The sequence below is a fragment of the Pseudodesulfovibrio sediminis genome, assembly GCF_020886695.1.
Classification (GTDB): domain Bacteria; phylum Desulfobacterota; class Desulfovibrionia; order Desulfovibrionales; family Desulfovibrionaceae; genus Pseudodesulfovibrio; species Pseudodesulfovibrio sediminis.
Map to the genome: position 1 here is coordinate 2795001 of NZ_AP024485.1, position 57671 is coordinate 2852671.

Sequence of the window (57671 nt, forward strand, 5' to 3'; positions counted from 1 at the left end):
ACCGATAGTGTACCAGTACCGTGAGGGAAAGGTGAAAAGAACCCCTGTTAGGGGAGTGAAATAGAACCTGAAACCATGTACTTACAAGCTGTAGGAGCGGACTTGTTCCGTGACTGCGTGCTTTTTGCATAACGGGCCAGCGAGTTAATCTGTATTGCGAGGTTAAGCCTTAAGGTGTAGCCGTAGCGAAAGCGAGTCTGAATAGGGCGACAAGTAGTGCGGATTAGACCCGAAGCCGGGTGATCTATCCATGAGCAGGCTGAAGCTTGAGTAAAATCAAGTGGAGGGCCGAACCAGTATCGGTTGAAAACGATTTGGATGACTTGTGGATAGGGGTGAAAGGCCAATCAAACCCGGTGATAGCTGGTTCTCTCCGAAATATATTGAGGTATAGCGTCACATTAGTTTGCCGGAGGTAGAGCACTGACAGGGCTAGGGGCCTCACCAGGTTACCAACCCCTATCAAACTCCGAATGCCGGTAAATGTTGTGTGGCAGTCAGGCTATGGTTGCGAAGGACCATGGCCAAAAGGGAAACAGCCCAGACCAACAGCTAAGGTCTCGAAATCAATGCTAAGTGGGAAAGGTGGTGGAGTTGCTGATACATCCAGGAGGTTGGCTTAGAAGCAGCCATCCTTTAAAGAAAGCGTAATAGCTCACTGGCCTAGCGATTCTGCGCCGAAAATGTAACGGGGCTAAGCATTGTACCGAAGCTTTGGGTTCATACTTTGTATGAGCGGTAGGAGAGCGTTCTCAGATGGGATGAAGGTGGACCGTGAGGTTAGCTGGACTAATGAGAAGTGATCATGCTGGCATGAGTAACGATAAAATAAGTGAGAAACTTATTCGCCGTAAACCTAAGGTTTCCTGGGTAAAGCTAATCTTCCCAGGGTAAGTCGGCCCCTAAGGCGAGGCAGAAATGCGTAGTCGATGGGAAACAGGTTAATATTCCTGTACATGTATATGTGTGCGATGGAGGGACGCAGAAGGATAGATGATCCGGGTGTTGGATATCCCGGTGCAAGCGCGTAGGGTTGAACTGTAGGTAAATCCGCAGTTCTGTATGCCTGAGACGTTATGCCGAGTCTTTAATCGACGGAAGTCATTAATTCCATACTGCCAAGAAAAGCTTCTAAGTTTAGCATATGCATACCGTACCGCAAACCAACACAGGTAGGTGGGTCGAGCAGACCAAGGCGCTTGAGAGAACTCTGGTTAAGGAACTCGGCAAAATGACCCCGTAAGTTCGCGAGAAGGGGTGCTCGAAATTGTGATCATTTAACTTTGTGAGCGATTTTGAGACGCAGAAAATCGGGGGGGGCGACTGTTTACTAAAAACATAGGTCTCTGCTAAGTCGTAAGACGATGTATAGGGACTGACGCCTGCCCGGTGCTGGAAGGTTAAGAGGTGGGGTTAGACTTCGGTCGAAGCTCTGAATCGAAGCCCCAGTAAACGGCGGCCGTAACTATAACGGTCCTAAGGTAGCGAAATTCCTTGTCGGGTAAGTTCCGACCTGCACGAATGGCGTAACGATCCCCCCACTGTCTCAACCAGAGACTCAGTGAAATTGAATTCCCAGTGAAAATGCTGGGTACCCGCAGAAGGACGGAAAGACCCTGTGCACCTTTACTGCAGCTTGACATTGGTATTTGATTAATAATGTGTAGGATAGCTGGGAGACTTTGAAGCATGTTCGCCAGAGTGTGTGGAGTCAACCTTGAAATACCAGCCTTTATTACTTAGGTATCTAATCCAATGCCGTGATCCGGCTTGGAGACAGTGTCTGGTGGGTAGTTTGACTGGGGCGGTCGCCTCCTAAATAGTAACGGAGGCTTGCAAAGGTTACCTCAGGCTGATTGGAAACCAGCCGTTGAGTGCAAAGGCATAAGGTAGCTTGACTGTGAGAGAGACATCTCGAGCAGGAACGAAAGTTGGTCTTAGTGATCCGGTGGTTCCGCATGGAAGGGCCATCGCTCATAGGATAAAAGGTACGCCGGGGATAACAGGCTGATCGCGTCCAAGAGTTCACATCGACGACGCGGTTTGGCACCTCGATGTCGGCTCATCACATCCTGGGGCTGAAGCAGGTCCCAAGGGTACGGCTGTTCGCCGTTTAAAGTGGTACGCGAGCTGGGTTTAAAACGTCGTGAGACAGTTTGGTCCCTATCCTCTGTGGGCGTAGGAGAATTGAAGAGGGTCTGCCCCTAGTACGAGAGGACCGGGGTGGACGAACCTATGGTGTTCCTGTTGTCACGCCAGTGGCATTGCAGGGTAGCTATGTTCGGAACGGATAACCGCTGAAAGCATCTAAGCGGGAAGCCAGCCTCAAGATTAGTTCTCCCTGGACATTTATGTCCCTAAAGATCCCTTGAAGACTACAAGGTTGATAGGCTGGAGGTGTAAGCAACGTGAGTTGTTCAGCTGACCAGTACTAATAGATCGTGCGGCTTATTTAAACATTATATGGAATTCTCTCTTCCCCTATTTACTTATATATTTGAGTAAATATTACTCAACTCTTTTTTCTTGGTGACCAAGGAGGAGGGGGTACACCCGGTCCCATTCCGAACCCGGTAGTTAAGCCCTCCATCGCCGATGATACTGCATGGTAGCGTGTGGGAAAGTAGGTCGTTGCCAAGGAATATTTCTAAAGCCCTGATTCATACGAATCAGGGCTTTTTTGCGTTTATAAGGCCAGGACATGATTGCCCCACATCCTGGCTGGGGAGATACCTTATGCATGGGCATGCGCGTTCTCATGTCGGATAGGAAATGTGCACTTCCGGTACACCTGAAGCATCGGCCACAATCGTCGCCTGAGCAAAATTCAGAGGAGATGAAAAGTGGATTGGGGACATGGCCACAATGTCCTCCCGCTGGAGTGCACCAGGCGTGTCCGTTGAATCATCTATAGCAACGATCTGACCAACCTCCGCTTTCTGAATCGGGAGAAGTAGGGCTAAGTGGTAAGTTTCGTCCATTTTGAAAGAGACGTTTTCATTACTCAAAACATTTTCCCAGTAGAGCCCTGCTATTTGAGAGAGGGCAATGCCAATGTCCACTTCCTTGCCGGATCTGTTCTCGATAATGATCTCGTCTTTGATCTTTGATCCGACATTTGCCATTTCCTTCAATTCGTAGTCTTCCTTGTCAACATCATATTCCAGCAACCACCGAGTGTGCAGTTCAACATCCCAAAGCTGAGTTTGGGTGAGCTGTGCATTATCTCTGTCGCCCAAAACAACAGATGGTATGTTTATCCAGGGGACGACAACAGGAGTTGGAGTTCCTGTATTAGCGGGTATATCCCCCATCATCCAAACGACACTTGTACACGACTTCGTTCGAGGAAGTGTTTGGTAAATAATATAGGTGTACTCGACGGGTGTCGGGTTTAAGATTGATACTGTATAGTTCATGTTTTCCTCCACTGGTTACATGAGGCGGCGACCACCAGAGTGGTCGCCGCTGTTGTTTGTTAACGCCTGGAGTAGCCAACTGCGTATTCAATGGAGTCACCCAATCGAGCGGCCTCAATTGTGGCCACATTGGAACCTTCCGCGAAAGTCAGTTTGAGAGGACCCACTTCAACATTGCTGCTGATGACCTCACCCCTTTGCACGTCGCGGAAAAGGCCGACCCAGTATGTCGGTGTGACAATGAACTGAGCCGAAGCGTTGCTCAGGACGTTTCTCTTGTAAACGGATCCCATGCCGGCCATGCCGATGCCCGGATTGGCTTCAAGACCCGATATGTTGTTGATGATGATCTGTTCTTTTTGCTCCAAGGGAAGAGCCTGAACCAATTCCAGTTGCTGAACACCGTCCTTGTAAACGATGTTCCATTCGTAACCCAAGTTGGTGTTCATGGCCTGAGAGGAGTAATATACACCCAGGGGCGCGTCCTGTCGGTAGTCAGCGATAGCGACGTTGTAGTTCTCTTCCCAAGTCACTCCGCTAAAACCAGACTGAGGCACAGTTGACAGTTTCCAGGCCACGCTGTCGAGACCAATGGAATTTGGGATTGTCTGATATACAGCCATATTCCATGTCCTGTCCGTGCTGTTCTTGAAATCAACATAATAATTGGCCATGAGAATCTCCTAATACTTTAAAGGGTTGTTTTCCGTTCATGGCGCCTGAACGTATGTTACAAGACACGACAATCGTGTCATTCCGGACTCTTGGTATAATGAATAAAACGACCTGGGGTTGTGCAGAATATTTTTTTAAATTTGGTACGAAATTGTTGGGGTTTGGCTATACCGAGCTGCTGGGCAATCTCTTCCACTGTCACCCGTTCCATGTTCGCTATGAGAATTCTTGATCTGACAGCTTTTTCGCGATCTATATAATTCGATATGGAAAGGTCAAAATCCTCTTTAAACCGCTTGGACAAGTAGCTTTTATTGATTTTAAATGTGTCTGCTATGCTGTACCGAGTGAGTTGTGTCAGTTCCTCGGTTGTGCGGGACATGATGTATAAAGCGATAGTTTCACTCAAATCTCTTCGTTTCATTGTAAGCCCTATCCTTGTTAACGCGTGCCTGTTTATCAATTGATACTATATTGTGAAAACGTATCTAGGCCTAAATCGTCGCTTTAGTGGATACTATTTGGGACTATTTTTGAGGAGTTCTGTTCCCTATTTTTACTCGGCAGAGTGTCATTGACGTGGAGCCAAGTATTAGGAGGATTTACAAATGAAGACTTTACGAATTGCAGAAACGGATTTTTCTCAGATTGAGTTGTCGGAAGAAGCGTTGAATCAAGTTGCGGAAGCTCTTCCGGAAGCTGTCGAACTGCTGTTGGGCGGTAAATTCAAAAATGTGGTGGCTGTTGGTCGGGCGTATAAATGGAAGAAGGGCAAGGCATTGAAAGAGGCGTGCATCCAAGTGCAGGTCGTTGAGAAAGTGCATTCACAACTTCTTTCGGATGAAACTTTGATCCCCTCTGAGATCGGTGGGGTTATAACCGATGTGATTGAAGTGGGAGAAATTGAATTTGAGTCATTGACTGACAGGGTTCGTCCTTTACAGATTGGATTCAGTTTCGGAGCAAAGCACGAAGGTATCAAGTCTACAGGAACACTCGGAGTTTTTGCGACGGGTGAATTCAACGGACAACGGAACTATTACGCGTTAAGTAACAACCACGTCCTCGCAAATTACAATACCTTTCCTACCGGCACCTTGGTGACGCAACCCGGTCCTGATGATGGTGGTGGAAACGGCGATATTATTGGGAGTTTGGCAGCGTATGAGGAGCTTGATATCCACAATGACAATTTAGTGGATGCGGCCATGGCTATGGTCGAAGTCGATGACATTCCTGGGACGAGGCCGTATGTGTCTCAAGTTGTGGAAAATATTACAATTGGCATGGCCGTCCTGAAAAATGGTCGCACGACTGAGTTAACCGCAGGAATTATCATCTCCGACATGTGTACCACAGTCAAAAGAGATTCTCATGGCAACACCTATCGTATGGTTGATCAGGTCTCGGCTTCATACCTCAGTGCCGGCGGGGATTCAGGGTCTCTTGTTTTGAATCGGGCTGATAATAAGGCCGTGGGGTTGCACTGGGGAGCGAGCAACGCAGGCGTGCGTTACTCGTGCAAAATGGAGCACGTTCTTGATGCCTTGGGTGTAACCCTTTACTAATTTAAATTGATACTGGGTTCTTGAAATGACATGGATGCAGAAAGGGGGGCGTGCCCCCTTTCTTTTTGTCCTTTGTCACCGGCTTTGCGGGACTATGGGTATACGATTCGAGTGCTGGGCAATGCCGCCTTCAATTGCTCAAAACCTTGTTGGCTGATGCCATTGCGCCCCTGTATGTCCAGTCTTTCCAGTGAACGATGTTTGGCTAGTTCCGGGACAGAAGCATCTGTGATGTCGGTGAACGAAATGAACAGAAGACGAAGCTGCATCCCGGACAGCATGACCACGCCTGCATCGGTGATCTTGGTACGGGTGAGGTTGAGGACAGTCGGCCGAAGGTGTTTGATCTTGGCAACACCCGCGTCGCTGATATTGGTCGCTGCCATGACAAGGCTATCCAGCTGGGTGAGGTTGTGGAGGTGTTGCATGCCGTTGTCGGTGATTTTGCATTTCGGCATATTCAATGACTTCAGCTTTGTCAGGCCTGCGACATGCTGAAGGCCCTTATCGCCGATTTTCTGGGGGAGCTGGAGAATTTCCAGATTGGTGAGCACTTTGACGTGACGCATGTTGTCGTCACTGATGTTGTTCTGGATGGCGATGGAATATTTCTGCAGGTTGAGTCTTTTAAGGGTTTTCATCTGGTCAAAGGTGAGATCATACCCAACTGATTTGAGCCACACCTGTGCTGCACGCATGTCAGAGGCTCCCAGATTGACTGGCGAGGTTGTTTGAAGCTCCTGCTTTTGAATGGGTTGCATCTTTTTGGATTGGACCGATTTGAAGCCAAGCATGGTCAACACCATCAGCAATGCTACTGACAGGGAGACGAAAAATGACATGTTCCTCATGGTACCTCCTTTTCAAAGACCCTGTTTTGTGCCTTGCGGCAATCAAACTTCCCTTTTTTCCACTTGACGAATTCAATGGTAAAAATCAAGTTACTGATTCAAATTATAACATTATGGAGTCAGAGGATATGTTCACACGCGCTATCACTCGCAAGCCCGGTCCCGAGATGGTCGCCGGTATTACTTCTCAGAATCTTGGCACGCCTGATTTCGATCTCGCACTCAAGCAACATGCTACCTATGTTCAGACCTTGAAAGTTCTTGGACTCGAGGTCACGGTTCTTGAGGCCGAACCTGGATATCCTGATTGTTGCTTTGTGGAGGACACTGCCGTGGTCTGTGAGCAGGTAGCTGTCATTGCCCCTCTGGGCGCGCCCACGCGTCAGGGCGAGCAGGAGTCCATGGAGCCGGTATTGGCGAAGTTCAAGCCTGTCGAGCACGTGTTGCCACCTGCGTTATTTGAAGGAGGAGACGTCCTGCAGGTGGGCAGGAAATTTTACATCGGTCTGACCGAGCGGACCAATCAGGCCGGAGCCGAAGCCCTTGGTGCAGCGGTGGCCGCACATGGTTACGAATGGTTTGCCATGCAGTGTGGTCCCAGCCTACATTTCAAGACGGATGTCAATTACATCGGCGAAAACACGCTGCTTGTGTCTCCATTTTTTGAAAATGCACCGGAGTTGGCCGAATACACACGCATAGTGGTAGACGATGACGAGGCATACGCCCGGAACTGCCTGCATATCAATGGAACCACCATCGTTCCTGCCGGTTTTCCCAAAACGCTGGCCAAGATCGAAGCCGCTGGCATACAGACCGTTGTCATTGAAATGTCCGAATACAGAAAGCTCGATGGCGGGCTGACCTGTTTGTCTCTTCGATTCTGATTCCTGCACAGGAGGGAGGATGTGGAAACGCTTTTTTTCCAGACAGGCGCGCAAGCCTTCGGGCTTGTTTGGCCGCATTATCGCCAAGAGGATTTTTGACAAAGGGAATGATGCGCTGAACACGGCCATGGTGGACCTGGTCGCGGCACAACAGGACAATGTGGTTCTTGAGATCGGTTTTGGCTGTGGCACTGTCGTGCGGGAAGTCGCCGACCGTGTCGGCTCCGGCATGGTCGAAGGAATTGATTTTTCGGGTGCCATGATGGCTGTGGCTGGAAAGCGGAATCGGCATCATATCCGCGAAGGACGGGTCAGGCTTGTCCACGGGGATTTTGATTCTGCCGAGTATCCCGGCAACAGGTTTGATACTGTCTGTTCGGCAAACACCATTTATTTCTGGCCCGATCCCGCCAGAACATGCGAACGGATTCATCATGTGCTGAAGCCTGGCGGACGAGTTGTCCTGGCGTTTGTGGACAAGAGCAAAATGGATGCAATGCCATTGGATATGGACGTTTTTCGCCCCATCTCCTGTGACTCGGTTCGCTCCCTGCTGGAAACGGTCGGCTTCGCATCTGTTCTGGTTCATCCTGTCAAAAAAGATGGGACCATGGTTTGCGTGACCGCCTGCAAGGAAACATAAGGGAGTACACGATGAAGGGGCACCCAGTCCCGCCTGCGTGAAACCGCCTCAGAGCGCCCTGTGATACCGGCAACGAATACAGAGCAAGCCCACCAGTGAGCACTGGTGGGCTTTATATTATCCGTTGGTCTGAGAGAGAAACGCGTGTGCTTGGGCAGCGTTACTAGTACTCACTGATACGCTTGGGCAAGGTAAAGAACCAGAGCTTGGAAGCGGTGCCAGTGGGAGAGAGTTCGATTCTCGTGTCCACGGGGTTGCCTTTGTATTTGACCAGACCTGACGGGTCGACAGTGTAGCTGCTCGCCTTGGTGACCGGATTGCCTTCAGCGTCAGTGGCGGGATTGACGATTTTGAAGGTGAAGCCAAAGTCGTTGTCCGATGTCACTGCCAGGGTACGCATGTCGGGCAGCAGGGCCACGCCTTCAGCCTTTCCGGGCTTCCAGCCATACTCCTTGATGTCGATGATCCTGGTCTTCTTGACGTACCTGACGCCCAGCGTTTCCACGTCCTTGCGATCGGACAGGGTCTCCAACTCCTCGCCGTCAGCGGTCTGGATGCCGGAGATATCGGTCGCATCGGCCAGATCGATGACATAGAACGGGATGCGGGTTTTGCCGTCAGCGTTCTTGCCTCGTTCGATGAGGATGAACTTGGTTTCGGAAATGGCGTGCAGGTCGCCGATCTTGGCATCACGGGAGCGTGTATAGTCGTCCCTGTTATGCGGGTAGGCGTATTGTTTGACCTTGCCTGTGGCGGGATCAAGCAGCATCAGGCGGCAGAAGGTGGCCTTTGATTTCTTCACGTTGCCATCCACGTCGCAGATGGACTGGATAGCCGTCAGCACTTTGTTGGAAGGCGTGACGGCAATGCCTTCGAATCCCCTGTTGGGCTGGCGGGAGGCGGCGATGATGGGCAGTTCCTTTCCCGGAACGTATTTCTTGAGGATACGCCCGTTGTTGCCGTCGATCTTGGCGATGAACGGACCGTACTCGTCACAGATCCAGAGGTGCTGCTTGTTCTCGCGGTCTATGGCGATACCTTCGGTGTCCATGCCGTCCGGGTCAAAGGCAAGTTTTTTGAGCGCGTCATTCAAGGGGATTTCGCCTGTGGCACCCACGGCCCCGATGGGGATGGCACGGCCGGATATGGGGTGCATTTTCTCATTTTTAAGCGTGATCAGGCTGGCCAGCACCGCATGGCCGTCCTTGACGCGAATGGCGCCGAAAGAGGGCGCAAAGTTCGGGGCCGGGAACATCTTGGTCGCTGTGGTCTTGTCCCCTTCAACATACTTGGGGGCATCGGCATTGGGACCCCGGTCCGAGATGGCGTAGAACACGCGTGAGCCGTCCGCGGCCTTGCCGACATAGGTCATGCCGGAGCCGATACCTATGGTGAACCCGTCAGGGAACTGGCTGGCATACATGCCGGTGTAGGGAACCAGAAAGTCTGTGGGGATTTCAATGTCATATTTTTCGACTGTCACTTCGTCAGCCATGACGGGCAGAGCGGTGGTAAGGATGAAAAGGGCAATGAAAAGCGAGCGTAGCATGAAAGCCTCCATATGATTTTTTCACTGTATAGTGAAGAAAAGGTCACACGACATGGCAATCCGGTGGCGATTTGGTGAACAGGCAGGCCATTGAGCGAACAAAAAAAAGGCCGGGCAGCATGCCCGGCCTTTTTCAGTATGTTGAGGTGTGCATTACTTTTTCTTGAAGAGGCCGCCAAGCGGATTGGTGGGTTTGTCAGTGGTGGAGTCCGTGGATGTGGAGCCGCCGAGCAGTTTCTGCTTGAGGTTCTTCTCAAGGTCCTTGGTTCCCTGGCCGAGCTTGCCCTTGAACAGTGCTTCGGCCAACGCCTTTGTATCCAGGCTGATCTTCGGATCGTTCAGGTCACCCTTGACGTTGATTGGCAGCGGCAAGCCTTTGAGGTCTTCCATGGATGCACCGTCCTGGCCCTTGAGGGTGCCGACCACGGTGACTGTGGCGGTGTAGTCGGTGGAGTTCTTGGGCAGATTGGCCCAGCCCTTGCCTGTCACACGCAGCAGCGGAGACTTCATCAGCAGGTCCTTGTTCACGATATGCCCGTTGGTCAGCGTGGCTGATCCGAGCAGCTCGGCAAAGTCGGTCTTGGCCGGTTCATCGGTGGTCGCGCTCTTGCCCTTGAGGGTGTTCCAGCCGTCACGGAGCATCTTTGCGATGTTCACTCCCATGATCGCGCCATCGGTGAAGGCAAAGGAAGCGGTGCCGGTGATGGACTTCTTGATATTGTCCGGGGTCAGACCACGGCCTACAACGTCGTATTTGACCACGGTTGCGCCGTGCAGGTGATCCTTGCCCACCAGATCCTTGAGGAGCGGTCCGGCCTGTACGCCCTTGAGTGTGGCGGCTTCTTTCCAGGTCGCGACAGCGGTGTTCGCGTTGAGGGTGGAATGACCGACAAGCTCGCCGTCATAGAGTTTGGCGGCAAAAGGCTTGATGGTGGCCACGCCGTTACGCAGGGTCAGCTCGCACAGGATCTCGTTGATGCGCAGATTCATGGCCTTGAGCTTGCCGATTGTCAGCTTGGCATAGACGTTCTGTCCCTTGAGCGCGCTCAGGTCTGGCTCCTGCGCCGGTGCGGTCTCCTGCGTCTGTGCTGATGATTCCGTTTTGCCGCCATCAGTGGATTCGGATGCGGGGGGCATGTATCGGTCTGCGTCAATGTCGTCGATATTGGCGATGACCTTGATGGCAGGTTTGTCGAAGTTCGTGACCGAACCATTGATGGATATGGTGGTGTCATCCAGCTTTATAGTCATGTTTTCGAGGTCCACGCCCGTGTCCGTGCCGTTGAACTTCATGTCCATGGACAGCTTTTCCAGCGCAGCCGGATCAGCGGTGACAGGCGGCTCGATGCTGATCTCCTTCATGAGCTTCTTGACGGAAGCCTCAGCCAGCTTCAACTCGCCCGAAAAGGCGGTGGCGCCGTCCTTGGCCTTGGCAAAGAACAGGCCTGTCAGCTTCAGGTTCAGGGCCGTGAATTTCATCTCTTCAATTTCAAAGGTGCCCGCGTCCTGATCAAACTTGGCAACGCCCTCAAGCACCGGACGGGTGTCTATCTTGGGGTCGTCTAGTTTCAGATCGAAGCTCAGTTCAAACGGGAAGCGAGTGGCGTTGCCCACTTCGCCGACAAGGAGGTTCAGATTGCCCAGAGAGGTCTTTTTTCCGGCCTGCTGGTCGTCATACAGGACGTTGGCGTTGGTGATCTTCACGCCTTCGATTGACAGCGTTTCCAGCGGGCTGCCTGTACTCGTGTCTGTCGATTTTTCCGTCTCGACTTCAGCGGGTTTTTCCTGGGTGGTTTCTTCGGATTTGGCCAGATCATCCCAGTTGGTAACGCCCTTGGCATTTTTGGTGAGGTTGAGGGTCAGGCCGTCCAGCACCACGTTGCCGATGGCGATGTTGCCGGACAACAGGGGCATGATCTGGATGGAGGCTTCGGCTTTGTTGATGCGGACCATTTCGGTCGGCGCGAACCCCGGGGCATTGCCCAGTGCCATGGGGCCGACATCCAGCCCGAGCCAGGGGAAAAAGTTGAAGCCGATGTCTCCTTCGAAAATGAGTTCCCGGCCGGTGTTTTCTTTCACGGCCTGGGCAATTTCATCCTTGTACTCATTGGGGTCGACAAGAATGACAAGGGCAACAGCGGCGGCTATGAACAGCGTCAGGACCGCGCCTACGATAATGAGCGATATCTTGATGGCTTTACTCATCGCATACTCCTAAAATATTTTTTGCAGAAGTGCGCTGGCTCCGGCACCACCCGTTGAGCGCAGGTTCTTTTCCTGTTCGCCGATATAGTGGAACATGGCGTCCAGGGTCTGGTCGGTTACATAATCAACAGGGTCAAAGGTTGTTCCGGTTATGCTGGCGGCCTGTTGCGCTGTGGTCAGCGCGCTCAGGTAGGTTCCGGCTCCGGCAGCATCCAGGCTCTTGGACACGATGGGTTTGGCCAGCGTCTTCAGGCTGGCCCGGGACTGTCCCTCGAAATACGTGGTGATGGCGGTGTCCGAGCTGCCGGAATCGAGCATGGCAGTGGGGTTGGACACATCCAGATTGTCAATGGCATCCTTGAACAGTCCACCCACCGAGGGCACGGAATCCTCTGCTGCCGTGTTCAGGGCGGACAGGAGGCCGGAAGAATCGGAGCCCATGTTCTTGAACATGTCAGGCAGCGGAATAGCTGCCACCGGATCGTCCATGAATCCGCCGGATGTGCCCAGAGTTTCGACTGCGGAATCAGTGCCCATGCCAAGGACTTCCTTGATGGCGGCTGTGGCCTCGGATGGTGTGTAGGGCAACCCTGCGGCCGTGGATGCGGCGTCGCCAACGCTTTTGGGGATGTCACCCCATCCGGCATAGGCGAAACCTGCGGCAAGCAATGTGGTCAATGTCAGTGCAGTGATGATGAGGGAATATTTTTGCCTCACGGTTCGCTCCTTGGTTATAGCAAATCACTTCATCCAGAACACTAGCATGCGTGTGGGGACCATGCCTAGTGGTTGCACCAACTTTTCACAAAAGAAAAGCGGACACCCGTGAGGCTGTCCGCTGTGGAAGTTTATTACTGAATGAGTCGCCTGACCCCGGGGTGAACATCCGGTATGCGCGTGGCGCGGAAGATGTGGTCTCCCGGCCCGTTGCCGCCTGCCTCGTGTTGGTAGGTCCAGACGGTTTTGCCCTGCGCGTCCACTTCAAAAAGACGGCCTGCCGTGCCTTCGCAGATGAGCATGTTGCCGTTGGGCAGTCTCTGGGCGCCGGAGATGTCGCCTGCATAGAACGGCTCTCCGCCTTTTTCCAGATAGGACCAGACCACCTTGGCGTCCAGTTGTGTGGAGCGCAGGTAATAGGCGGGCTTGATCTCAATCACATCGGATTGCTTGTGCCGCCGGTTGCCGTTGTTGAAGAGCGTGATGCTCTCGTCGCCCGGCTTGCGGCCCTTGGTCCACCTGGCATCGTGCTGGCTGAACAGGACCTGCGGGGCGGAAGAGCCATAGGCTGCCGGGTTGCCCCAGCGGAACAGAAGATCGCCTCCACGATGCATGATGCCGCCGGAACTGGATGCGGCCTGTTCCGAGGTGGTTGAGTGGTCAATGACCCAGATCTCATTCATGTTGCGCAGGCTGACCACGATCTGATTGGAGATGGGGCTGTAGTCAATGGAGTTGGCGTGCTGCCAATCCGGTATGCGTCTGGGGTTATAGTTCACGTCAATGCGTTGGGGCATGCGCGAGGGGGTGGCAAAATTGGGAGCGGACTTGTCGGTATTCTGTACCAGATGGTCCCAGGCATGCCATTCCCAGACAATGTAACCGCTGCGGGGGCCGGATTTGCGTACTTCCACGATGTGCTCTGCCCAGATTTTCTGGTCCGGGTGGTTGCGCACGGAAGCGCCGACAGCGGCCAGCTGGCCCTGTGCCTTGAGTTCCCAGGCCAGGATGAGCACGTTTCCATTGGGCAGAGGTTCGATATCGTGATGTTGGCGGACTTTGTTGTCCACATAGCTGTATTCCCAAACAATCTGGCCTCGCGGAGAAATTTCCTGAATGATGCCGCCCTGAACTCCCTCGCCCACAAAGGGGGTGCGGACCTCGCCCGGTGCCGGGGACACCGTGCGCAGCAGGTTGCCGTTGTTGAGCAGGTAGACGGCCCCGGACGAGCGATCGGTGCCGCGCCAGGTTTTGACCACATCACCCTGCATGTTGACCAGATAGGTCTCTGTGCCACCGATTGGGGCGAACAGGGTGTATCCGGTGGAGGGGCCGACTGGCGCACTGACGCCTTGCGGTGCTGCTGCGGCGGATTTGGGTAGGGCCGGAGCGGCAGCCTGCTGTGTGACAGGGGCGGCTGTGGGGGGCGGTGGTGTTACCTGACGGACCTTGGGCGTGGCCTTGGGTGCTGGCTGTCCCACAGGTGCGGGGGGGCGCTGCGCTGCGCTCTTGTTGGTTTTGGGGTGCTGCTTCGTAAAGCGGCTCAGTTCCCTCTCGGAGAGACACCCGTCACCATTGTTGTCCACGCGCCAGAACTGCTGTGTAAGCGCGCCGCGCGCCTCGTTGATTGTGATGCAGCCGTTGCCGTCCAGATCCAGCTCCTGCAACACGGTTTGTGTAGAGGGTGGGCCGTCCGGGCGTTTGGCAGGTCGGTCTGTCGTGGCTGAAGGTGGCGGCGTGGTCATGGCAAGGGCTTTCGGTGCCGGAGCGCTTGCAGCGGGTGCGGCTTCGGGCGCAGGAGTGGCCGGGGCAGTCTTGGCCGCAGGCGTTGCCGGCCCTGCTGTCAGTGCCTTGGGAGCTGCCGGGGTCGGTTTTGCGACAGGCGGCACTTCCGCCCGGGGGGCTGGTTCGGCAAGAGGTGTGGGTGCCGGTTCCGCTGTCATGGCCGGGGCAGGTGTGGGCGCGGGCACGTTCAGCGCCTGTATTTTCTCGATAACAGCGGGGGCCAGCGTCACGGTGTACGACGGGTCAAAGACGGGCATGTCGGCAGCTATGGCGTACCGGTCGATACCCTTGAGGCGGCTGTCGAGTTTGGAAGGGCGAAAGCGGTGTCCATTGGTTTTGAAACCGGTGTTGAGCATGGTTTCGGACTGGCGATCAAGACCGGGATTGGCCTGGAACACACTCTTGCCGTCGTACCCGTTCTGAATGGTGGAGTCCTCCACCCGGATGGTGGATGTGTCGCTGTTGGCAAAGCGGGTGTCCGCGCAATCACATTCGTTGCCCCAGACGACCGTCTTGAGCAGGACCGTGGTGTTGGTTCCGGCGCCTTGAAAAATGGCCGGGCCGGATGCGGTGGAGCGGTTGCCGGTAAAGGTGGAGTAATACAGTGTCGGAGCGGATGTGCCCTGGTTGGCCATGCCACCGCCGTTTTGGGCTTCGTTATTGCGGAAGATGGTGTTCAGCAGGCGAGGCGTGCTGCCGAAGTCATTGAGCATGCCGCCGCCGGTGGCCTCGGCAAGGTTGGAATCGAACTCGCAGGAGACGAACAGCGGGGCGCTGAGCTGATTGGCAACACCGCCGCCGCCTACCAGCGCGGAGTTCTGCCAGAATGTGCAGTTGAGGAACTGCGGAGAGGGCGTCGCGGTGTCGGTGGCACCGGTCAGGGAGTAGACAGCGCCGCCCATGAGGGCGTGGTTGTCCTGAAAAACGCAGTTGGCCACAACGGGTGCGCTCTTGAAGTTGAGCATGCCCGCGCCGAGTCCATGTTGCGGAGCGGCAGTCAGGGTGTGCACTGATAGCGTGGAATCCCCCTGCCAGCCTGTGTTCTGGCTATATCCACCAGTGATGGAGAATCCATCGATCCGTGCGCCGTTGGCCCCTGTGACAACATGATAGGCGTTGTCTTCAGGCATGCCGGGGACGCCCAGATCTCCAGACAGGGTGGTCTGGTTCTTTTTGACGTTCCGTTTGGACAGATCGGTTTCAGTTCCGTCAAATCCCCCGTAGACAGCCACGTCTTCCCTGAGTTGGAAGGTCGCCTCGCGGTTGGGATCGGCGGTGGGGGTATAGGTCCCCGCGGCCACCCATATTTGGTCGCCTTTGGCTGCGGCGGCAAGGGCCGTGTTCAGGTCGCTGAACGGTGTGGCCCAGGATGTCCCGCTTCCGGGTTGAGCGGCCTTGCCATTGACGAACAGGGTGGCAGCGCGGGCGTGACCGGCCATGAAGACGAGACCGAGGACAAGAGCGGCGAGTAGAATTTTATGATTCATAATATGAGTTAGTTAGACGGAGCAACAGCATCCGTCAACGGTTTGGAGTTCACGGAGGCGCGGAGTATCATTTTTCGCGCAGGGAGAGGCCTTTGATCAGGCCGAAACAGCCTGCCAGCATCATGTCACCGCCCGGGGCCGGGAACTGGACATCAAACCCTTCCAGCATGGCGCGGCGCGGGCCGAGCACGTACGTTGGCTTGAATCCTTCGGCCTTCTTGGGCAGGTCCAGTGTCAGACATCCGTGACCGCGTTCCTCAAAGACCTGTTCAAAGGTCATGCAGCCGCACCGGAACTTGTCCAGGTCGGCCCACAGTTTCTTGCCGTCCACACAGCCTGTGTGTTGTTCGTACACACCGTGGATGCGGCCTCCGTAGAGCAGGAAGGCGATGAGGTGGGAGTTGCCGATATTGACCAGCGTGACGCCGGTTTCCATGCCGTGCTGTTCTATCTCGTCCACAAAAAGCGCGCCGAGCACGGCCGCGGAACCGGTGTCCGAGACCACGCCGCCGCCGATATCTTTTTGAAGATCGGCCAGCCTGGTCAGCATGGCGGGCGGGGTGTCGTAGACCAATGTTTCGGGGCGACCTTCACCCTCGTCAAGAAAGGTCTGCCAGAGTTTGAAACGGCCCATGCGGTTGGACTTGCCGGGATGAAAACCGTGGTCCTGGGCGCAGGCGGCAATGGCATCAGGCCATGGTATCTCGGCGGCAGCCAGGAAAGTGCGCCACCATTTCTCATTGAAGTCCGTGAGCATGACCGGTTCATACCCGTCCGGGCAGGTCTCGGTCAGTTCGATGCCGGATTCGGGGATGCGCGTCAGGTCGTCAGCCATGGTGTAGGCCGCGGATTCGTTGGATGCGACCTTGAGGCCGGCCTTCTGGTGCGCGCGGATGAAGCGGGTGACGCCGCCGCCCATGTTGCGGCCATGCAGCCAGATATGCTTGCCCTGAAGCCGCAGCCCTTCCATGCGTCGGCCGATCTGCAGGGCCGGTGAGGGAATGACGAATTTCGGACAGTTTTCGATTTCAATGTCAGGTGAGTAGAGCAGCACATCCTGCGTGCCGCTGCCGATATCGAGGCACAGAGTGGTTTTTCCCACAGTACATTCTCCTTAATATTAATGAAAATGAAGCCTAAACTGCCAATGATTAAAGGGCAAGAGGCAACTCGGATGCGATCGGTTGACACGCTGACGCGTCAAAGGCATTGTTCGGACATGCTGACATTGCTCGTTTTCATCCTGCTGGGTGTTATCATTCTGTTTCCCGTTGTCCGTTTCGCGGCTTTTCTCATCTCCAATCATGTGTCCGGAGATCTGGCCGAGATCAGGGAAAGACTCGGTTCACTGCCGTGGCCGCTTGTCCGTGGTCTGGCCACGGCCATGGCGGCGGAGCCCATAGCTATTTTTTCCGTCGTGAAGTTGCTTGTTTCCCGGTCCGAGCGCGGCGGCGAAGGGATTCCCATACTCCTGACCCACGGGCTGTATCACAACAAGACCGCGTGGTGGTATTTCAAACGGCAGCTCAGGCGAGCTGGGTTCACCAACCTGCATACCTATCAATACAACAGCTTTACCAAGGATTTCAATGTGGCGGTAGCTGGAATGGAGAGCAAGCTCGACGAGTTGCTGGGAGACGATCCTGATGGCCGCGTCATCCTTGTGGGGCACAGTATGGGCGGTCTGGTCTCGCGCTGTGTCGCAGGGCAATACGCCTATCGGGACAGAGTGGCGGCGCTCATCACGCTTGGTTCACCCCACAAGGGGAGCGTTCTGGCCTATCTGGGCTGCAACCGCATGGCCCGTGGGCTTATCCCTGGCCAGTATATTTCCAAACGGGTGGCCGAGATGCCGGACCCGAACTGCCCCCGCCTCGGCATCTATACCTTGACCGATGATTATGTCTGCCCGTTTCACCTGCTGCGCACCGGGCGTGACAGCTGGGAAGAGCAGATCTGTTCTCCCATGGGCCATGTCTGGATGCTGTACTCTCGCGAAATTACGGAAAGAGTGATCCGTTTTCTTCAGGACAAGGGAATCGACTGAGAGTCTTCCACGCGAAGGACATCGGCAACTGTTCGGTAAGCCAGGACGTGTGAACGAGCAAAAGAAAGGGCCTCAATTGAGGCCCTTGTATTATTCTGTCATTTCCAGGATTTTGTTTTTGAGATCATCCGGTTTGAACGGCTTGGTTATGAACGCCGAGACGCCGGCCTTGCTGGCGAGGTTTTGCTGATCCGCTTCCGATTCGGTGGTGACCATGATGATGGGCACGTCCTCGTAACCTGGGGTGTTGCGCACCTTGCTGACCAGCTCCATGCCATCCATGATGGGCATGTTCATGTCAGTGATGATGACGTCGAAGTCCACATCCTGTTCGATGAACTCGTATGCCTCTTCGCCATTGGCGGCCATGTAGGGCTCGAAACCGAGGTCGGTCAGAATGGCACGGTGCATGGCGCACATGGAACGAGAGTCGTCTGCGGCCAGTGCCTTGCGTGCACCTGCTCCGAGTTGCGGCAGTCGGGCTATGTCCTTTTCTGCCTGTTCTCCTCCGATTTCCGTCAGCGCGGTACGGAAGTCGTCGAGGATTTCCGTATCCTTGGATTCGATCAGCGTGTTGATGAGGATCTCAGCGGCACTCTGGTTTTCGTACAGGGCACGGAAGATCGATGTGGCTCTGGAAGAAATGATTGCCTTGGCCAGTCTCTCCGCCTGTTCGTCGGTCTTGGTGATCAGCGTGGTCAGCGTGGAGAGCATGCCGGGATTGACATGGCGTTCCAGCCCGCCGATGACAGCCATGAGGATGAGCTCTTCGGTTTCGGACAACCCGTCCACCAGGCAGATGAGTCCCTTCATGGACCCGATGCGCCCCAGTGCTTCGTACACGGCGTACCGGACGTTCTCGTCGTCGGCCAGCCCTTTGTCAAAGGCGGCCACAAGACCGTCGGCACCCGCACGGTCGCGCAGGAAGCCAAGGACGTTGGCGGTCAGAATCTTGGTGTCGGTGTCGCCTTCTTCAAAGGCGTTCATGAGCGGGGGAACACAGACCGAGCCGATGTCCACCAGCACATCAGTGATGATGCGGCGCACGGTGGGGTTCTTGTGATGCAGCTTCTGCACCAGGAAATCGATGGTCTCATCTGTGCCGTAGGCTGCCAGCGCATCCACGGCCTTCCATGTGGTCAGGTCACAGACCTCGAACCGGTCCGGAGCCTCACTGTCCAGAATCATGCTCTTGAACTGTTCCACGGATTCCGGGTCATGCAGCTTGCCAAGGGCTTCGATGCATGAGGATTGGATGAAGGCGTCTTCGTGGGTGAGGAAAGAGCGGAAAACGGGCAGTGCGGAATCGTCACCGATACGGGCCAGGGAGGTGAGTACCTCCATGAGGCGGTCCTGATCCGTTTCGGAGGAGGCCAGTTCGACCAGCTTTTGGGCAGCACCCTGTATGGCGTATTCACCCACCACGCGGATACACAGGATCTGGTACCCTTCGTGCGCATCGTTCAATCCCTCGATGGCCTTGTCCGGGTTGTTGGACAGGACCGCATTCAGGGCGTTGACTACCATATAGTCAATGGATGTGTCGCCCACAGGCTTTTTAAGCAGTTCCACCAGTTCGGGAAGAGCTTCCGGGGCCTTGCTCCCGGATATCTCATTGAGGATCGTGATTTGATCCAGGAATTCCTTATTTCTGAAATCGTCAAGCGTTGCCATGGCGTCTCCAAGCGTTAAGACTGCGGTTTACTCGAAGCAGAATTCAATGGTAAATGTCCCATCCTTGGTCGTGAATGGGATTGCCATGATAGGTGTCTTTGCCATATGCGAGATGGTATGGCCATCGCCCATGACCACGGTGGGTGTCGAACCCTGAAAAACGAGACCCTTTTCCGCGAGTCCGGCGCGGGCCTGGCCTGAGATCATGTTGGTCAACTCACCAACGGCGTCTTTGACGTCCTGCATGATGTCTTCGATTTCATCGCCCAGCATGTTTTTGACGATGGCGACTGCACATCCCTTGGAAAAGGAAAGCGAGACACTTCCGTTTTTTTTGCCGGTAATGCCGACCATGCCGGAGACATCACCCGCAGCGACAGTGTTCTTTTTGACGTACGGTTTGCCAACCTCAGGCTTGATTGCCGCCATGGTGGACAAGACGTCTATGGCTGCTTTGATGAAGGGCTTTGCCAGTTCAACATCCATATTAGTACTCCTTGAAAAGCGTATTCAGCGTCGTGATTCATTTTTTCAAACTATGAGAATGGCTTGAAAAAATCTATTGCAAAACTCTTGCGTAAGCACAGGGGTATTGACCTGTACCACATTTACCTACCGGCTTCACTGTAAGGGGTCAAGCCATGTATAGTATAAATAACATATCGTTGCGTTATTTTTGTCTCTTTATATGTGGGCTTGTTGGCGATGTGGACTCAGGAAAAACAGCGCACATACAATTGATGCGTTGTGGTCATCCAAGTCCGTATTCCCCGCTTGATTGTCCTATGGTGATAAGCCCGTTTTCTTGATTTTCGCACCTGATATTTGGTTTTTCTCTGCACCGGGAAAAAATCGGAGAGCGGTAATTTGCCGGTCAGTCCGCTTGACTTTCATGAGGGATTGTTCCTTTGTGCGTATAAACGACACTCAACCAAGGTGCGCACATGAAATATTCCGTTCATCCCATCTGCATGGGAACCAAGATGTTCGACAAGGGCATGATGACTTATCAGCAGGGGTACGGCACGCCGTATACCATCCCCATTTATACATGGTACATAGAAGGCGGGGACAAGAAGATTCTGGTTGATACCGGTGAGATGCAGCCCATTATCTCCGATGAGCGCGAGCAGGCCATCGGCGGGAAGATTTATACCTTCGAAGAAGGACTGGCCAAGTATGGACTTACGCCCGAAGATATCGACATCGTCATTCATACCCACCTGCACAATGATCACTGCGAAAACGATTATAAATGCGTGAACGCAACCATATATGTACACGAAAAGGAAATGGAGTCTGCCTATAATCCTCATCCGCTCGATTTCCGTTATCTGGAGGACTACATCGACGACGTGAAGGAAAACGGGCAGATCGTGACCCTCTCCGAGGATACCGAGGTGCTGCCGGGGATCACCATGATCCATACCCCGGCCCACACCCTCGGCGGCATGTCCGTGAAGATCGAGACCGACAAGGGGAGTGTGCTCATCTGCGGATTCTGCACCATCCTCGAAAATTTGGAGCCCCCCATCGAGGTCAGGGCCATGGAGATGGACGTCATCCCGCCGGGAACCAACACCGGTCCGGCCGATGCCTACGACATTCTGGTCAGGGCCAAGGAGATGGCCGACCATGTCCTGCCGCTGCATGAGCCCAAGTGGGCCGGTATGGAGACGGTTCCGGAGTAGTCATTGTCAGGGAGCATCCCATCGGGTGTTCCCTGTTTTCTGTTGCCATCCCCTGTGTCGAGGGAGTACATTTCCGTCCATGTCGCCTATTTTACTTGCCATTATCCCTATCTTTGTCCTTATTCTGGTGGGCTTTGGTCTGCGACGCATGGGATTCCCCGGAGAGGGCTTCTGGCCGGTCTCCGAACGGCTGACCTATTTTGTCCTGCTGCCAGCAATGTTGGTGCAGGGGCTTTCGGGCAAGGAGCTCAGCCCTGATCTGCTGCCCCTGTCCGTGGCGGTCGTGTGTACCATTCTCACGATGGCAATCATTGCGCGCCTGCTCTGGCCCGTTTTGAAGCTCGACGGCCCGGCCTACACCTCGCTTTTTCAAGGTTCATTCCGGCCCAATACCTATATCGGCATGTCCATTGCTGCTGCCTTGATGGGGGCTGAATGGCTCGCCCTTTCCGCCATGGCGTTGCTCGCGATGATCCCGGTCATCAACGTCATCTGCGTGCTCACGCTGTCTCGACACGGCAGCAAGGGCGGCGGCGGGTTCAAGCGCGTTCTCTTCGGAGTGGTGACCAATCCGCTCATTCTCGCCTGTGCCATCGGGCTGGGCATGAACCTGCTCCACTTATCGCTGCCGAGCATCATCAATGATTTTCTCGACATCCTCGGACGGGCCGCACTTCCCATGGGGTTGTTGGCAGCCGGGGCCGGATTACGGTTCGAGACAGTGAATGGCGGCAAGCGGACGCTGGTGGTTTCTTCCGTGTTGCATTTGGCGGTTTTGCCGCTCCTTGCCGCCGGGTTTTCCGTGCTGTTTGGCGTGGACCCCGCAGGGCAGCAGATTGCGGTTATTTATACGGCTATTCCAGTGTCGCTTTCGTCGTTTATTTTGGCCCGCCAGATGGGCGGTGACCATCGGTTGATGGCGCAGATCATCACCGTGCAGACCGTGTTGTCGGTGGTGACGATGCCTCTTGCTCTCGCGCTTCTCACATAAAGTCGGGTGAGGGGCTTCCTCTTTTTTCCCTTTTTTTGAAGAGGTAAGGAATGCCGCTTTGGCGGCCATGAAGAATGAAAGATGCGCTCCTGCGGAGCGAGAGCCACTCTTGGGTGCGTGCCGCACCCAACTTGTTCCATGCCCTTCGCGGGCGGCGGTCTCTTTTTGAGGAGCAAAAAGAGACGCAAAAAGCTCCTTGCGCTAGTTTGTCCGCCCGAGGTTTGCCGGCAAGAAGCTGATCAACTCGGTACGGCTCCATGCCGGGAAAAGTTGAGGACCTTCCTTTCCTTTACCCGCCGGGTTGAGTCGATGCATTCGTGTCGTCTGACTGGAGCCGCCGTCCTTTCGTTGTCAGCTTCTAGGCCTTGCAAATAGGGCTAAGCTAGGGCGACTTGAGCAGATAACATTCGGTATCCGAGGCGGCCCAACAAGTTACCGACAACCTCAAATCCACGCCTCGCACATTAAAAGTGCATCTTCTTCAACGGCGAACAATCGGAAGCGAACCTTAGAGCCTGTCTCGGGCGACGTAGCGTAGCCCGACCGAGTTTGCGCTGCGGACAATCTGTCGGGCAGTGCAGTCGCCTACAGGCTCTTGAGTTCGCTTCTTCGATCACACACAAAAAAAAGCGTTTTTTGCCTGCTTTTTGCCGCTTCGCAAAAAGCAGGTCGCCGTAAAGGCGAAACCTTTTCAATAAATTAGGATTGCATTTACACCACGTAGCGCGCACATCGTAAAGATTAAAAAGCACGCTCCTTTGGAGCGAGAGCCAGTTTTTGGGGCACGCGCCCCAAAGGCCTTCCATGCCCTTCGCGGGCGGCGGTCTCTTTTTGAGGAGCAAAAAGAGACGCAAAAAGCTCCTTGCGCTAGTTTGTCCGCCCGAGGTTTGCCGGCAAGAAGCTGATCAACTCGGGACGGCTCCATGCCGGGAAAAGTTGAGGACCTTCCTTTCCTTTACCCGCCGGGTTGAGTCGATGCATTCGTGTCGTCTGACTGGAGCCGCCGTCCTTTCGTTGTCAGCTTCTAGGCCTTGCAAACAGGGCTAAGCTAGGGCGACTTGAGCAGATAACATTCGGTATCCGAGGCGGCCCAACAAGTTACCGACAACCTCAAATCCACGCCTCGCACATTAAAAGTGCATCTTCTTCAACGGCGAACAATCGGAAGCGAACCTTAGAGCCTGTCTCGGGCGACGTAGCGTAGCCCGACCGAGTTTGCGCTGCGGACAATCTGTCGGGCAGTGCAGTCGCCTACAGGCTCTTGGGTTCGCTTCTTCGATCACACACACAAAAAGCGTTTTTTGCCTCCTTTTTGCCGCTTCGCAAAAAGCAGGTCGCCGTAAAGGCGAAACCTTTTCAATAAATTAGGATTGCATTTACACCGCGTAGCGCGCATATCGTAAAGATTAAAAGGCACGCTCCTTTGGAGCGAGAGCCAGTTTTTGGGGCATGCGCCCCAAAGGCTATTGGGTAAAATTGCCGATCATGGAGCAAAACGCATCTGTGCGCTTGCGGAACTTCGTTGTCTGGCTGAGCGTACCGAAACAGCTGAAACAAGAAAAGGGCCCCGGCTGCGTATCCAGGGCCCTTTTCTCAAGAGTTGCGGCGAATTGAATTTCGCCTAGGGAGTATCGTATTTGCCGAGGCCCAGAGCGGCCTCCGGGGTCAGAGAATCAATGCCGAGGGCCTCGCCCACTGCCGGGCAGGTGAGCGTGCCGTCGTAGGTATTCAGACCGAGCAGCAGGCCCGGATCATCCTTGAGAGCGTCCACGCCCTTTGCGGCCAGACGCATGGCGTATGGCGCGGTCTGGTTGACCAGCGCAAAGGTGGACGTGCGGGGGACAGCGCCGGGCATGTTGGCCACGCCGTAGTGAACCACGCCGTCGACTTCATAGACGGGGTCGTCGTGCGTGGTGGCCTTGATGGTCTCCACACAACCACCCTGGTCAACGGCCACGTCGACAATGACGGAGCCGGGTATCATGAGGGAAAGCATGTCGCGGGTGATGAGCTTGGGCGCTTTTGCTCCGGGCAGCAGCACGGCTCCGATGACGAGATCAGCACGTTGTACCATCTGGCGGATATTGGGCTCGGTGGACATCATGGTGGTGATGCGGCCCTGAAAAACATCGTCAAGGTACTGCAAACGCTGGTGAGAGCGGTCGAGGATGGTCACGCGCGCGCCCATGCCCATGGCCATGCGTGCCGCGTTGGTGCCGACCACGCCGCCGCCGATGACAAGCACTTCGGCAGGATAGACGCCTGGTACGCCGCCCAGCAGGATACCGCGTCCGCCCTGGGTCTTCTCCAGATAGTGGGCGCCCACCTGTGTGGCCATGCGACCGGCGACCTCGGACATGGGCGTCAGCAGGGGCAGGGTGTGATCAGGAGACTCGACGGTCTCGTATGCGATACCTGTGGTGCCTGCCTTGAGCAGGGCGTGGGTCAGGTCTTCGGCCGCAGCCAGATGCAGGTACGTAAAGAGGAGCAGATCCTTGCGCAGGTATTGAAATTCGGACGGAAGCGGTTCCTTGACCTTGATGACCATTTCCGCGCCCCAGGCGTCTGCCGCTGAAACCAGTTTGGCCCCGGCGGCAGTGTATTCTTCGTCAGTCAACCCGCTGCCGACACCGGCACCGGCTTCGACCAGCACCTCGTGGCCCTGCAAAACTAGGGTTTCCACTGCGGCGGGGGTCATGGAAACACGATTCTCCAATGTCTTGATCTCTTTCGGAATACCAATAATCATAGCTTGTCTCCCCTTAGAGTGAACAGGATTCTGTTTGAGTACAGTCGGTTACCTAGTGAGCTTTTCGGCCACTGCGTCTGGCAGCAGCAACCACTTGCGTCTGGATTTCATGACGACAAACGATTCGGAGGCGTTAATGCCGCCTACCTTGGATAGATCCTGATCCAGAAAGTCGTAGAGATCGGTGGTGTCGGCAGAACACACTATCTCGACAATGATGTCGTACCTGCCCGTGACCACGGCACACCAGTTTACGCGCGGCAACGAACCGATCTGGTCGAGCTTTTCGCCCAGCTGTTCATGGCTGTTGAGTGATATGCCAACCAGTGCTACGGTCAGTCCGGCGGTTTTCATGGGATTGACCAGTCCGGCCACCTTGAGGACGCCTGCGGTGATCAGGTTCTTCATGCGGGAACGCACAGTCGGTGCCGTCACCCCTATGGCCTCACCAATCTTGCTCGGTGAGAGCTGCCCATCCTGAGTCAGCTCTGCCACCAGCCGTTTGTCTTGAGAATCCAATTCGTTTTTCATTGCTTCTCCCTATTTTGTTTTCCAAAATGAAAACTAGATAGGTATTTTTTATGCAATAATGAAAAACTATGTCAATAGTTTTTCATTATAAATAATATCGAGCAATGTTATTGTTCTCCGATTTTCAGAGAAGGCAGCGATGAGAGCAGGGTCAGCTACAGATCGAGCCGAGAAGCAGGACGGAGCCGAACAGGGCGATGGCTCCTGCCCCACAGATGGAGAGCGCGGCGTAGAGTCCGTTGAAGACCTTGCGGTTGGAGCTGGAAAGCTGGAGTGTCACGGAGCGGGCCGTGACCGCGAACCATGCAAAGAGAGTCGTGGTCAGTCCCATGCCGGCGGCCATGATGATGAGTGACATCACACCGGCCCAGAAAATGTTCAGGCTGATGGAAAAGGCGAGGATGACCGCAGCGCCGGGGCAGGGGATCAGCCCGGTCACAAAGGAGACCAGCAGCACGGACCTGATGTTGTCGCCTTCCTCTTCAACGCCGTGTTCGCAGGTTGGCGCGGTCAGCAGGCCGCCTTTGAACGAGTCGCGCAGGGACTTGACGAGCAGGAAGCAGCCCATGAGGGTGAGCAGCCCGTAGCTGGCGGGCTGGATGGCTCGGCTGGCCTCGGCGAATCCTCCCATGCCCGAAGAGAAAACAATATAGGCCACACCCACGGCCGCCGCAGCCGACAGCATATGCACAAAGGTAATGGCATTGCCCATGAGCGCGCCGGTCATGAGCGACCCCGGATTGGACAGGAAGTAGGAGCAGACCACGGCCTTTCCATGCCCCGGACCGACCGCGTGGACAACACCGTACACGAATGACAGGCCAAGGAAGAGCCAGAGGGCCGGGCCAAACGGGTCGTCCCTGATTTCCTTGCCAAAGTTGTTCAGCCGGATGGTCAGTTCTTTCTGAATGGCGCGGACCGTGTTCATGACCAGTTCGAACGCGCCCGGTGTTTCTATGGTGCCCAGTTCGGCGTCTGCCGGTCCTGTGTCGGCGGCGGGCGTGCCGCTGACCGAGAGGTGCACGGCTTTGGGGACGATGAATTTCCAGTAGGTGTGGTCCTTGGCGGGGCGGATGGTGTAGCGTGCCGTGGCTCCACCCTGAATATCGAAACGCACGGGGTTCAGCTCGGCGTAGATGATGTCCGTATAATATTCCTTGTCGAATACGGCCAGGCGGAAGTCCTGCATCTGCGCGTATGGCAGGTCCAGTGGCAGGGTGAAGTCGTAGACCAGTCGATCGTTTTGAAGCGAGGCCTTGAAATTGCGTGGTTTTCCGACCGGGAGCTGTTTGCCTGCGGACTCGATGAAGGTGAAATAGTCGTAGTTCGCCAGATAGGCGAAGGCGCCTGTTCGTATTGTCTCCTGGCTGTCCGCGGCTGGAAGAGTCTGTGGCGTCAGCTCCAGATCGCCAAGGATGGCCTGGGTGAAGATGTCATCGAATATCCACTGCTGGTGAACCGAGGTCAGGCCTGTGTCGTCCATGGAAAAGACCAGTGAGACATCAACATATACATGGGGATGTCCGCTTGCCTTAATCGGGAGAAGGCAGGTCAGGATGAGGAGAGTGAAGAGCGCCTTTTTCATGGTGGTTGTCTAGCCTTCTAATAGAGAGGGGCCCAGAGGGCAAGCGGAGAGTCTGAAGCAGCAAAGAGCGGAATGGGTGTTGCAAAATAGAGTGTTCTATCATATGATTTGTTGCTAAATTTTTCCTAATTGAGAGGTTTTGATGCTCTATCGTCTCCTGTTCCTGACTGCAGCCCTGATGGTGCTTTCCGTCACTCCGGCATTGTCCGATCCTTTGCGGATCGTGACACTCGAACAGGTTCCGTATGGATATATGGAGGACGGTTCGCCCACCGGGCTGTTGTATGATATCGGCAATGCCATCGCCGAGGAGGCGGGGCTGGCCGCAGAAAACCGTTTCGTGAACCTGGAACGGGGAATCGAAGAGATCATTGCGGGCCGAGCGGATATCATCATTATCTTTCCGAACCCGAGGATTCGGGCAGTGGCCAAAAATCTCGGCTCGATCCTTCATCTGGAAACCGTCATTCTCGGCAGCGCAGGTTCGGACTTCTCCTCCATCGGCGACTTGGCCGGAAAGAGTGTTGCGAGCCTGCGGGGGGCGCAATACGATGCGCGGCTGTCCCATATCGAGTCGATCACCGTCCTTCCCATCAAGGACTATATCTATGGTCTGAAAATGGTCGCCAACAAAAGGGCGGATGCCATTGTGGGACCGATCTACGGACTGGAGCATTCAATGAAGGCGAACGGCCTCTCCAGAGCGCTGTTCGGCACACCGCTGGTGTTGCATGAATTGCATGCCAATGTGTACTATTCCATCCATGGAGATGCGGAACGCGCCAGTAAAGTGCGTGCGGCGATTGCTTGTCTCAAACAGGACGGCGTTGTGGATGCTCTATTGGCAAAGTACGCATTAGAACACTGATGACAGTCTATGAATAGTTGTGTAAGAATATCGGGTGAAGTGAGAAGCCCTGAAGAATTCTCATCTCGGTATACTACATGAGCGAATTCAAAAATAAAAATCCCCGCCCTCTGTTAACCAGTCGGTCTATCTCCAGGGACCTGACCTTCAGTCTGGTGGTCATCGTCATGCTCATCGCCACGGCGTTGGGGGGATACATCTATTGGCAGCAATCGGAAGAGATGTGGGATTCTGCCGAAGAGAAGGGTGAGGATACGATCACCAGCGTGGCCGAAATTCTGGCTGTACCCATCTGGAATCTGGATTACGACAATGCCCGCCTCATTGGCTCCGTGTATACCCATGATGACATGGTGCAGGGGATTCGCATTTACGGCTCGCGCAACGAAGTCGTGTTTGCCCATGAAAAGTTTTCCGGCTCTCAGGCCCACTTCAGCAAAATCCGCTCAATTGTCTTTGAAGGCCGCACTATTGGTCGGGCCGAAATAGACTTCACCCTGGCTCGCGACAAGAAACGCCTTGATGAGCAGATGCTCGTCTCGATCATCATTATCGTCGTGTCCATCTCGGTTATTCTGGCCATCACCGGTCTGCTCCTGCGCGTCTTCTTGAACAAGCCGCTCATGGTGCTGCAGGCCGGTATCGCCCGTGTCTCAAAGGGTGACTTCTCCTATGACTTCGGCGAGGTCTACCACGCCGAGCTGCTTGAGATAGCAAAACAGTTCCGCAACATGTCTGCCGAGGTCGAAGGGCGCGAAAACAAGCTCAACACCATGAATGCCACGCTCCAGGAGGCCGAGGAAAAATATCGCGGCATCTTCGAGAATGCCATCGAAGGTATCTTTCAGGCCACCCCGGACGGTGTCTTGCGTCGGGCCAACCCGGCCATGGCGCGGATTTTCGGGTATGATTCCCTGGATGAATTTCTCTCCAATGTCCGTTCCCTGAGCTCCCGAATCATGGTCAATCCCGATAATATGGTGAACTTTTATGATCAGGTTCGGGACAAGGGCGAGGTTAAACGATTCGAGGCTGAGTACTATCGGCGCGACGGAAAGACCATATGGGGATCGCTCAATGCCCGGGCCATTTATGATGAGCATGGGAATCTGATTTTCATTGAAGGTATTCTGGAAGATATCACGGATCGTAAAAAGGCTGAGCAGGACCTGGCCGATCTGAACCGGCATCTGGAGCAGCTAGTCCGTGAGCGGACAGAGGATCTGGTCAACAAGGCGCAGGAACTGGAAGAGGCCAACCAGCGGTTGCGTGAACTGGATGAGATGAAATCCGCGTTTCTTTCCTCTGTTTCCCACGAGCTGCGGACACCGTTGACCTCCATTCTCGGATTCTCCAAGCTGTTGAACAAGGAGTTCGGCAAAAGCTTCAAGCCCTTGGCTTCAGGAGATGAGTGCCTGACCAAGAAGGGTGATCGCATCCAGGAAAATCTGGCCATTATCAGCCTCGAAGGCGAGCGACTGACCCGGCTGGTCAATGACGTGCTTGATCTCAACAAGATCGAATCCGGTCGAATGGGATGGCGTGATGAACTGCTCAACATGAACGAGGTTCTGGAGGTCTCGGCCAATGCCGTGAGCGGCATGTTTACCCAGACATCGGTCAATCTGGTGACGGATATCGAGCCGAACCTGCCAGAGGCCATCGCTGATCAGGATCGCATGCAGCAGGTGCTTATCAACCTGCTCAACAACGCCGCGAAGTTTACCGACAATGGGACGGTCACCCTGCGAGCCTTCCCCCGGTTCGGGCAGCTTCGGGTGGAGGTCGTGGATACGGGACCGGGCATCCATGCCAATGACCAATCGCGTATTTTTGAGAAGTTCCACCAAACCCTGTCTGACACCATGATCAACAAGCCCAAAGGGACCGGACTCGGCCTGACTATCTGTCGTGAAATCATTGAGCACTATGGTGGCCGTATATGGGTTGAATCCACTATGGGCAACGGTTCCACCTTCATATTCACGCTTCCGATCGCACAGGTGTAGTCGACTCCCGGATTTTTCACGGTGGGAGTCGCTCCGCACCGAGTGCAGCCCAGCCTTTGGTGTTTTATTTCTGACTGTACTTGAACAAAAAGCCCGGCCCGAAGTGTTTGCTTCGGGCCGGGCATTGTTGTTGCGTCGGAAACGGGGTGACTATTCGTCGTATTCGTATTCGATGTCCACGTGGATTTCCTTGCCGTAGCGTTGCTCCAGATCGGCCAGGATGCCGCGTTTGTTGTTGAGGAGGTAGATGGCGAGTTCTTCCTCGCAGTCGTGCTCCACAACGTCGGTGCCCGGCTTGCGGACTTCGCGGTGAATCTCTTTGAGGGCCTGAAGGGCCTGCCACTCAAGGTTGCGGCGGATACCGGTGCCTTTGCAGCACGGGCAGGGTTCTGTGGAGATGGCGATTGCGGACGAGCCGAGGCGCTGGCGGACCAGCTCCATGAGTCCGAACGAGGAAATGCGGCTGACATCGGTTCTGGCGCGGTCGTTTTTCATCTCCGCGCGCATGACCTTTTCGACCTCGCGGCAATCCTTGGGGTTCTTCATTTCAATGAAGTCGATGACCACCTGGCCGCCGATGTCGCGCAGCCTGAGCTGGCGGGCGATCTCCCGGGCGGCTTCCACGTTGGTCTTCAGTGCCATCTTCTGGAAATTGCGTTCTCCGCCGATTTTGCCGGAGTTGATGTCCACGGCGGTCAGGGCTTCTGTGGCGTCGAAGACCAGACGGCCTCCTGACGGCATGGATGCTTCACGGGAGTAAATTTCTTCCACCTGCTTGACCAGATTGAACCGCTCCAGCAGGGAGAGGTCCGGATCTTCGTGCAGGCGAACGAGATTGTTCTTGCGCGGGAAGGCGAGTTTTACGAACTGGTGGATCTGATCGTAGGTTTCCTTGTCATCCACCCACACCTCGGTCACGTCGGAGGTCAGGTAGTCGCGCACTGCGCGGGCAGCCAGACCCAGCTCCTTGTAGACGATGGCCGGGGCCTTTTCTTTTTGCGCATTGGCCCGGATGTCGGTCCAGAGGCGATTGAGATATTTGTAGTCGCGTTCAAGGGCGGCTTTGGACTGGCCCACAGCCGCGGTGCGGGCGATGAGGCCGACACCTTCTGTGGTTTCAAAGGATTCCAGGGCCTTCTTGAGGCGTGTCCGTTCCTTTTCATTCTCGATTTTGCGGGAAACGCCCATCTGGCTCCGGCCCACGGTGTAGACGAAGCTGCGTCCGGGCAGGGAAAGATAGGATGTCAGGAACGCACCTTTTTTCCCGGTGGGTTCCTTGACCACCTGGACCAGGACTTCCTGACCGGCCTTGAGCACTTTCTGCATGAGCGGGAAGCGCTGGCCTTTCTTGGTGGCAGGACTGCCCAGGTAGTATTCCGGGTGAACTTCGTCGATCTGGAGGAAGCCGTTACGTTCTGCGCCGTAGTTGATGAACGCGGCCTGAAGGCCGTTGTCGATGTTGTGAATGTAGCCTTTGTAGATGTTGCCCTTGGTCTTGGCCTGGTGCACCATCTCCACATAGTATTCGTTTACCTTGCCTTCTTCGGCAATAACGACCTCTACCTGTTCTCCTGGCAGTACGGAGATGAACATCTTCTGTCGTCTTTTCTTGGTGGTCATAATAACCTCATGACGAGAAAAAATTAGTTTCAATCATGGCGCGGCCTGATCAGTCTTCAATGACGTGCCCTGTGCCGTGGTAAAAGGTCTCTCCCCGGTCATCCCGGTGTGTGACGTCGCCCTCTTTGGTGAGGGCTTCCACGGCCTCGCGGACTCTATTGATGTCCGTATTCAAAGCGTCGGCCAGTTGCTGTGCGGTCTGCGGTCTCCGGTTTATGGAGGCGAGAATGGACGAGGTAACCTGTTCCAGACTCAGCTCTTTGTGATCGGAGGCCTGCCGCGTGGTGGAACGGGTCTTCCCGCTCCCAAGCGCCATGCGCCAGCGACTTAGAACCTCCCCGTCCACAGGGAGGACCCCCTTCACCGTTCCGGGGCGGGTCAGTGTGACCACGTCCACTCGATCGGGAGCAAGTCGCTTGCAAAAAATCTTCAGCTTCTCGAGGTTCTCGTCAGAGTCGTTGATACCCTCGGCAAGCAAAATTTCCAAAAATATATTACCGTTGAATTCCTTCTTGAATTCAAGCAGCCCCTCGGCAACAGCCTGGGGCGAAATACCTTCACAGGGACGGTTCACCTGTGCAAATTCATCGTCGACCAGCGAATCCAGGCTGGGGAGTACAACATCCGCCAGACAGAGATCCCGTCGCACGTCCGGGTCGGTCATCATGGTTGCGTTTGTCAGCACCGCGATGTCCGTATGCGGAAAAAGGCGTCTCGTTCCCTTGATGACCTCGGCCATTTCCGCGTTGAGGCAGGGTTCGCCGAGTCCTCCCAGCGTGATCATGTCCGGGTCGTCAAGGCCGAGTGCTTTCCACTGGGCCAGTTCGTCGAGGAGTTCTGTCGCGGGCACATAGGTCCTGCGTGTTTCCGTCAACTCCCTGGTCGCTCCCACCTCGCAATACACGCAATCCATGGAGCAGACCCGGTCACCGAGTAGATCAAGGCCCAGGGAGCGACCCAATCGTCCGCTCATGACCGGTCCGAAGATATACTTGAGTGCCATGGTTGTGAATCTCCTCCGTACGCGGGAGCAATAAAATCCTGTGTGTTTATTAAGGACTGAAGGGGAACTGTCAAGGGCGAGCGAACTGAAGCGCTACAGTCAAGGCGCGCAGATAGCAAGGAGAATATATTATAATTATTGAATACTGGTTGGTTGCATCTACTAAATATGGTATTCATGCAGAGCTAACAGATGGAGGATTTTTCGTGGTCGATGTCGCTCTTGAAACGCTTAGGGCCTTTCTTCTTGCGGGTATCTTGTCGCTTTTCATCTATGCAGACAGGGGTGTCGTGCATGAACGGCGCGCCTATCTGTACATCAAGATCGGCCTGTTGCTGCTCCTTTTCGGAGCCATTGTAGATATTACCGACAACTTCGAGTCGTTGAACTGGACCGTGGTTGCGGGAAAGACGCCCATTGGGTTTTTCCTGAAGGCCGTGGTCGGGTATGTGGCCGGCTTGACCCTGTTGCTCATCGGGCTTTGGCGGTGGCTTCCCTCCATCAATATCATGGAACAGACACAGGAGGATCTCGAATGTTCTCAGAAGGAGCTGGATTGTCTGGTTCAGGCACGAACCCGTTCATTGGAAAAGGAAATCGATAAAAGGCGGATTGTCGAAGCCAATCTGCTGATCGCGGAAGAGCAGCGCACGGCCCTCTACGAGAACGCTCCGGTCGCCATTGTCCATGGCATCATCGGCGGCAACCTGATGCAGCGCAATCAGGCATATGCGCGTATGTTGGGGTACGATTCCCCGGAGGAGATCGAACAGCGCATCAGGGAGCTCAGGGATCCCTTTTTCATCTGGCCCTATCGGAAAGATGTCGAGCGGATGATCTCGCTGCTCAAATCAAGAACGCATATCAAGGATTTCGAGGGGCGGCTCAGACGCAAGGATGGCAGGATTATCCAGGCCGCGTTCAGTTTTAGGACGCTGGAAGACCGGGATGGAGAGAATTATTATTTTTATGGCTTTGCAGAAGACGTCACCGAGCGCAACAAGTCTGAAAAGCATCTCGCATACAGCGAGGCCCGGTTGCAGACCATCATGGATTTCATGCCAGCGGGGCTTTTTCTGGTCGATGCCATGACTCGGAACATTATTGATGTGAATCAGGCCCTGCTCGACATGACAGGGTATACACGGGAAGAGCTGGTCGGGTTTCATTGTTGCGACAAGGTCTGCCCGCAGCATGACAGGCTCTGTCCCATCGTTGACAAGGGGCAGGAGATCAACCTGTGTGAGCGGCTGGTCATGACAAAGGACGGGACGGAGATCCCGGTCATCAAGACCGTGGCCGGAGTGACGCTGGACGGGGCGGATTGCCTGCTGGAAACCCTGGTTGACATTTCGGAGCAGAAGCGGCTGGAGCAGCTCAAGGAGGATGTTGACCGTATCGTGGCCCATGACCTCAAGTCGCCTGTTGCCAGCGTGATAAGCGCATGCAAGATGTTGCTCATGGATTACGGGTTGGACAAGGATACGCGGGAAATGCTTGAGATCATCCAGAGACAGAGCAGCAGGACGCTCCGCATGCTCAACATGTCCCTGACCATATACAAGATTGAAGCCGGTACATTTGTCCATGAAGTGGAAGCGGTCGACCTCTTGGGGATTCTGGACACGGTCCTTGACGAGGTGGCGGAATTGATTCGGAGCAACAGTCTTACCGTCAGGCTGACCCTGGACGGCGAACCGCTCTCCCCCGGGGGCGTGTTTCCACTGGAAGGGAACCAGACGCTTTTCGAGTCCATGTTCGCCAACCTGCTGACCAACGCCATAGAGGAGTCCTCTTTTGGGGAGCAGGTGACAATTGCGCTGACATCAGGTACTCCCGTGACCATTGCCATCACGAATACTGGCGTTGTGCCTGAAGCCATCCGCGATTCCTTTTTTGAAAAGTATGTCACCTCCGGCAAGATGGGAGGGACAGGGCTTGGAACCTATTCTGCCAGCCTGGTGGTGCGGGCCGTGGGGGGCGAGATTTCCATGCAGACTTCGGATGAAACGCACACGACAACGGTCACCGTGTCGTTGCCGGGCAGTGAGGGAAGCACCCTTTTCCTTGACTTCCCGCCACGCTGACCGTACCTCAGACCGATCATTTTTCAGGAGGCCGGACCATGATTGAACCCGGGCAGCTCATATTGCTCATCAGCCACAAAGGCAAACGATACCTGCGCAAGCTCGAAGCGGGCGGCGAAGTGCATACCCATGACGGAAAACTGCTCATGGATGACGTTATCGAGGTCGGATTCGGCCAATACGTCAAAACACACCTCGGCAGGCCGTATCTGATTCTCAAACCAACCCTGCACGATCTGATCAAGGGTGTGAAACGCCAGACACAGATCATGTATCCAAAGGAAATCGGGTATCTGATGATGAAGCTGGGCATTGGTCCCGGTTCTACAGTCATCGAATCCGGTACCGGTTCCGGTGGCCTCACGACGGCTTTGGCCTGGTTTGTGGGGGATACCGGCAAGGTCATTACCTACGAACGCCGCGCCGACTTTTTCAAGCTTGCAGGCAAGAACCTGGAGCGCGTCGGACTGACCAATCGCGTGGAACAGGTCAATCAGAATATCGAGGACGGCTTTCTGCATTCCGGTGCTGACGCTCTGTTCCTGGATGTGCGCACTCCGTGGGAATATCTCCACTCCATTCCCAAGGCGGTCATCCCCGGTGCCATGTGCGGCTTTTTGCTGCCCACGGTGAACCAGGTGTCCGAACTGTTGCGCGGGTTGGAAGACGGCCCGTTTGCCGAGCAAGAAGTGCTGGAGATTCTGATTCGTCGCTGGAAGCCTGTCCCGGACCGTTTGCGTCCGGACGACCGCATGGTGGCCCACACCGGTTTTCTGGTGTTTGCCCGCTATATGGAGCCGCCCGTAGTGACTCTCAAGCCTGAGCCTGTGGAGGCCCCGGCTGTGGATGAACCTGTTCAGGAAGAGCAGAGTGACGCCTCGGAAGATACCACCGAAGAGTAAACAAGGGCTTGTAGAAGCGTAGGCATTTTTCTAGAAGTATTGAACAAACACTTCATGTAACCCCTTATTTGCTAATGCAAATAAGGGGTTTTTTATGGGAGAAATGTTTTCTCTGGTTGCCAGACTGTGGGGTTCTGCACTGGTTTCGGAATTCACATTCTTTACCGCAAAAAAGTAAAAGGGGAGAATTGTGGTTGGCTTGGTGGGCTCAAAGAGAAGTACCTCTTGTCGCAGGCCGCCGGCTGCCTTTGATACTGATATCTATTGTGCAGTTGCTCCATCAGCGCCAAGGAAGGCTTTGATCTTGCCCACAACCCATCTGTGAATGCTTTCCCGCGTTTTTTCGGAAGTCCCGCAAATTCTGGGGTCTCCACCTTCCGCGAACAGAATCTTCGACCCATCTCCCGTGCATATGGAAAATCCATCAAAGATGTTCGCGGCGGGGACAGTGACTTCTTGAATCGACGGGCCTCGAATTACGTCATTTGGCTGGCCTTTGTTTCCCAGGTAAATAAGCAACGTCGGAATATCAATAGCGGCCGCACCATCAACGAAGGTCTTGGTATATTCCGGGTTGATCGTGACAGCTGCGGCAATACGCGGATCGTGCCGAGGAACGGCGAGCTGTTTTTGGTCCACTTGACTCAATGGGACATTTTGCGCCGCATACCATGCACAGTCCGGCCCATGTATATTGCCGTCATCGCAGGAATGTATGTAGCGCTGTACGTCAAACTGCCCCCCTGAAATGGCAAGGGCTGCCGTGCCACCAAGGGCGAAGCCAACGACGAAAATTTTCGACCTGTCAATATGCTCAGCCCATTTGGGGAGAGCCGTCAGAAGGTCCAGAGCACGGCTGATGTCGTTGGGGCGTTGCCAAATTTCATTTGTGGCACTTGCGGCGTTGTCCGGACGCTGTCCATTGATTTCTACAACAATAAAACCAACCCTGGCCAGCGGCGCACAGAGCCACGAACCAGAGTCGTTGGCAGACCGCAAACCGCCGTGCTTCACCAACACCAAAGGATATGTCCCCCCAGAGAATGGGACGTCCAAAGCGGCTTTGGCTCCCATGAAAACAGCGTTGCCACCAACTTCTACAGCTTCTAAAATTCCATCCTCTACCGGATACCAAATCGATAGCTCCAGAGCCCTGCCCTGAATCGTGGTACTGTTAAGATGTGTGAAGCCAGGTGGCTGCCCTGCGGCGCTTGAGGCAGCGCAGGCGATGAGCAAGACCAAAACATAAATGGCCTTCATCCATATCTCCTTACAACTAAAATTCGATGAAACGACATAATCCCGTAAACAAAAAAGTGGGAAGAAGGAGCACGTTGCCTTCTCAAGATAAACAATTATGCGTACCCTATCAAACTGCCAGCTGATCCCTTCGCTCGTTTGATGAGCGGGAGCGTGCATGCTTGTCATGGGAAAGGATTGAGTGCAGGATGGGGTGACATCCTTTGTTATGTTGCAGGTCGATAGCGTTTTTCTTGTGGTCCTGAGGCGCTCCTTGTGCCGGGCAAATGAAAAAGTTGTTCTCGAAATGATAGGCACTATGGTAGTATGCTCAAAAATTATTTGACTATCTTGGATAAAGGATGAAGCTCCTGCGTAGTCTGTTGGAAAAGAATGAGGAATGGTTTAAAAATCAAATCCTTGAATATGTCGTCAGTCATGGTGCCGAATCTGGTGATGTGACTGCGGACTGGGCTGCCTTTTTTGCCAATCTGAAGCACGGACTGGTGGATCTCGCGCCCGATACGCCTCCTTCGACAGGTCTTCATGGGAGGTTTCCTACACTTTTCGAGCAGATGGACATGCCCATGTTCATTCTTGATGATGAGCTCAACCTCGGAGCAATGAATAAGGCTGCGGCCATGTTCATCGGGCGGGATTTGGAGCCGGGCGAGTTGGAATATGCCCGTGAGTGCTTCCTGGAACCGTCTCCGCCTCAATCCTGTGAATCCAAGTCGCTTACCGACTATCTCCCCTGGCTTGCGGAATCTCTCCGTGACACGCGTGCGTTTGGAAAGATCGGGCAGAAGATCCGGTATGATATCCCTGTTTCCCTGGAGGATGGCGAGCGGCATTATACTGTCACTGTATTGGATATGCCCGGAACCGACGACGACTCTTTCGGGTACGCCGTGGTGTTGGATGAAATTTCATTTGGCGTGGAAGCCTCTCGCAAGTTTGAACGGGAACGCAGCCGGGCAGATCATTATCTGGACATAGTCGGTTCCATGGTTGTGGCCTTGGACACCTCCGGTCTGGTAACCATGATCAACCAGGCCGGGTGTGAGGTCCTGGGCTATGAAGCGGATGAATTGTTGGGTCGGGAGTGGGTTGATCTCGTCATCCCGGCTGACCAGCGGGGCGACATCAAGGAGTATCTCTATCTCGCGCTGTCCGATGACATGGCGCATGGGGAGGAGATTACCAATTTCGTTGTCACCAAGAGCGGAGCGCATCGACTGATTCAGTGGAAGAACAGGCTGCTGACCAATGAAAAAGACGTCCCCATGGGCATCCTCTGCTCCGGGGTAGACATCACCGAGCAGCAGCTCATGGAAGATGCGCTGGCTGAAAAGGAACTTTGGTTGCGGAATACCTTCGTAGCGTTGGGGGAAGGGGTGCTCATTCTCTCTCCGAATCGTGAGATTCTGGATGCCAACCCGGCTGCGGAAACCATTTTTCAGATGACCAACTCGGAGTTGGAGGGGCTGCCGGCAGGGCGACTGCATGTGGATGGGGACCACTATGAAAAGTTCGTGCAGAAAACCGAGGCCGCTTTTGAAGATGGGCGAACTGCCCGTTTCGAGTATGTCATGCGCCGCAGCAATGGCGAGGTGTTCCCCACCGAACATTCCATTTCCATGATCAGTGGCGACGATGGCTCCAAACTTGGGCTCGTCAGTGTCATCAAGGATATCTCTGCCCGCAAGCGGGCGGAGAAGGTGCTTAGTGAGAGTGAGGAGAAATTCCGGCGCATCTTCGAGTCTATCGAAGAAGGGTATATGGTCACTGATCTCGATGGCATCATTAACATGGTGAATCCAGCCACGTGCAAGCTGCTTTTCTATGATGAATCAAATCTTATAGGTAAGAATATCGATCTCTTGTATGCGGATGAAGGTGAGCGGCAGCAGTTTCGAGAGGTCGTGTTGGAAAAAGGTGCGGTTCGGGGACATCAAATTCATGTCTCCCGGGCCGATGGGGCGTCGATAGTCGTAGAAGCCAATGCGCATCTTGTTCTGGATGATGCCGGTCAACCCATGGCGCTGGAAGGGACGTTCCGCGATATCACCAACCGTATCGAAGCAGAGAAAATCCTGCGCGACAGGGAGAAGCAGTACCGGGCATTTTTCGAGAACAACCACGCCATCATGTTGCTGGTGGACCCTGCCACTGACCGTATCGTGGATGCCAACCCCGCGGCCAGCGAGTTCTACGGCTACCCTCTAGATGTGCTGCGCGCCATGGAATTGAACGAGATAGACGCCCTGAGTCCGGAAGAGATATTCATGGAAATGGACAAGGCCAGGGAAGAAGGGCGTACCTATTGTATCCACAAGCACCGGCTGGCCAGTGGGGCTGTCAGGGACGTGGAGGTGTATTCCGGCCCTATCAGCGTTCTGGGCAAGCAGTTGCTTTACTCCGTTATCCACGATGTGACGCAGCGGATAAGCCTGGAACGCAAGATGACCAAGCTGGCCACCATAGATGCCATGACCGGCGTGAACAACCGCCACCAGTTCTTCACCCTGGGCATCAGGGAGCTACAGCGGGTCAAGCGGTACAACAGCCCGTTGACCGTGCTCATGCTGGACATCGATTATTTCAAGTCCGTCAACGACACCCATGGACATCAGGCCGGGGATCTGGTCCTCAAGATGCTGGCCGCTTCAGCCATGTCCACGCTGAGAGCGAGTGACATCTTCGGTCGACTCGGAGGAGAAGAGTTTGCGGCCATCTTGCCGGAAACCGGACTCCGGGAGGGCATGGAGGTCGCAGAACGCCTGCGGGAGGCCTTTTCCAAGCTGGTGGCCCGGGTCCGGGACGCCGAGATCACCTTCACGGTTTCCATCGGTGTGACACTGGTTCGGTCCACGGACAAGACCATCGAAGAGGTCATCAATCGTGCTGACGAGGCTCTCTACAAGGCCAAGCGCATGGGCCGCAACAGGGTGGAGCAGGGCTAGCGTCTTCCAGCTGCATCGCTTTTCTTCGTTGCCGAGTGTCTTTGATCAGACTCCCCGATTTTACACAAAAAAAAGATACGATTCCCCTCTTCATCAATCGGTTTTTCCTTGAAAAAGCCTTGACGTTTTCCGATGGGTTTGAAATATGTTTCTGAGTTTTACGTGATGTATTTCACAACTTACTAAAAGCAGACTCGTAAAAAGGTGACTCTCCGATCCGTTGGGGGTGGTCTTGTTATCGTTTTTTATGAGTGAATAAGAGTAGTTAATGACATTTGAATCCCTGCTGGCCGAACGCAAAGCCGAACTGTCGAAGATGTGGGCCGATTTGGTTCTTCAGACCTATCCCAAGGAAACCCAGAAAATCTGGACTCGGCAGAAGGATCGTTTTCAGAACCCCGTGGGGGCCGCCATTTTTGAGGCGACCGGGGAACTGTTCGAAAGCCTTATCGACTGGCAGGACGCGGGTGCAATCGCCGCATCCCTGGATAAGCTCATACGCATCCGGGCCGTGCAGGATTTCACTCCCTCGCAGGCAATCAGTTTTGTTTTTCTTCTGAAGAAGCTCCTTCGCGACGAGTATTTCAAGGCAATGAAGAAAAATGGCACGTTGGAAGACCTGTTGAGGTTCGAGGCCAAGGTGGACAACCTGGCCATGATGTCATTCGACATCTATACAAAAAGTCGCGAAGAAGTATTCCGGTTCCGCGTGGACGAAGTGAAGCGCAGCCAGAGCAGTTTGCTCAGGAAAGCCGGATTGGTAGCGGACGTTACGGTCGATACGTCGACCGATTAAGGACGCGCCAAGGGGTGGCCTACGATGTCGTAGTGCCGGGCAAGGTATATTGAGGGGCAGGTTCGCTATTTTTCTGTGCGACCGTTTTCATCCATATCTCCGTCTAAGCATCAACCATCCCTTTGAGCGTGTACCGAAAGTGGCAGGCCTCCCGGTGTGAGAACCGGCGGGTCCAACCTTCAAGCGAGGTGACGGTAGATGAATGCTCTTTACTCACTTCTGTTCGTCTTTCTCCTGGTGTTGATCCCATTGTTCGGGGTTGATGCAGCGCATCTGAGGACTTTCTTCGGTGTCTGTATCCCGACAACGGCGTTCATCATCTTCATTGTCGGCTTTGCATACAAAGTCATAACCTGGGGTCGGAGTGCTGTGCCTTTCCGTATCCCCACAACCGGCGGCCAGTTCAAATCGTTTGATCCGGAAATGTTTCCGCAGAACAAACTCGACTGTCCCCAGACCGGCGCCCAGACCTTCTTCCGCATGGTTCTCGAAGTGTTTGCGTTCCGGTCTCTGTTCAGGAACACCGCAGTGTCCCTGCACGAAGGCAAAGATCACCCTGTAGTCGCTTACAAATCCAGCAAGTGGCTGTGGCTCTTCGCCATCACCTTCCATTACTCTTTCTTTATCGTAGCCCTGCGGCACCTGCGCCTCTTCCTTGAGCCCATCCCGTTCTTCGTGCATGGTCTCGAGTTCGTGGACGGCCTTTTGCAGATCGGCGCTCCCACCATGTACCTGACCGACGTCGGTCTGGTTGTCGGTGTGTTGCTGCTGTTCGGCCGCAGAATGATCAACTCCAGAGTCAATTACATTTCGTATGCATCGGATTTCTTTCCGCTGTTCCTGATTCTGGCCGTTGCCCTGTCGGGCATCTACATGCGCTACTACGACAAGGTCGACATCATTGCGATCAAGGAACTGACCATGGGTCTGGTGACATTCCATTATCATGTCCCCGAAGCCATCAGCGTTTCCTTCTTCGTCCACGTCTTCCTGGTCAGTTGCCTCATGGCATACTTCCCGTTCAGCAAGCTTATGCACTTCCCCGGAGTCTTCCTGTCTCCGACAAGGAACCTGCCGAACGACTCGCGTGCAAAGCACCACGTGAACCCCTGGAACGACCCCAACATCAAGCCCCATGCCTACGCGGATTATGAGAAGCACTTCGGTGTTCCCATGGCCGAGGCCGGTCTGCCGCTCGATAATCCCGAGAATGGCAAGGCCCCTGAGGAAGAGGCTTAGACTCTAGGGTTCACCGAAAGGTGATACTTCTTTATCTGAGGAGATAAGAATATGTCCGACATCCCAAAAGCTGATGAGCTCTTCAAGAGCATAGATTACAATCCGCCGGCAACAGGCTGGATGGAAACCCCGGTGGACTTTTCACCGGGCAACTGGTGTTACCCCGCCAAACCCGAGAAGATGGAGTATATGGAATCCAAGCTTCCCGGTCTGTGGGGTCCGGTCCGTGAGTGGAACCCGGGTGAAGAGGACTGGAAGCTGCCTGCCAACTGGAAAGAGATCGTGGTCAACGGTTTCAAGGAACGCCTTGGCAAATTCCGCTCCCTTAAAGTGTTCATGGACATCTGTGTCCGTTGCGGTGCCTGCGCCGACAAGTGTCACTTCTTCATCGGTTCCGGTGATCCCAAGAACATGCCTGTTCTGCGCGCCGAGCTGATGCGCTCCGTCTACCGCGGTGAATTCACCGTGGCCGGAAAGATTCTGTCCAAGCTCACCGGTTCCCGCGTCATGGAAGAAGATGTCCTGAAAGAATGGTTCATCTACTTCTATCAATGCACCCAGTGTCGTCGGTGTTCCCTGTACTGTCCCTACGGCATCGATACAGCGGAAATGACCATGATGGCCCGCGAGCTCATGCACCTGGTTGGTCTGAACACCAACTGGATCATGGAGCCAGTCTCCAACTGTAATATCACAGGTAACCACCTCGGCATTCAGCCTCACGCCTTCGCCGACATCGTCGAATTCATGGTCGATGACATCGAAGAAGTGACCGGCCGCCGGGTCAAGGCCCCGCTCAACGAAAAGGGCCACGAAATCCTGTTCATCACCCCGTCCGGCGACGTGTTCGCCGATCCCGGTATCTATACCTTCATGGGCTACCTGCTCCTGTTCGATTACCTGGATCTCGACTACACCATGTCCACCTACGCATCTGAGGGCGGTAACTTCGGTTCGTTTACCAACAACGAAACCATGAAGAAGCTCAACGCCAAGATGTACGCCGAAGCCAACCGCCTCGGTTGTAAATGGATTCTGGGCGGCGAGTGTGGCCACATGTGGCGCGTTGTTCATCAGTACATGGATACCATGAATGCTGACATCCAGGGTTCCCAGATGGCGACGCCGAAGTCTCCCATCACCGGTACCGTGTTTGACACCGCAGCAGCCACCAAAATGCTGCACATCACTGAGTTTACAGCTGACCTGATCAAGAACAACAAGCTGAAGCTCGATCCCAGTCGCAACGATCATCTGAAAGTAACCTTCCACGACTCCTGCAACCCTGCCCGAGGCATGGGCCTGCTGGACGAGCCGCGTTACGTCATCAAGAACGTATGCAACAACTTCTATGAAATGCCTCCCGCAACCATCCGCGAGCAGACTTTCTGCTGTGCAGGCGGTTCCGGCCTGAACACCGACGAGATCATGGAAATCCGCCTGCGTGGCGGCCTGCCTCGCGGTAACGCACTGCGTCATGTTCAGGAAAAGCACGGCGTCAACACCATGGCCTGTATCTGCGCCATCGACCGCGCCACCCTGATTCCGCTGGCCGACTACTGGGCTCCCGGCGTCACCATCACCGGTACCCACGAGCTGGTTGCCAACGCACTGGTCCTCGAAGAGGGCGAAGAGCGCAAGATGGACATGCGTCAGGAATACCTCCCTGGCTTCGAGGACGAGGAAGACGACTGGACGCCCCCGAACATGGAGGATGCATAAATGAAAATGCAAAACGGATTCCCGATCGTCGCTGGTCTGGTCATCTTCATCGGGCTGCTCTGTGCCCCGTTTGTGATGGGCAAGGTCGTGACTCACGAATACAAGGCCCCGGAAATCAAGATGCCTGTTGGCGAAAAAGAGTGCATCGAGTCCAAAGAGTTCATGCGCGAACAGCACATGCAGCTCCTGAACCAATGGCGTGATTGGGCCCTGCGTGATGGCAAGAGAACCTATACGAACCACGCTGGTAAAGAGTTCACCATCAGTCTGCAGAACACCTGCATGAAGTGCCACAACAACAAGGCCGACTTCTGCGACAAGTGTCACACTGATGCCGGTGTCTCTCCCTACTGCTGGGATTGCCACGTTCAGCCGGAGGGTTTGAAATAATGAAAAAGAACAGAAGAGCCTTCATAAAGCTTGCGGCTTTAGCCGCTGCAGGACTGGCTGTGGCCCCCAAGGCCATGGCATCCGGTAGCGCGGCTCCGGTCAAGGTGAATGCCACAGCTGTCCATGCCGAGCATTGGGCCATGGTCATTGACACCACCAAGCTGCATACCGAAGAAGAAATCGGCAAGCTGGCCAAAATCTGTCATTCCATCCACAACGTTCCGTCCATCGAGGGCAAGCAGGAAGTGAAGTGGTTGTGGAGCGACGAGTATGGTCACACCTTCCCCGAGCAGGAAAACCCGCACCTGGCAGAAGAAGTGCACCACCGTGCCTACGCTTTGCTGTGCAACCATTGCGAGCAGCCTTCGTGCGTGCGCGTCTGTCCCACCAAGGCGACATTCAAGCGCCCTGACGGCATCGTGGCCATGGACTACCATCGCTGCATCGGCTGTCGGTACTGCATGGCTGCCTGCCCCTACGGTTCTCGCTCCTTCAACTGGGGCGAACCCCGGAAGAATCTGGATCTGTCCAAGCTGAACCCCGAATTCCCCACCCGCATGCGCGGCGTCGTCGAGAAGTGCAACTTCTGCGTCGAGCGTCTGGCTGTCGGCAAGGAACCTGCCTGTGTGGAAGCATCGCACGGCGCCATCGTGTTCGGCGATCTGAGCAATCCTGATTCCGAGATTCGAAAGGTCCTTCGAGAGAAGTTCACCATTCGTCGTAAACCCTCTGCTGGCACTGAGCCCAGTGTTTACTACATCATTTAGGAGGAATCAGAATGCTTGAATTAGCTCTCAAAGGTTCCAAAAGATACTATGGTTGGATAGCGTTCCTCCTGGTGTTGATTGGTATAGGTTCCACGGCCTATATTAACCAGCTTATGAAAGGTCTGGAAGTCACCGGTATGAGCCGCGACGTGTCCTGGGGTTTCTATATATCCCAGTTCACCTATCTTGTCGGTCTGGCCGCCTCCGGTGTCATGATCGTACTGCCCAACTACTTCCATAACTACAAGACCAACAAACACATGGTCATCTTCGGTGAATTCATGGCAATCGCCGCCTGTATCATGTGCCTGCTGTTCATCATTGTCGACATCGGGCAGCCCACTCGTGCCCTGAACATGGTCTTACATCCGACACCTAACTCCATCCTATTCTGGGATATGATCGTTCTGAACGGTTATCTCGGCCTGAACCTGCTGGTGGGTTGGACCTGTCTGACTGCTGACCGTGCGGGACTGCCGCATCCGAAGTGGCTCAAGCCCTTCATTTATACGTCCATCATCTGGGCCTTCTCCATCCACACCGTGACAGCGTTCCTGTACCAGGGCCTGCCCGGCCGCCACTACTGGCTCACCGCCATCCTGGCTGCCCGCTTCCTGGCTTCCGCGTTCTGTTCCGGTCCCGCCATCCTCCTTCTGGTTATGATGGTTACCGAGAAGTTCACGTCCTTCAAGATGAACAAGAATGCCCTGACGACTCTGGTCAAGATCATCGCTTACGCCATGTGCGTGAACATGTTCTTCTTTGCCCTGGAGATCTTCACCTCATTCTACTCCAACATCCCGGGCCACATGCATCCCATCCTCTACCTGTTCGAACACGCGAACGGTGGACTGGTGACATTGATGTGGACCTTTATCGCGTTCGCGGCGATTTCCATCACACTGTTGGCGACTCCGCGTTTCCGCAACAACCTGAAGCTGTTGCCCTTCACTTTGGTTATCCTCGTGATCGCTACCTGGATCGACAAGGGCCTCGGTCTTCTGATCGGTGGTTTCAACCCCACTCCGTTCGAGACCATTACTTCCTACTGGCCCACCGGCAATGAGCTCATGATCTCCATGATGATCTATGCCATCGGTGCCTTGATCGTGACGGTTCTTTTCAAGATCGCCACTGATGTGAAACAGGAAGTGGGACACTCTCAGGCGCTGACCTGTGGTTGCTCCTCTGACGATGCATGTGATTGTACATGCGAGGAAGAAGCAGAAGACGCTCCGGCCGAGGCGTAAGAATCGGTCACTGCTGACAACCTAGCCACGCAACGTCACCTCGCTAGGTCATACGGCTATCATGAGAGGCCACTCCATTTGGAGTGGCCTCTTTTTATTTTTTTTGCCTTGTACGGGTTCCTTTTTCTTCACTGAATATGCTAGCTTTAAAAAAGGATAACGAATACGTGTTCAAATATAAGAAAGGCTTGTTTCAATGAAGCGTGATTCATGCAAATTGTTTTTTTCCCCGTATATTCTGGTTCTGATTCTGTTGTGTTCTGCTGGATTATCAGGATGCGCCACAAAAATAATTGTCCCACCCATCACGGGCAGGGCGGCCGGTTTGGAATTGACCGGCAAGTTCGTCTGGTTTGATCTGTACACAACGGACATAGTGCAGGCCACGCGCTTTTATGATGCCGTCTTCAATTGGTCATTTGAGAGAACCGACCCGGAAAGCGGCAAGGTGAAGAATATCCTCTTTGACCATGAGCGTATCGGCAATGTTATTGAGCGCAAGGACAAGGCAAAAGGCTCCCAGTGGCTCTCCTTTATCTCGGTGCGGAACACAGACGCCCTGTTCAACCAGGCGTTGGATTCAGGGGCAACAAAGCTCATCGCGCCCAAGGACATGCCGGACCGTGGACGGGTCGCCGTGGTCCTTGACCCTCAAGAAGCCCTGTTTGCTCTGGTGACATCTCCATTGGGCGATCCGGCGGATGTCAAACCAACCAATGGATACTGGCTTGGAGCGGAGCTGTGGACGCATGACGTGGACGCGGCCATACAATTTTATGCGACCCTGGTCGGGTACACTGCTCAGTCGCTGCCGGTGCATGAACAGGTCCGGTATACACAGTTGCTGGCCAATGCCATTCCCCGATGCGGCGTGGTCTCCATTCCCTGGGAGGACGTGAGCCCGCAGTGGGTTCCGTATGTTGCCGTGCTGGATATCCAGGAAACATTGGCGCGGGTTGAGGCCCATGGCGGGCGCATACTGATCCGTCCGCAGATGGACATCAAATCAGGGCGGGTGGCTATTTTCAAGGACCCTACCGGTGGCATACTCGGCATTCAGGAATTCCAGCCGGAGGAGTTCTAGCATGAAGGGGACCCGCTTGATGTTGACGCTGGCCTTGCTCGGTCTGTTGGCCATGCTCGGTTCCGGGTGTGTGTCCTATGGTCTCTCTGTGCATTACGGGACACATTGGTCGAACTATCATGATTACCCCCATTATCGACCGCCACCGAACTATAAACCGGATCGACCCAAGCCCAAACCCCGTCCTGTGCAGTTGCCCGAGAGGACAGGCCGTCCCGGAAAATCAATGCGATAAATGAGCAAACCCGCTTTTATTATAAGCGGGTTTTCTTGTTGTTACGAAGCAGGTACAATACCGGTGCCTATCAGTGTGAAAGATCGGGAAGGTTGTGGCATTATGTCTGTCTCGGCATGGTCTGTTTTTTCAGGATGTTGTTTGACGTAAGCACAATCTCCATATACCTCATACGGGCAAAAACCTAAGAAAAGAGGACTCCATGAATATCGGTGAATACACGTTTGAAGAGTTCAAGCAAAAGGCCAAGGAATTTCACGGGTACCCTGCACCCGGGTTGCTTATCGGCGGCTACATGGTTGCGGCGGCAAAAGCTCGTCTGCCTGAGGGAACCCTGTTTGAAGCCATGGTCGAGTCCGGTAAGTGTCTGCCGGACGCGGTACAGCTGCTCACGCTTTGTTCAACCGGCAACAACTGGATGAAGGTCAAGCTGCTCGGTCGGTATGCGGTCTCGCTGTATGACAAATTTTCCGGCGAGGGATGGCGCGTGGCCGTGGATCAGGAAAAGCTCGCCCAGTGGCCCGAGATCAAAGGGTGGTTCATGAAGGAAAAGCCCAAGGCAGAGCAGGACACGGACAAGCTCTTTGCCGAGATCAAGGAGGCCGGTGACACCATCTGTTCCATCAAGCAAATCAAGATCGATCCCAAGTTTCTCGGTCACGGACACATGACCGCCATTGATGTGTGCCCGGTTTGCGGCGAGGCCTATCCGGGCAATGACGGCTCCATCTGCCGCGGCTGTCAGGGCGAGGCCCCGTATATCGAGATCGAGAATGTGGGGTGCAGTGACGACGCGCCTCAGCTCAAGGCCGTTCCGGTGGAAAAGGCCGTTGGTCACAAGGCATTGCACGATATGACCGGCATTGAATCCGGCAAGTCCAAGGGGCCGATCACCAAGGCCGGTGATACGCTGGAGATCGGTGACGTCTGTCGTCTGCAGCGTATCGGCAAGAACTCGGTGTATCTCGAAGCAGACCTGCCCGGTGATGAATGGGTGCATGAAAACGAGGCGGTCAAGGCCTTTGCCAGGCGCATTGCCGGTGAGGGGATCTCCTATGATGCGAACCCCGACGAAGGAAAGATCAACTTTATCGCTGAAAAGCCGGGCATGCTTTCCATTGACCTTGACGCGCTTGGCCGTTTCAACCTGTCTCCGGATGTCATGCTCGCCACCCGCCATGACGGGGCGTTGATTCCCGAAGGCAAGGGCGTGGCCGGAACCCGCGCTATCCCGCTCTATATCTCCCGCGACAGATTCAGCCGTGCGCTGACCGCGTTGGGCGAGGGGCCGGTCCTGAACATTCTGCCCATGCGGGCGGCCAAGGTCGGTATTCTTGTTACCGGTACCGAAGTGTTCCAGGGACTTATCGAAGACAAGTTCATTCCGATCATTTCCTCCAAGGTCATCAAGCTTGGCTGCGAAGTCGTCATGAGCGACATCGCTTCTGATGATCGTGCGATGATCACCAGTTCTGCCACGGCCATGCTCGATGCAGGGTGTGATCTCATCATCACCACCGCAGGCATGTCCGTGGACCCGGATGATGTCACGCGGGCCGGTCTGGTCGATGCGGGGCTGACAGATGCGCTGTACGGCGTCCCCATGCTGCCCGGCACCATGACGCTGGTGGGCAAACTGAAGTCAGCGCAAATCATCGGCGTGCCTGCCTGTGCGCTGTTCTACAAGACCACGGCCTTCGACATCGTGCTGCCTCGCCTGCTGGCCAACCAGACGTTGACGCGCAAGGACCTCGCCAGACTTGGTGAGGGCGGATTCTGCATGAATTGCAAGACATGTTCGTTTCCGAAGTGTCCGTTTGGAAAATAGCGGGTAAGTAACGCTGTCGGCATCCGTGCCGAACCATATTTGGCTTGTCAGCAAAACCAGTTGAGCAGTTCATCCGCGAAAGGGTGATCTGCTCAACTGGTTTTGTACCGGTGATCATTGGGTGGGTATGGAGAAGGTACGGCCCGTGTTGTCTGCCGGATGGGCAGGGGGGAGCTGTGGCATGGCGTGATCGCGTGCTTATCGATCAACCACGGATGACATGCGGTCTGTGAAGGTCAATTGTAGGAGTGATAACTATGTTGACTTTGTTTTCGAGAGGGCTTAGATGATAATTCCACACCGTAGAAGTCTGAAATATAAAATGAGGGGGTCGAAATGAAAATAATTAAGTATATTGGAGTAATGGCAATGTTGGTCGCATTGGCCTGGGCGGCTGACAGTCGAGCATTCTTTGGTTTTGACAAATATGAGAGCGTTTCCGCAGACCAGGGCATGGTTACCATCCCGGTCGCTGACATGTCGGATGGAGAAGCGCATTATTACAAGTATGAAACTGCCGGGCGCGTAGTGAAGTTTTTCCTGCTCAAGAGTTCTGACGGGGTCATCCGTGCGGCTTTTGATGCCTGTGACGTGTGCTATCTTGAAAAGAAAGGCTACTCACAGGACGGTGATTTCATGGTCTGCAACAACTGCGGCCAGCGTTTCCATTCATCGCGCATCAACGAAGTGCAGGGCGGGTGCAATCCTTCTCCCCTGAGTCGTATTGACGATGGCTCGGTCGTCAGTATCATGGAAAGTTCCATTATTGCCGGGAGCAAGTATTTCTAATGAATCTTCTGACCATCCCCTTCCGGAATACACGCCGCAAATGGGTGAAGACGGTGCTCCTCTTGCTCGTCTTCGCCCTTGGCGTAACCTCCATCGTTTCGCTGAACTATGTATCCAGCGTGGTTGGTGAATCCTTGGAGAAAAAACTCACCGCCTATGGTGCCAATATCCTGATCATGCCCAAAAGCGAGAAGCTGACCGTGAGTTACGGCGGGTTTTCCATGGGTGATATGGCGCTTGGGGTGACCGATCTGAGCGAATCGGAGGTGGTCTCCAGAACAGGGAGCATCGAACTCAAGGACCGCATAGCGGTGGTGGCGCCCAAGCTTGTTGCCATGGCCAAGGCGAACGATGTCGCGGTGGGCGTTATCGGTGTCCGCTGGGACAAGGAGCAGGTGCTCAAAGGGTACTGGGCAGTGGACGGGACATTCCCCACATCCGATACTGGTGTAGTCGTCGGCTCCAAGGCAGCAGCGCGCCTCAGTCTCAAGCCCGGGGATACGCTGGAACTCGATGGGGTGACAGCGTCGGTTTCCGGGGTGCTCATGCCCACCGGCAGCGATGATGATTCCGTTATTTTTGCGGGTATGCAGTTTGCGCAGGCCCACTTCGGTTCATCAGATCGGGTGAGCTTTGTTGAAGTGGCGGCACTGTGCGCCGGATGCCCCATTGAAGATATCGTGTCCCAGCTCCAGGCCTCGTTGCCGGGCACGGACATTCAGGCTCTACAATCCATCGTCAAGCAGCGGATGTACTCGGTCAATTTCGTCAAGCAGCTTGTTTTGACCGTGTCCCTCATCATTCTCTTCATCGCCTGTTGTATGGTGGGCGTGACCATGCTCTCGTCCGTGAACGAGCGCATCAAGGAGATCGGCCTCTTGCGCTCTCTCGGATTCGGTCGCGCATCCATCTTTTCCATCTTTTGTTTCGAAGCCATGCTCATCGGCATGCTGGCTGGCGTGATCGGCTATTTTGGCGGGGTCGCGCTCAGCCTTGAAATGCTCAAGGTGCTCGATATGGCCGAGGCGGCGACCCTTTCCTTTGACCTCACGCATCTGGCCATGACCAGTTTGCTGATCGTGCTTGTCTCGGTCCTGTCCGCGTTCTTCCCGGCCTGGAAGGCGTCGGCCATCGAACCGTCTGAAGCACTCATTTCACTGTAGGGGGGGCATATGCTTGAAGCAAAAAACATCATCAAGACATTCCGCTCCGAAGGGGTCGACACCCAGGCTTTGAACGGTGTGGATATCTCGGTCGATTATGGCGAATTCGTGTCCATTGTGGGCCGATCCGGCTCCGGTAAGACCACGTTCCTGAATATCCTGTCCACGCTCCTTGCCCCTGACTCTGGAGAGATCATGTACAAGGGGCAGGATGTCACCGCGTTTTCGGCAGGAAAATTGAACGCCCTGCGCCACCATGACTTTGCCGTTATTTTCCAGTTTCACTATCTGCTGCCGTTCCTGTCGGCCAGAGAGAACGTTCTGCTGCCCTACATGAAGGGGCTTGCTCCGGTTTCCAGAGAGATCAAGATGCGGGCTGACGCCTGCCTTGAGCGCGTTGGACTGGGTGGCAAGGGAGCCAAGATTCCCGGTCACCTCTCCGGCGGAGAGCAACAGCGCGTGGCCATTGCCCGCGCGTTGGTCAAGGAGTCGTCTGTCTTGTTCGCGGACGAGCCCACAGGCAATCTAGACAAGACCACCGGGGATTCCGTCATGGAGTTGCTTGCCGATCTCAAGAATGATGGACTCTCCATTGTCATGGTCACCCATGACAACGAGTACGCGGTCAAGGCCGACAGGGTTGTCTCCATGGCCGATGGGGTTGTGGTCGAGGCCTGATCAGACGCTGTGCGGGAGCATGGCAGAGCGGCACATCGAAGATCCCATGTTCTAATAGGGGGGGGCGGCTACCGATTGTTTTTTCCTCGGGGAAAATCTATCCTTCCGTCCATGAAAAAGAAAATATCAGTTCTGTTGGTCGATGCGTTCACCAGCACGCCGGGCAAGGGTAACCGGGCAGGCGTGGTGTTGGATGCGACCGGGTTGAGTGAGAGCGAGATGCAGGCCGTGGCGCACACGGTCGACGTGTCTGAAACCGCATTCATGATTCCCACCCCGGACTCCACCGAGCACGCACTGCACGTTCGCTACTTCACGCCGTCCACAGAGGTGCCGACTTGTGGTCACGCCACCGTGGGGGCGCATTTTGCCCGCGCCAGAGCATTGGGGTTGGCCGATACCACGGTATGTCGCCAAGATCGGTGCGGGCGTGCTTCCTGTTGATATCATCGGGGCCGGTGACCACATGAAAATCATCATGACCCAGGGCGAGGTGGTCTTTACCCCGCCCTATGATCGGCACACCACAGACCGCATCCTCGCGGCTCTCGGGCTGACTGTTGACGACCTGCTTTCGGACCTGCCAGTGCAGGAGGTCTCCACTGGCCATTCCAAGGTGATGGTCCCCATCCGGTCCGTGGACACGCTCGATTCCCTGATGCCTAACATGGATGCGCTCGTGGCGTGCAGCCGCGCTACGCAGTGCAACGGCTTTTTCGTGTTCGCTTTCAATGACGAGGACGACCTCGCTTTGACCAGCGGTAGGATGTTCGCCCCGGCAGTGGGCATCCCTGAAGATCCGGTCACCGGCAATGGGAACGGGCCGTGCGGTGCGTATCTGTCGCAGCACGGCAGACTCCCGGACAGAGACGTGGTTTCCTATTGCGGCAGACAGGGCGTTGCCATGGGAAAGGAGGGCGTTATCGAGGTCACGGTACATCGTCACAACGGCCGGCCCGACACGGTGCAGGTCGGCGGCTTGGCTGTGGAGGCCGGGCAGATGGAAGTGGTGTTGGAAAGTCCCTCATAAGAATGAGTGGCCGCTTAAGCGGGAGGAATTCCTGCAAGCCGAAAGAAGCGCTCCACCTCGTTGACTCTCTCCACGCTCACGGATAGTGTCGTCCCATCTTTTTTATGGAGAAACGCATATGTATTGGATAGCTTTTGGCGATATTCACGAATCCACTGCGCTGCTCGGGTCCATCCCTGACCTGGCAGAGGCCGATGGCGTCATCATCACCGGCGATATCACCAACCGGGGCGGTGAAAGCGCCGTTCGAGATGTCCTGGACGCCGTGGCCGCCATCAATCCGCGTATTCTGGCCCAGCCGGGCAACATGGATACCGATGAGGTGCAGGCCTATCTCAAGGCGCAGGGCATGGATATGCACCTGCGGGTGCGCGAGCTGGCTCCGGGGCTTGGTCTCATGGGAGTCGGTCTGTCAACGCCCACCCCCTTCGGCACGCCGGGCGAAGTCTCGGAAGGCAGGCTCGGCCGATGGCTGGAAGAGACCGTTAGCCAGGCCAAGGGATATTATCAGCTGATTTGTGCAATCCATGAGCCGCCCTTTGAGACCGAGGTGGACGTGCTTGGCAATGGCCAGCATGTGGGCAGTCCGTCTGTTCGTTCCTTTATCGAAAAGACCCAGCCCGCCGTCGTCCTCACAGGCCACATTCACGAGGCAACCGGCGTTGCCATGATCGGCAAGACCCCGGTCATCAATCCCGGCATGCTCGCTGGCGGTGGGTATGTGCGCATTGATTTTGACGGCAACATGGTGACCGCGGAACTCAAGAGCGTCTAGATGAGCAAGATCGGTTTCATCTGGGTCGGCAAGCTCAAAGAGCCATTTTCCAAGGATGGCTGCGCCCATTACTGGAAGAAACTGTCCCGTTTTTTCAAGCTGGACGAGGCCATGGTCAAGGACGCGCCCGGCAAGTTGCCCGCCTTGGAGAAGAGCAAGGTAGAGGGCGAAGGGATTCTTTCCAAGGTCAAAAAAGGGGACGTGCTCATCATTCTTGATGAATTCGGTGACCGTCTGACCTCCAAAAAGTTAGCAAAACTGCTTCAGAAATGGACGGATGCGCCCAATCAGCGGCCTGTTTTTGTCATCGGCGGTCCCTTTGGTTTGTCTGATGACGTCAAGCAGGCGGCCCGTCATTCCATTCGATTGAGTGACATGACCCTGCCGCACGAACTGGCCCGTCTGGTCTTGCTTGAACAGCTGTACCGAGCAGGAACCATCCATAAAAACATGCCTTATCATCACGAATAGCGGAGATTTTTACCTATGCTCGACATTGAATATCTTGAACGTGTGGCCACATATTTTGAATCCGGTGATTGTAAATTCGAGTTTGAACACGGCGAAGAAGAGCGGCGTCTGCTCATTCTCGACTTCCTTGAAACGCTGATGGATCTGGGCGAACAGGCCGATGCCCTGGCCACAAAGCTGATTTTCAAGGATGCCTATGCCTCCCTCGTGACCGAAGAAGGCGTGGCCGCAGCCGAAGAAAATGAAGCGCAGGACGCCGTGGAGACAGAGGAAAACTGACCTCGTCTACTCTCCCATTCGTTCCGGCTGACAATGAGTTGTCACGAGAAAGGCGCGCCATGTAATTACATGGCGCGCCTTTTTAAAGTGGTTTCGGATGGAGTTAGTTCGGCAGATTGGCCAGATCCGCCTCGCGAATCTCCTTGCGTTTGATTTTGCCGGAGATGGTCTTGGGCAGCTCGGTCACATAGTCAATGACGCGGGGGTATTTGTACGGCGCGGTCAGGTCGCGGACAAAAGCCTGCAGGGTCTTGGTCAGCTCTTCGGACGGTTCATAGCCCGGAGCGAGCACGACCGTTGCCTTGACCAGCTGGCCGCGGACTTCGTCGGGCAGACCGGTGACAGCCGCTTCGATGACGGCGTCGTGAGCGACCAGCGCGGATTCGACCTCAAAGGGGCCGATGCGGTAGCCGGAAGATTTGATGAGGTCGTCGGTGCGTCCCATGAACCAGAAGAATCCATCCTCGTCGGCCCAGGCCTTGTCACCGGTGTGATACCAGTCGCCGCATTTGACGTTGGCGGTCTTTTCCGGTTCATCCATATAGGAGTCGAACAGGCCGAGTACGGGCTTGTCGATGCGAATGCAGATTTCTCCCTCTTCACCCTGGGGCACCTCGTTGCCTTCCTCATCCATGAGCGCGATATCCCAGCCGGGGACGGGTTTGCCGATGGAGCCGGGTTTGGGTTCCATGAATTTGAAGGTGGCCACCTGCAGTGTGGTCTCGGTCTGGCCGTATCCTTCGTAGAGCGGCATATTGAACGCTTTTTTCCAGGCGTGGAAGACAGAATCGTTCAGCAGTTCTCCCGCAGTGGTGCAGTGGCGCAGAGCGGACAGGTCGTATTTGGACAGGTCTTCACGTACCAGGAAACGGTAGACCGTGGGCGGTGCGCAGAATGTGGTGATCTTGTTGTCCGCCATGATCTGCAACAGGTGGGCAGGCTCGAACTTGCCGCGGAAGTCCCAGACGAACACGGTGGCGCCGGCCATCCACTGGCCGTAGAATTTGCCCCATACGGATTTGGCCCAGCCCGTTTCGGACAGGGTCAGGTGGATATCGCCGTCTTCAAGGTCGTGCCACAGTGCGCCGGTGGTGAAATGGGAGGCCGGGTAGGCAAAGGTGTGCATCACCATCTTGGGCAGGCCTGTGGTGCCGGACGAAAAGAAAATGACCATGGGATCATCGTTGCAGGGCGTGTCGGCCGTGCGTGGGCAGGAGGCGTCGCCCGTGGCCATGAGTTCTTCGTAATCAAGCCAGCCGTCATTGGTCGTGCCGTCGATCTGCACCAGCAGGTTCAGGCCGTCACAATCCGGTTTGGCTTCGTCAACACGCTCGCAGATGGAGTCTTCACAGATGATGGCGGAGATACCGGCGTAGTTCACGCGCTGGGAGATATCCTTCTTGGTCAGGAGCGAGGGGGACGGAATGGGCAGCGCGCCGATGCGGTGCAGGGCGAGCATGACGGTCCAGTATTCCATGCGGCGATAGAGCACCAGCATGATGCGGTCGCCTTTCCTGACGCCTTTGGCCATGAGCGCATTGGCGAGTCTGGAAGAGGTTTCCTGAAAGAACTTGAAGTCGTATTCGCGACGGGTTCCGGCATCGTCCACATGGATGAGCGCGGTCTTTTTTGGGTCCAGTGCATCCAGGACATCATAGGAAAAGTTGAAATTCTCGGGGCATTCCGGTTTGTATCGGGCGCAGAAGTCTTCGTAGCTTGAGTATTCTTCTTTGGTGAACATGGTGGTTTTTCTCCGTGATCTCTGTTCAAATTTGGTATTTTTCGCAGGCAAAAACGTCAAAACTTGTTCCGGGCGGACCGGGGTATCCGGCCAGCCCTAGAGAATCACATCGAGGAAAGTGACTTCATTGCCATCAAGACCACGCAACGCGTGCGGCGTTTCAGAGTTGAAATACAGTGAGTCGCCGGGCTCAACGATGATCGGTTCGCCGCCCATTCTGACTTCCAGACGGCCTTCGAGCACATAGATGAACTCCTGTCCACGGTGTGCAGTCTCGGCCATATCGTCACCGGATTTGGCCGGAACCGTGATCAGAAACGGTTCCATTTCGCGCCCGGAAAATTTGTATCCCAGGGATTTGTAGTCGTAATCCTTGCGTCGATCCACGGCAAAACCCTCATCCTTGCGGACCAGGGAGTAGGATTTCAGATGGGGTTCACGACCGGAAATCAGGGTGGTCAGGTCCACTCTGCACAGACGGGACACGTCCAGCATGTAGCCGACCGGGATCTCCACGGTGCCGGATTCGTAGCCGACAACCTTCTCTTCCGTAACCCCCAGCAGGTCAGCCATCTCCTTTGGGGTCCAACCAACGCCTTCACGAACACCGATTAGACGCGGTGCAATCTCTTTGTACTGTTCCATTACTGCCTCCTTGAAAGATGCCTCCGGCGGCTCAGGGAGCCTTTTGAAAAAGGTTCCCTGAGAATCCTCCTCAACTATGTGGCGCCACATCGAAACGGTGTGGGACCTGGTGTGTGAAGGGACGTTTCCTTCACTGCGCCGCCAATATCGCTGTACGCTTCCCTGTACTTCTTTTGGCGGCGCGCAAAAGTACTTGAAAGGGCGTCCGGGGGAAAACCCTCTCACGAGTTTTCCCCCGGATGGTTACTGTCTATTCCCTACGCGTCCGGCCACAGTTCGTGGGCGTAGTCGCGGAGTTTGTATTTTTGAATCTTGCCCGATGCGGTCATGGGATATTCCGTCATGAATGTTACATATCGCGGGGTTTTGTAATGAGCGATCTTTCCGCGACAGTAATCCACGACGTCTTCGGGTTCAAGCTCGGCGCCATCCTTGAGGAGGATGAATGCGCCCACCTGCTCGCCGAATTTCTGGCTGGGAACACCGGCCACCTGCACGTCGAGGATACCGTCCATGGAGTAGAGGAATTCCTCTATCTCTCTCGGATAGATGTTTTCGCCGCCACGGATGATCATGTCCTTCAGCCGTCCCGTGATAGAGAGGTAGCCGTCCTCGTCTAGCTCGCCGAGGTCGCCCGAGTGGAGCCAGCCCTCGGCGTCGATGGCTTCTTCCGTGGCCTTGTCGTTGTTGTAGTAGCCCTTCATGACGTTGTAGCCGCGGCAGCAGACCTCGCCCTGAACATGGGGCGGACATTCTTCGCCGGTTTCCGGGTCCGTGATCTTGATCTCGACTTCGGGCATGGCCGTACCGACGGTCTCGGTCATGTGCTCGATGGTGTCGCCGATCTTTGTCTGGGACATGACCGGGCTGCTCTCGGTGAGCCCGTAGCAGATGGTGATCTCTTTCATGTTCATCTTGTCCATGACCTTTTTCATCACCTCCACCGGGCAGGGAGAACCGGCCATGATGCCGGTGCGCAGGCTGGAGAAATCGAACTTGTCGAACATGGGGTGGTCGAGCATGGCGATGTACATGGTGGGC

General features: G+C 54.9%; 48 protein-coding genes and 2 rRNA genes (2 of these 50 cut by a window edge). 30 read left to right on the forward strand and 20 right to left on the reverse strand.

The window, feature by feature from the left end; all coding sequences use genetic code 11:
- Both SRBAKS_RS13335 and rrf read left to right on the forward strand, forming a co-directional pair.
- Positions 1–2456 (forward strand): 23S ribosomal RNA (locus tag SRBAKS_RS13335); it begins 486 nt to the left of the window's first position.
- A 69-nt stretch (positions 2457–2525) separates the two neighbouring features.
- Positions 2526–2640 (forward strand): 5S ribosomal RNA (gene rrf / locus SRBAKS_RS13340).
- Positions 2641–2756: 116 nt separating this feature from the next.
- Here the strand turns inward: rrf and SRBAKS_RS13345 are convergent.
- The 3 genes from SRBAKS_RS13345 to SRBAKS_RS13355 all read right to left on the reverse strand — a co-directional run bounded on the left by SRBAKS_RS13345 (position 2757) and on the right by SRBAKS_RS13355 (position 4518).
- Positions 2757–3419, reverse strand: a complete 663-nt coding sequence (locus SRBAKS_RS13345) for a hypothetical protein (protein WP_229591381.1) — start codon at positions 3417–3419, stop codon at positions 2757–2759.
- 59 nt (positions 3420–3478) lie between these two features.
- A complete protein-coding gene (locus SRBAKS_RS13350) occupies positions 3479–4093 on the reverse strand; it encodes a hypothetical protein (RefSeq protein WP_229591382.1) in 615 nt (204 codons plus the stop codon).
- A 77-nt stretch (positions 4094–4170) separates the two neighbouring features.
- Positions 4171–4518 carry a helix-turn-helix domain-containing protein gene (locus tag SRBAKS_RS13355; RefSeq protein ID WP_229591383.1) on the reverse strand — a complete coding sequence of 116 codons (348 nt, stop codon included), beginning with the start codon at positions 4516–4518 and terminating at the stop codon, positions 4171–4173.
- A 184-nt stretch (positions 4519–4702) separates the two neighbouring features.
- Between SRBAKS_RS13355 and SRBAKS_RS13360 the strand changes: the two genes are divergently transcribed.
- Positions 4703–5662, forward strand: coding sequence for a S1 family peptidase (locus SRBAKS_RS13360; RefSeq protein ID WP_229591384.1), 960 nt, complete (start codon positions 4703–4705; stop codon positions 5660–5662).
- A gap of 92 nt (positions 5663–5754) precedes the next feature.
- On the opposite strand, the gene SRBAKS_RS13365 is transcribed toward SRBAKS_RS13360, so the two are convergent.
- A complete protein-coding gene (locus SRBAKS_RS13365; protein WP_229591385.1) occupies positions 5755–6513 on the reverse strand; it encodes a leucine-rich repeat domain-containing protein in 759 nt (252 codons plus the stop codon).
- A gap of 128 nt (positions 6514–6641) precedes the next feature.
- On the opposite strand from SRBAKS_RS13365, the gene SRBAKS_RS13370 reads away from it, so the two are divergent.
- Both SRBAKS_RS13370 and SRBAKS_RS13375 read left to right on the forward strand, forming a co-directional pair.
- Positions 6642–7400 carry a dimethylarginine dimethylaminohydrolase family protein gene (locus SRBAKS_RS13370; protein ID WP_229591386.1) on the forward strand — a complete coding sequence of 253 codons (759 nt, stop codon included), beginning with the start codon at positions 6642–6644 and terminating at the stop codon, positions 7398–7400.
- A gap of 19 nt (positions 7401–7419) precedes the next feature.
- Positions 7420–8043 (forward strand): class I SAM-dependent methyltransferase, encoded by a 624-nt coding sequence (locus SRBAKS_RS13375; RefSeq protein ID WP_229591387.1) that lies wholly within the window; start codon positions 7420–7422, stop codon positions 8041–8043.
- Positions 8044–8206: 163 nt separating this feature from the next.
- Here the strand turns inward: SRBAKS_RS13375 and SRBAKS_RS13380 are convergent, their stop codons facing one another.
- The 5 genes from SRBAKS_RS13380 to SRBAKS_RS13400 all read right to left on the reverse strand — a co-directional run bounded on the left by SRBAKS_RS13380 (position 8207) and on the right by SRBAKS_RS13400 (position 16888).
- Complete coding sequence (locus tag SRBAKS_RS13380; RefSeq protein WP_229591388.1) at positions 8207–9592, reverse strand: esterase-like activity of phytase family protein; 1386 nt, start codon at positions 9590–9592, stop codon at positions 8207–8209.
- A gap of 153 nt (positions 9593–9745) precedes the next feature.
- Positions 9746–11797, reverse strand: coding sequence for an AsmA family protein (locus SRBAKS_RS13385; RefSeq protein ID WP_229591389.1), 2052 nt, complete (start codon positions 11795–11797; stop codon positions 9746–9748).
- A 9-nt stretch (positions 11798–11806) separates the two neighbouring features.
- Positions 11807–12514: a DUF4197 domain-containing protein gene (locus tag SRBAKS_RS13390; RefSeq protein WP_229591390.1), complete on the reverse strand. Its 708-nt coding sequence runs from the start codon at positions 12512–12514 to the stop codon at positions 11807–11809.
- Positions 12515–12648: 134 nt separating this feature from the next.
- The gene (locus tag SRBAKS_RS17875) at positions 12649–15786 is read right to left on the reverse strand and encodes an aryl-sulfate sulfotransferase (protein ID WP_283816480.1); all 3138 of its coding nucleotides are present in this window, start codon (positions 15784–15786) and stop codon (positions 12649–12651) included.
- A gap of 67 nt (positions 15787–15853) precedes the next feature.
- Complete coding sequence (locus SRBAKS_RS13400) at positions 15854–16888, reverse strand: DUF1786 domain-containing protein (RefSeq protein WP_229591391.1); 1035 nt, start codon at positions 16886–16888, stop codon at positions 15854–15856.
- Positions 16889–16960: 72 nt separating this feature from the next.
- Between SRBAKS_RS13400 and SRBAKS_RS13405 the strand changes: the two genes are divergently transcribed.
- Entirely contained in the window at positions 16961–17833 is an 873-nt protein-coding gene (locus SRBAKS_RS13405; RefSeq protein ID WP_229591392.1) for an esterase/lipase family protein, read from the forward strand.
- A gap of 90 nt (positions 17834–17923) precedes the next feature.
- Here SRBAKS_RS13405 and SRBAKS_RS13410 read toward each other — a convergent pair whose 3' ends face one another.
- Together SRBAKS_RS13410 and SRBAKS_RS13415 are read right to left on the reverse strand one after the other, a co-directional pair.
- On the reverse strand, positions 17924–19507 hold the full coding sequence (locus tag SRBAKS_RS13410; RefSeq protein WP_229591393.1) for a HEAT repeat domain-containing protein: 1584 nt from the start codon (positions 19505–19507) through the stop codon (positions 17924–17926).
- A gap of 27 nt (positions 19508–19534) precedes the next feature.
- Positions 19535–19993 carry a chemotaxis protein CheX gene (locus SRBAKS_RS13415; RefSeq protein ID WP_229591394.1) on the reverse strand — a complete coding sequence of 153 codons (459 nt, stop codon included), beginning with the start codon at positions 19991–19993 and terminating at the stop codon, positions 19535–19537.
- A 458-nt stretch (positions 19994–20451) separates the two neighbouring features.
- Between SRBAKS_RS13415 and SRBAKS_RS13420 the strand changes: the two genes are divergently transcribed.
- On the forward strand, positions 20452–21198 hold the full coding sequence (locus SRBAKS_RS13420) for an N-acyl homoserine lactonase family protein (protein ID WP_229591395.1): 747 nt from the start codon (positions 20452–20454) through the stop codon (positions 21196–21198).
- A gap of 79 nt (positions 21199–21277) precedes the next feature.
- Entirely contained in the window at positions 21278–22189 is a 912-nt protein-coding gene (locus SRBAKS_RS13425) for an AEC family transporter (RefSeq protein ID WP_229591396.1), read from the forward strand.
- Between the two features lie 1621 nt (positions 22190–23810).
- Here the strand turns inward: SRBAKS_RS13425 and ald are convergent.
- From ald to SRBAKS_RS13440, 3 genes are all read right to left on the reverse strand, one after another.
- On the reverse strand, positions 23811–24938 hold the full coding sequence (gene ald / locus SRBAKS_RS13430; RefSeq protein WP_229591397.1) for an alanine dehydrogenase: 1128 nt from the start codon (positions 24936–24938) through the stop codon (positions 23811–23813).
- A gap of 48 nt (positions 24939–24986) precedes the next feature.
- Entirely contained in the window at positions 24987–25469 is a 483-nt protein-coding gene (locus SRBAKS_RS13435) for an Lrp/AsnC family transcriptional regulator (protein ID WP_229591398.1), read from the reverse strand.
- Between the two features lie 151 nt (positions 25470–25620).
- A complete protein-coding gene (locus SRBAKS_RS13440) occupies positions 25621–27054 on the reverse strand; it encodes a HoxN/HupN/NixA family nickel/cobalt transporter (RefSeq protein WP_229591399.1) in 1434 nt (477 codons plus the stop codon).
- Positions 27055–27196: 142 nt separating this feature from the next.
- Here SRBAKS_RS13440 and SRBAKS_RS13445 point away from each other — a divergent pair, with 142 nt between their 5' ends.
- Together SRBAKS_RS13445 and SRBAKS_RS13450 are read left to right on the forward strand one after the other, a co-directional pair.
- Positions 27197–27922 carry a substrate-binding periplasmic protein gene (locus SRBAKS_RS13445; protein WP_229591400.1) on the forward strand — a complete coding sequence of 242 codons (726 nt, stop codon included), beginning with the start codon at positions 27197–27199 and terminating at the stop codon, positions 27920–27922.
- A gap of 77 nt (positions 27923–27999) precedes the next feature.
- Positions 28000–29931 (forward strand): sensor histidine kinase, encoded by a 1932-nt coding sequence (locus tag SRBAKS_RS13450; protein WP_229591401.1) that lies wholly within the window; start codon positions 28000–28002, stop codon positions 29929–29931.
- Positions 29932–30081: 150 nt separating this feature from the next.
- Here SRBAKS_RS13450 and SRBAKS_RS13455 read toward each other — a convergent pair whose 3' ends face one another.
- The gene (locus SRBAKS_RS13455; protein ID WP_229591402.1) at positions 30082–31551 is read right to left on the reverse strand and encodes an Rne/Rng family ribonuclease; all 1470 of its coding nucleotides are present in this window, start codon (positions 31549–31551) and stop codon (positions 30082–30084) included.
- Between the two features lie 49 nt (positions 31552–31600).
- Positions 31601–32554 carry a radical SAM protein gene (locus tag SRBAKS_RS13460; protein ID WP_229591403.1) on the reverse strand — a complete coding sequence of 318 codons (954 nt, stop codon included), beginning with the start codon at positions 32552–32554 and terminating at the stop codon, positions 31601–31603.
- Between the two features lie 206 nt (positions 32555–32760).
- Between SRBAKS_RS13460 and SRBAKS_RS13465 the strand changes: the two genes are divergently transcribed.
- Together SRBAKS_RS13465 and SRBAKS_RS13470 are read left to right on the forward strand one after the other, a co-directional pair.
- On the forward strand, positions 32761–34641 hold the full coding sequence (locus tag SRBAKS_RS13465) for a sensor histidine kinase (RefSeq protein ID WP_229591404.1): 1881 nt from the start codon (positions 32761–32763) through the stop codon (positions 34639–34641).
- 38 nt (positions 34642–34679) lie between these two features.
- Entirely contained in the window at positions 34680–35543 is an 864-nt protein-coding gene (locus SRBAKS_RS13470) for a tRNA (adenine-N1)-methyltransferase (RefSeq protein ID WP_229591405.1), read from the forward strand.
- A gap of 261 nt (positions 35544–35804) precedes the next feature.
- On the opposite strand, the gene SRBAKS_RS13475 is transcribed toward SRBAKS_RS13470, so the two are convergent.
- Positions 35805–36803 carry an alpha/beta hydrolase family protein gene (locus tag SRBAKS_RS13475; RefSeq protein WP_229591406.1) on the reverse strand — a complete coding sequence of 333 codons (999 nt, stop codon included), beginning with the start codon at positions 36801–36803 and terminating at the stop codon, positions 35805–35807.
- Between the two features lie 341 nt (positions 36804–37144).
- On the opposite strand from SRBAKS_RS13475, the gene SRBAKS_RS13480 reads away from it, so the two are divergent.
- The 18 genes from SRBAKS_RS13480 (at position 37145) to SRBAKS_RS13560 (ending at position 54244) form a co-directional block, all read left to right on the forward strand.
- Positions 37145–39748: a sensor domain-containing diguanylate cyclase gene (locus SRBAKS_RS13480; protein ID WP_229591407.1), complete on the forward strand. Its 2604-nt coding sequence runs from the start codon at positions 37145–37147 to the stop codon at positions 39746–39748.
- Between the two features lie 268 nt (positions 39749–40016).
- Positions 40017–40544 (forward strand): RsbRD N-terminal domain-containing protein, encoded by a 528-nt coding sequence (locus SRBAKS_RS13485; RefSeq protein ID WP_229591408.1) that lies wholly within the window; start codon positions 40017–40019, stop codon positions 40542–40544.
- 198 nt (positions 40545–40742) lie between these two features.
- Positions 40743–41783, forward strand: a complete 1041-nt coding sequence (dsrM, locus tag SRBAKS_RS13490) for a sulfate reduction electron transfer complex DsrMKJOP subunit DsrM (RefSeq protein ID WP_229591409.1) — start codon at positions 40743–40745, stop codon at positions 41781–41783.
- Between the two features lie 51 nt (positions 41784–41834).
- Positions 41835–43505, forward strand: a complete 1671-nt coding sequence (gene dsrK, locus SRBAKS_RS13495; RefSeq protein ID WP_229591410.1) for a sulfate reduction electron transfer complex DsrMKJOP subunit DsrK — start codon at positions 41835–41837, stop codon at positions 43503–43505.
- Complete coding sequence (gene dsrJ, locus SRBAKS_RS13500) at positions 43506–43895, forward strand: sulfate reduction electron transfer complex DsrMKJOP subunit DsrJ (RefSeq protein WP_229591411.1); 390 nt, start codon at positions 43506–43508, stop codon at positions 43893–43895.
- Positions 43895–44662 (forward strand): sulfate reduction electron transfer complex DsrMKJOP subunit DsrO, encoded by a 768-nt coding sequence (gene dsrO / locus SRBAKS_RS13505; RefSeq protein ID WP_229591412.1) that lies wholly within the window; start codon positions 43895–43897, stop codon positions 44660–44662. The genes dsrJ and dsrO overlap by 1 nt, the downstream gene beginning before the upstream one ends.
- 11 nt (positions 44663–44673) lie before the next feature.
- Complete coding sequence (gene dsrP / locus SRBAKS_RS13510; protein WP_229591413.1) at positions 44674–45912, forward strand: sulfate reduction electron transfer complex DsrMKJOP subunit DsrP; 1239 nt, start codon at positions 44674–44676, stop codon at positions 45910–45912.
- Positions 45913–46108: 196 nt separating this feature from the next.
- The gene (locus SRBAKS_RS13515; RefSeq protein ID WP_229591414.1) at positions 46109–46996 is read left to right on the forward strand and encodes a VOC family protein; all 888 of its coding nucleotides are present in this window, start codon (positions 46109–46111) and stop codon (positions 46994–46996) included.
- Position 46997: 1 nt separating this feature from the next.
- Positions 46998–47231 carry a hypothetical protein gene (locus SRBAKS_RS13520; protein WP_229591415.1) on the forward strand — a complete coding sequence of 78 codons (234 nt, stop codon included), beginning with the start codon at positions 46998–47000 and terminating at the stop codon, positions 47229–47231.
- 202 nt (positions 47232–47433) lie between these two features.
- Positions 47434–49059, forward strand: a complete 1626-nt coding sequence (locus tag SRBAKS_RS13525) for an FmdE family protein (protein ID WP_229591416.1) — start codon at positions 47434–47436, stop codon at positions 49057–49059.
- Between the two features lie 336 nt (positions 49060–49395).
- Positions 49396–49848 (forward strand): DUF2318 domain-containing protein, encoded by a 453-nt coding sequence (locus SRBAKS_RS13530; protein ID WP_229591417.1) that lies wholly within the window; start codon positions 49396–49398, stop codon positions 49846–49848.
- Positions 49848–51011: an ABC transporter permease gene (locus tag SRBAKS_RS13535; RefSeq protein ID WP_229591418.1), complete on the forward strand. Its 1164-nt coding sequence runs from the start codon at positions 49848–49850 to the stop codon at positions 51009–51011. Before SRBAKS_RS13530 ends, SRBAKS_RS13535 begins: the two co-directional genes overlap by 1 nt.
- Positions 51012–51020: 9 nt before the next feature.
- Positions 51021–51689, forward strand: coding sequence for an ABC transporter ATP-binding protein (locus SRBAKS_RS13540; protein ID WP_229591419.1), 669 nt, complete (start codon positions 51021–51023; stop codon positions 51687–51689).
- 111 nt (positions 51690–51800) lie between these two features.
- Entirely contained in the window at positions 51801–52133 is a 333-nt protein-coding gene (locus SRBAKS_RS17880; RefSeq protein ID WP_283816481.1) for a PhzF family phenazine biosynthesis isomerase, read from the forward strand.
- Between the two features lie 22 nt (positions 52134–52155).
- Entirely contained in the window at positions 52156–52719 is a 564-nt protein-coding gene (locus tag SRBAKS_RS17885; protein WP_283816482.1) for a PhzF family phenazine biosynthesis isomerase, read from the forward strand.
- 118 nt (positions 52720–52837) lie between these two features.
- Complete coding sequence (locus tag SRBAKS_RS13550; protein WP_229591420.1) at positions 52838–53494, forward strand: metallophosphoesterase family protein; 657 nt, start codon at positions 52838–52840, stop codon at positions 53492–53494.
- On the forward strand, positions 53495–53965 hold the full coding sequence (locus SRBAKS_RS13555; protein ID WP_229591421.1) for a 23S rRNA (pseudouridine(1915)-N(3))-methyltransferase RlmH: 471 nt from the start codon (positions 53495–53497) through the stop codon (positions 53963–53965). It begins immediately after the preceding gene.
- Positions 53966–53980: 15 nt separating this feature from the next.
- Positions 53981–54244, forward strand: coding sequence for a hypothetical protein (locus SRBAKS_RS13560; protein WP_229591422.1), 264 nt, complete (start codon positions 53981–53983; stop codon positions 54242–54244).
- A gap of 103 nt (positions 54245–54347) precedes the next feature.
- On the opposite strand, the gene SRBAKS_RS13565 is transcribed toward SRBAKS_RS13560, so the two are convergent.
- The 3 genes from SRBAKS_RS13565 to SRBAKS_RS13575 form a co-directional block, all read right to left on the reverse strand.
- A complete protein-coding gene (locus SRBAKS_RS13565) occupies positions 54348–55985 on the reverse strand; it encodes an AMP-binding protein (protein WP_229591423.1) in 1638 nt (545 codons plus the stop codon).
- A gap of 96 nt (positions 55986–56081) precedes the next feature.
- Positions 56082–56630 (reverse strand): helix-turn-helix domain-containing protein, encoded by a 549-nt coding sequence (locus tag SRBAKS_RS13570; RefSeq protein ID WP_229591424.1) that lies wholly within the window; start codon positions 56628–56630, stop codon positions 56082–56084.
- A gap of 257 nt (positions 56631–56887) precedes the next feature.
- On the reverse strand, positions 56888–57671 hold the final stretch of the coding sequence (locus SRBAKS_RS13575; protein WP_229591425.1) for an AMP-binding protein. Its footprint extends 857 nt past the window's final position; 784 of the gene's 1641 nt are visible here — the last part of the coding sequence; its start codon lies off the right edge, out of view; it ends in the stop codon at positions 56888–56890.

What these genes read in the sequence shown, in the direction of transcription:
- SRBAKS_RS13345 (WP_229591381.1), bottom strand. Translation starts at nt 3,419, where the DNA reads ATGAACTATACAGTATCAATCTTAAACCCGACACCCGTCGAGTACACC.
- SRBAKS_RS13350 (WP_229591382.1), bottom strand. Translation starts at nt 4,093, where the DNA reads ATGGCCAATTATTATGTTGATTTCAAGAACAGCACGGACAGGACATGG.
- SRBAKS_RS13355 (WP_229591383.1), bottom strand. Translation starts at nt 4,518, where the DNA reads ATGAAACGAAGAGATTTGAGTGAAACTATCGCTTTATACATCATGTCC.
- SRBAKS_RS13360 (WP_229591384.1), top strand. Translation starts at nt 4,703, where the DNA reads ATGAAGACTTTACGAATTGCAGAAACGGATTTTTCTCAGATTGAGTTG.
- SRBAKS_RS13365 (WP_229591385.1), bottom strand. Translation starts at nt 6,513, where the DNA reads ATGAGGAACATGTCATTTTTCGTCTCCCTGTCAGTAGCATTGCTGATG.
- SRBAKS_RS13370 (WP_229591386.1), top strand. Translation starts at nt 6,642, where the DNA reads ATGTTCACACGCGCTATCACTCGCAAGCCCGGTCCCGAGATGGTCGCC.
- SRBAKS_RS13375 (WP_229591387.1), top strand. Translation starts at nt 7,420, where the DNA reads ATGTGGAAACGCTTTTTTTCCAGACAGGCGCGCAAGCCTTCGGGCTTG.
- SRBAKS_RS13380 (WP_229591388.1), bottom strand. Translation starts at nt 9,592, where the DNA reads ATGCTACGCTCGCTTTTCATTGCCCTTTTCATCCTTACCACCGCTCTG.
- SRBAKS_RS13385 (WP_229591389.1), bottom strand. Translation starts at nt 11,797, where the DNA reads ATGAGTAAAGCCATCAAGATATCGCTCATTATCGTAGGCGCGGTCCTG.
- SRBAKS_RS17875 (WP_283816480.1), bottom strand. Translation starts at nt 15,786, where the DNA reads ATGAATCATAAAATTCTACTCGCCGCTCTTGTCCTCGGTCTCGTCTTC.
- SRBAKS_RS13405 (WP_229591392.1), top strand. Translation starts at nt 16,961, where the DNA reads ATGCGATCGGTTGACACGCTGACGCGTCAAAGGCATTGTTCGGACATG.
- SRBAKS_RS13410 (WP_229591393.1), bottom strand. Translation starts at nt 19,507, where the DNA reads ATGGCAACGCTTGACGATTTCAGAAATAAGGAATTCCTGGATCAAATC.
- SRBAKS_RS13415 (WP_229591394.1), bottom strand. Translation starts at nt 19,993, where the DNA reads ATGGATGTTGAACTGGCAAAGCCCTTCATCAAAGCAGCCATAGACGTC.
- SRBAKS_RS13420 (WP_229591395.1), top strand. Translation starts at nt 20,452, where the DNA reads ATGAAATATTCCGTTCATCCCATCTGCATGGGAACCAAGATGTTCGAC.
- SRBAKS_RS13425 (WP_229591396.1), top strand. Translation starts at nt 21,278, where the DNA reads ATGTCGCCTATTTTACTTGCCATTATCCCTATCTTTGTCCTTATTCTG.
- ald (WP_229591397.1), bottom strand. Translation starts at nt 24,938, where the DNA reads ATGATTATTGGTATTCCGAAAGAGATCAAGACATTGGAGAATCGTGTT.
- SRBAKS_RS13435 (WP_229591398.1), bottom strand. Translation starts at nt 25,469, where the DNA reads ATGAAAAACGAATTGGATTCTCAAGACAAACGGCTGGTGGCAGAGCTG.
- SRBAKS_RS13440 (WP_229591399.1), bottom strand. Translation starts at nt 27,054, where the DNA reads ATGAAAAAGGCGCTCTTCACTCTCCTCATCCTGACCTGCCTTCTCCCG.
- SRBAKS_RS13445 (WP_229591400.1), top strand. Translation starts at nt 27,197, where the DNA reads ATGCTCTATCGTCTCCTGTTCCTGACTGCAGCCCTGATGGTGCTTTCC.
- SRBAKS_RS13450 (WP_229591401.1), top strand. Translation starts at nt 28,000, where the DNA reads ATGAGCGAATTCAAAAATAAAAATCCCCGCCCTCTGTTAACCAGTCGG.
- SRBAKS_RS13455 (WP_229591402.1), bottom strand. Translation starts at nt 31,551, where the DNA reads ATGACCACCAAGAAAAGACGACAGAAGATGTTCATCTCCGTACTGCCA.
- SRBAKS_RS13460 (WP_229591403.1), bottom strand. Translation starts at nt 32,554, where the DNA reads ATGGCACTCAAGTATATCTTCGGACCGGTCATGAGCGGACGATTGGGT.
- SRBAKS_RS13470 (WP_229591405.1), top strand. Translation starts at nt 34,680, where the DNA reads ATGATTGAACCCGGGCAGCTCATATTGCTCATCAGCCACAAAGGCAAA.
- SRBAKS_RS13475 (WP_229591406.1), bottom strand. Translation starts at nt 36,803, where the DNA reads ATGAAGGCCATTTATGTTTTGGTCTTGCTCATCGCCTGCGCTGCCTCA.
- SRBAKS_RS13480 (WP_229591407.1), top strand. Translation starts at nt 37,145, where the DNA reads ATGAAGCTCCTGCGTAGTCTGTTGGAAAAGAATGAGGAATGGTTTAAA.
- SRBAKS_RS13485 (WP_229591408.1), top strand. Translation starts at nt 40,017, where the DNA reads ATGACATTTGAATCCCTGCTGGCCGAACGCAAAGCCGAACTGTCGAAG.
- dsrM (WP_229591409.1), top strand. Translation starts at nt 40,743, where the DNA reads ATGAATGCTCTTTACTCACTTCTGTTCGTCTTTCTCCTGGTGTTGATC.
- dsrK (WP_229591410.1), top strand. Translation starts at nt 41,835, where the DNA reads ATGTCCGACATCCCAAAAGCTGATGAGCTCTTCAAGAGCATAGATTAC.
- dsrJ (WP_229591411.1), top strand. Translation starts at nt 43,506, where the DNA reads ATGAAAATGCAAAACGGATTCCCGATCGTCGCTGGTCTGGTCATCTTC.
- dsrO (WP_229591412.1), top strand. Translation starts at nt 43,895, where the DNA reads ATGAAAAAGAACAGAAGAGCCTTCATAAAGCTTGCGGCTTTAGCCGCT.
- dsrP (WP_229591413.1), top strand. Translation starts at nt 44,674, where the DNA reads ATGCTTGAATTAGCTCTCAAAGGTTCCAAAAGATACTATGGTTGGATA.
- SRBAKS_RS13515 (WP_229591414.1), top strand. Translation starts at nt 46,109, where the DNA reads ATGAAGCGTGATTCATGCAAATTGTTTTTTTCCCCGTATATTCTGGTT.
- SRBAKS_RS13520 (WP_229591415.1), top strand. Translation starts at nt 46,998, where the DNA reads ATGAAGGGGACCCGCTTGATGTTGACGCTGGCCTTGCTCGGTCTGTTG.
- SRBAKS_RS13525 (WP_229591416.1), top strand. Translation starts at nt 47,434, where the DNA reads ATGAATATCGGTGAATACACGTTTGAAGAGTTCAAGCAAAAGGCCAAG.
- SRBAKS_RS13530 (WP_229591417.1), top strand. Translation starts at nt 49,396, where the DNA reads ATGAAAATAATTAAGTATATTGGAGTAATGGCAATGTTGGTCGCATTG.
- SRBAKS_RS13535 (WP_229591418.1), top strand. Translation starts at nt 49,848, where the DNA reads ATGAATCTTCTGACCATCCCCTTCCGGAATACACGCCGCAAATGGGTG.
- SRBAKS_RS13540 (WP_229591419.1), top strand. Translation starts at nt 51,021, where the DNA reads ATGCTTGAAGCAAAAAACATCATCAAGACATTCCGCTCCGAAGGGGTC.
- SRBAKS_RS17880 (WP_283816481.1), top strand. Translation starts at nt 51,801, where the DNA reads ATGAAAAAGAAAATATCAGTTCTGTTGGTCGATGCGTTCACCAGCACG.
- SRBAKS_RS17885 (WP_283816482.1), top strand. Translation starts at nt 52,156, where the DNA reads ATGAAAATCATCATGACCCAGGGCGAGGTGGTCTTTACCCCGCCCTAT.
- SRBAKS_RS13550 (WP_229591420.1), top strand. Translation starts at nt 52,838, where the DNA reads ATGTATTGGATAGCTTTTGGCGATATTCACGAATCCACTGCGCTGCTC.
- SRBAKS_RS13555 (WP_229591421.1), top strand. Translation starts at nt 53,495, where the DNA reads ATGAGCAAGATCGGTTTCATCTGGGTCGGCAAGCTCAAAGAGCCATTT.
- SRBAKS_RS13560 (WP_229591422.1), top strand. Translation starts at nt 53,981, where the DNA reads ATGCTCGACATTGAATATCTTGAACGTGTGGCCACATATTTTGAATCC.
- SRBAKS_RS13565 (WP_229591423.1), bottom strand. Translation starts at nt 55,985, where the DNA reads ATGTTCACCAAAGAAGAATACTCAAGCTACGAAGACTTCTGCGCCCGA.
- SRBAKS_RS13570 (WP_229591424.1), bottom strand. Translation starts at nt 56,630, where the DNA reads ATGGAACAGTACAAAGAGATTGCACCGCGTCTAATCGGTGTTCGTGAA.